The sequence below is a fragment of the Mesotoga infera genome, assembly GCF_900157305.1.
Taxonomy (GTDB): Bacteria; Thermotogota; Thermotogae; order Petrotogales; family Kosmotogaceae; genus Mesotoga; species Mesotoga infera.
The window spans coordinates 1669508-1727178 of record NZ_LS974202.1; the positions used below are offsets into that span (position 1 = coordinate 1669508).

Annotated in this window: 51 protein-coding genes, 3 tRNA genes and 1 riboswitch (2 of these 55 running past the window's edge); of the genes, 32 read left to right on the forward strand and 22 right to left on the reverse strand. The window is 49.0% G+C overall.

Going from position 1 to position 57671, the window contains the following annotated elements; all coding sequences use genetic code 11:
- Window positions 1-2251 carry the 5' portion of an ABC transporter substrate-binding protein gene (locus MESINF_RS07495; protein ID WP_231936667.1) on the reverse strand. Its footprint begins 254 nt before the window's first position, so the window shows 2251 of its 2505 coding nt (coding positions 1-2251); it begins with the start codon at window positions 2249-2251; the stop codon falls past the left edge of the window.
- A gap of 340 nt (window positions 2252-2591) precedes the next feature.
- Here MESINF_RS07495 and MESINF_RS07500 point away from each other — a divergent pair, with 340 nt between their 5' ends.
- A complete protein-coding gene (locus MESINF_RS07500) occupies window positions 2592-4073 on the forward strand; it encodes a serine hydrolase domain-containing protein (RefSeq protein ID WP_169699241.1) in 1482 nt (493 codons plus the stop codon).
- A 414-nt stretch (window positions 4074-4487) separates the two neighbouring features.
- Here the strand turns inward: MESINF_RS07500 and MESINF_RS07505 are convergent, their stop codons facing one another.
- From MESINF_RS07505 to MESINF_RS07515, 3 genes are all read right to left on the reverse strand, one after another.
- Window positions 4488-6626, reverse strand: coding sequence for a Tex family protein (locus tag MESINF_RS07505; protein ID WP_169699242.1), 2139 nt, complete (start codon window positions 6624-6626; stop codon window positions 4488-4490).
- Window positions 6619-7563: a pyruvate kinase gene (locus tag MESINF_RS07510; RefSeq protein ID WP_169699243.1), complete on the reverse strand. Its 945-nt coding sequence runs from the start codon at window positions 7561-7563 to the stop codon at window positions 6619-6621. The genes MESINF_RS07505 and MESINF_RS07510 overlap by 8 nt, the downstream gene beginning before the upstream one ends.
- 363 nt (window positions 7564-7926) lie before the next feature.
- Window positions 7927-8862, reverse strand: a complete 936-nt coding sequence (locus MESINF_RS07515) for an inorganic phosphate transporter (RefSeq protein ID WP_169699244.1) — start codon at window positions 8860-8862, stop codon at window positions 7927-7929.
- 315 nt (window positions 8863-9177) lie between these two features.
- On the opposite strand from MESINF_RS07515, the gene MESINF_RS07520 reads away from it, so the two are divergent.
- The 4 genes from MESINF_RS07520 (at window position 9178) to MESINF_RS07535 (ending at window position 11981) form a co-directional block, all read left to right on the forward strand.
- Complete coding sequence (locus tag MESINF_RS07520; protein ID WP_169699245.1) at window positions 9178-9681, forward strand: hypothetical protein; 504 nt, start codon at window positions 9178-9180, stop codon at window positions 9679-9681.
- A gap of 23 nt (window positions 9682-9704) precedes the next feature.
- Window positions 9705-10205, forward strand: a complete 501-nt coding sequence (locus MESINF_RS07525) for a hypothetical protein (protein ID WP_169699246.1) — start codon at window positions 9705-9707, stop codon at window positions 10203-10205.
- Window positions 10206-10688: 483 nt separating this feature from the next.
- Window positions 10689-11570, forward strand: coding sequence for a transposase (locus MESINF_RS07530; RefSeq protein WP_169699247.1), 882 nt, complete (start codon window positions 10689-10691; stop codon window positions 11568-11570).
- Between the two features lie 87 nt (window positions 11571-11657).
- Entirely contained in the window at window positions 11658-11981 is a 324-nt protein-coding gene (locus tag MESINF_RS07535) for a hypothetical protein (RefSeq protein WP_231936668.1), read from the forward strand.
- Window positions 11982-12129: 148 nt separating this feature from the next.
- Here the strand turns inward: MESINF_RS07535 and MESINF_RS07540 are convergent, their stop codons facing one another.
- Window positions 12130-13299: a TraB/GumN family protein gene (locus tag MESINF_RS07540; protein WP_169699249.1), complete on the reverse strand. Its 1170-nt coding sequence runs from the start codon at window positions 13297-13299 to the stop codon at window positions 12130-12132.
- Between the two features lie 130 nt (window positions 13300-13429).
- Here MESINF_RS07540 and MESINF_RS07545 point away from each other — a divergent pair, with 130 nt between their 5' ends.
- Window positions 13430-14389, forward strand: coding sequence for a GNAT family N-acetyltransferase (locus MESINF_RS07545; protein ID WP_169699250.1), 960 nt, complete (start codon window positions 13430-13432; stop codon window positions 14387-14389).
- Here MESINF_RS07545 and MESINF_RS07550 read toward each other — a convergent pair.
- Entirely contained in the window at window positions 14386-15324 is a 939-nt protein-coding gene (locus MESINF_RS07550; protein WP_169699251.1) for a DMT family transporter, read from the reverse strand. The two genes, MESINF_RS07545 and MESINF_RS07550, sit on opposite strands and share 4 nt — an antisense overlap.
- A gap of 158 nt (window positions 15325-15482) precedes the next feature.
- On the opposite strand from MESINF_RS07550, the gene MESINF_RS07555 reads away from it, so the two are divergent.
- Window positions 15483-16328, forward strand: a complete 846-nt coding sequence (locus MESINF_RS07555) for a pirin family protein (RefSeq protein WP_169699252.1) — start codon at window positions 15483-15485, stop codon at window positions 16326-16328.
- A gap of 26 nt (window positions 16329-16354) precedes the next feature.
- Here MESINF_RS07555 and MESINF_RS07560 read toward each other — a convergent pair whose 3' ends face one another.
- The 5 genes from MESINF_RS07560 to MESINF_RS07580 are packed head-to-tail and all read right to left on the reverse strand — an operon-like array spanning window position 16355 to window position 21551.
- A complete protein-coding gene (locus MESINF_RS07560) occupies window positions 16355-17317 on the reverse strand; it encodes an ABC transporter ATP-binding protein (RefSeq protein ID WP_169699253.1) in 963 nt (320 codons plus the stop codon).
- Window positions 17314-18264: an ABC transporter ATP-binding protein gene (locus tag MESINF_RS07565; RefSeq protein WP_231936669.1), complete on the reverse strand. Its 951-nt coding sequence runs from the start codon at window positions 18262-18264 to the stop codon at window positions 17314-17316. Before MESINF_RS07565 ends, MESINF_RS07560 begins: the two co-directional genes overlap by 4 nt.
- 44 nt (window positions 18265-18308) lie before the next feature.
- The gene (locus MESINF_RS07570) at window positions 18309-19115 is read right to left on the reverse strand and encodes an ABC transporter permease (RefSeq protein ID WP_169699255.1); all 807 of its coding nucleotides are present in this window, start codon (window positions 19113-19115) and stop codon (window positions 18309-18311) included.
- A 10-nt stretch (window positions 19116-19125) separates the two neighbouring features.
- Window positions 19126-20067 carry an ABC transporter permease gene (locus MESINF_RS07575; RefSeq protein WP_169699256.1) on the reverse strand — a complete coding sequence of 314 codons (942 nt, stop codon included), beginning with the start codon at window positions 20065-20067 and terminating at the stop codon, window positions 19126-19128.
- A gap of 14 nt (window positions 20068-20081) precedes the next feature.
- Complete coding sequence (locus tag MESINF_RS07580) at window positions 20082-21551, reverse strand: ABC transporter substrate-binding protein (RefSeq protein ID WP_169699257.1); 1470 nt, start codon at window positions 21549-21551, stop codon at window positions 20082-20084.
- A gap of 450 nt (window positions 21552-22001) precedes the next feature.
- Here MESINF_RS07580 and MESINF_RS07585 point away from each other — a divergent pair, with 450 nt between their 5' ends.
- On the forward strand, window positions 22002-22460 hold the full coding sequence (locus MESINF_RS07585) for an OsmC family protein (protein ID WP_169699258.1): 459 nt from the start codon (window positions 22002-22004) through the stop codon (window positions 22458-22460).
- Window positions 22461-22500: 40 nt separating this feature from the next.
- Here MESINF_RS07585 and MESINF_RS07590 read toward each other — a convergent pair whose 3' ends face one another.
- From MESINF_RS07590 to MESINF_RS07610, 5 genes are all read right to left on the reverse strand, one after another.
- The gene (locus MESINF_RS07590) at window positions 22501-24102 is read right to left on the reverse strand and encodes a S8 family serine peptidase (RefSeq protein ID WP_231936670.1); all 1602 of its coding nucleotides are present in this window, start codon (window positions 24100-24102) and stop codon (window positions 22501-22503) included.
- A 249-nt stretch (window positions 24103-24351) separates the two neighbouring features.
- A tRNA-Met gene (locus tag MESINF_RS07595) sits at window positions 24352-24428 on the reverse strand.
- A 7-nt stretch (window positions 24429-24435) separates the two neighbouring features.
- Window positions 24436-24512, reverse strand: a tRNA-Met gene (locus MESINF_RS07600).
- 49 nt (window positions 24513-24561) lie between these two features.
- Window positions 24562-24650: transfer RNA gene (locus MESINF_RS07605), tRNA-Leu, on the reverse strand.
- A gap of 45 nt (window positions 24651-24695) precedes the next feature.
- Window positions 24696-26027 carry an MBL fold metallo-hydrolase gene (locus tag MESINF_RS07610; protein ID WP_169699260.1) on the reverse strand — a complete coding sequence of 444 codons (1332 nt, stop codon included), beginning with the start codon at window positions 26025-26027 and terminating at the stop codon, window positions 24696-24698.
- A 109-nt stretch (window positions 26028-26136) separates the two neighbouring features.
- Between MESINF_RS07610 and MESINF_RS07615 the strand changes: the two genes are divergently transcribed.
- Both MESINF_RS07615 and MESINF_RS07620 read left to right on the forward strand, forming a co-directional pair.
- Window positions 26137-27507, forward strand: coding sequence for a sodium/glutamate symporter family protein (locus tag MESINF_RS07615; RefSeq protein WP_169699261.1), 1371 nt, complete (start codon window positions 26137-26139; stop codon window positions 27505-27507).
- Between the two features lie 32 nt (window positions 27508-27539).
- Window positions 27540-29384: a CehA/McbA family metallohydrolase gene (locus tag MESINF_RS07620; RefSeq protein ID WP_169699262.1), complete on the forward strand. Its 1845-nt coding sequence runs from the start codon at window positions 27540-27542 to the stop codon at window positions 29382-29384.
- A gap of 104 nt (window positions 29385-29488) precedes the next feature.
- Here MESINF_RS07620 and MESINF_RS07625 read toward each other — a convergent pair whose 3' ends face one another.
- Window positions 29489-30133: an MgtC/SapB family protein gene (locus tag MESINF_RS07625; protein ID WP_169699263.1), complete on the reverse strand. Its 645-nt coding sequence runs from the start codon at window positions 30131-30133 to the stop codon at window positions 29489-29491.
- 130 nt (window positions 30134-30263) lie between these two features.
- Between MESINF_RS07625 and MESINF_RS07630 the strand changes: the two genes are divergently transcribed.
- On the forward strand, window positions 30264-31595 hold the full coding sequence (locus MESINF_RS07630; protein ID WP_169699264.1) for an MATE family efflux transporter: 1332 nt from the start codon (window positions 30264-30266) through the stop codon (window positions 31593-31595).
- 72 nt (window positions 31596-31667) lie between these two features.
- Here MESINF_RS07630 and pepV read toward each other — a convergent pair whose 3' ends face one another.
- Entirely contained in the window at window positions 31668-33053 is a 1386-nt protein-coding gene (gene pepV / locus MESINF_RS07635; protein ID WP_169699265.1) for a dipeptidase PepV, read from the reverse strand.
- Between the two features lie 3 nt (window positions 33054-33056).
- The gene (locus tag MESINF_RS07640) at window positions 33057-34073 is read right to left on the reverse strand and encodes a mannose-1-phosphate guanylyltransferase (protein ID WP_169699266.1); all 1017 of its coding nucleotides are present in this window, start codon (window positions 34071-34073) and stop codon (window positions 33057-33059) included.
- Between the two features lie 246 nt (window positions 34074-34319).
- On the opposite strand from MESINF_RS07640, the gene kal reads away from it, so the two are divergent.
- From kal to MESINF_RS07690, 10 genes are read left to right on the forward strand one after another with little or no spacing between them, the layout of a single operon-like run.
- Window positions 34320-34685, forward strand: coding sequence for a 3-aminobutyryl-CoA ammonia lyase (gene kal / locus MESINF_RS07645; RefSeq protein WP_169700942.1), 366 nt, complete (start codon window positions 34320-34322; stop codon window positions 34683-34685).
- Window positions 34678-35493 (forward strand): 3-keto-5-aminohexanoate cleavage enzyme, encoded by an 816-nt coding sequence (gene kce, locus MESINF_RS07650; RefSeq protein WP_169699267.1) that lies wholly within the window; start codon window positions 34678-34680, stop codon window positions 35491-35493. Before kal ends, kce begins: the two co-directional genes overlap by 8 nt.
- A 14-nt stretch (window positions 35494-35507) precedes the next feature.
- Complete coding sequence (kdd, locus tag MESINF_RS07655; protein ID WP_169699268.1) at window positions 35508-36539, forward strand: L-erythro-3,5-diaminohexanoate dehydrogenase; 1032 nt, start codon at window positions 35508-35510, stop codon at window positions 36537-36539.
- A gap of 10 nt (window positions 36540-36549) precedes the next feature.
- Window positions 36550-37818 carry a lysine 2,3-aminomutase gene (gene kamA, locus MESINF_RS07660; protein WP_169699269.1) on the forward strand — a complete coding sequence of 423 codons (1269 nt, stop codon included), beginning with the start codon at window positions 36550-36552 and terminating at the stop codon, window positions 37816-37818.
- A complete protein-coding gene (locus MESINF_RS07665; protein ID WP_169699270.1) occupies window positions 37815-38225 on the forward strand; it encodes a MaoC family dehydratase in 411 nt (136 codons plus the stop codon). Before kamA ends, MESINF_RS07665 begins: the two co-directional genes overlap by 4 nt.
- Window positions 38226-38229: 4 nt before the next feature.
- Window positions 38230-39222: a lysine 5,6-aminomutase reactivase subunit KamB gene (gene kamB / locus MESINF_RS07670; protein WP_169699271.1), complete on the forward strand. Its 993-nt coding sequence runs from the start codon at window positions 38230-38232 to the stop codon at window positions 39220-39222.
- Entirely contained in the window at window positions 39219-40604 is a 1386-nt protein-coding gene (locus MESINF_RS07675) for a MutS-related protein (RefSeq protein WP_169699272.1), read from the forward strand. The genes kamB and MESINF_RS07675 overlap by 4 nt, the downstream gene beginning before the upstream one ends.
- Window positions 40594-42153, forward strand: coding sequence for a lysine 5,6-aminomutase subunit alpha (kamD, locus tag MESINF_RS07680; protein ID WP_169699273.1), 1560 nt, complete (start codon window positions 40594-40596; stop codon window positions 42151-42153). Before MESINF_RS07675 ends, kamD begins: the two co-directional genes overlap by 11 nt.
- Complete coding sequence (gene kamE, locus MESINF_RS07685; RefSeq protein ID WP_169699274.1) at window positions 42150-42935, forward strand: lysine 5,6-aminomutase subunit beta; 786 nt, start codon at window positions 42150-42152, stop codon at window positions 42933-42935. Before kamD ends, kamE begins: the two co-directional genes overlap by 4 nt.
- 39 nt (window positions 42936-42974) lie before the next feature.
- Window positions 42975-43877, forward strand: a complete 903-nt coding sequence (locus MESINF_RS07690; protein WP_169699275.1) for a diacylglycerol/lipid kinase family protein — start codon at window positions 42975-42977, stop codon at window positions 43875-43877.
- On the opposite strand, the gene MESINF_RS07695 is transcribed toward MESINF_RS07690, so the two are convergent.
- Together MESINF_RS07695 and MESINF_RS07700 are read right to left on the reverse strand one after the other, a co-directional pair.
- Window positions 43869-44744, reverse strand: a complete 876-nt coding sequence (locus MESINF_RS07695) for a hypothetical protein (protein WP_169699276.1) — start codon at window positions 44742-44744, stop codon at window positions 43869-43871. The genes MESINF_RS07690 and MESINF_RS07695 overlap by 9 nt on opposite strands.
- 4 nt (window positions 44745-44748) lie before the next feature.
- Window positions 44749-45192: a PspC domain-containing protein gene (locus tag MESINF_RS07700; RefSeq protein ID WP_169699277.1), complete on the reverse strand. Its 444-nt coding sequence runs from the start codon at window positions 45190-45192 to the stop codon at window positions 44749-44751.
- Window positions 45193-45344: 152 nt separating this feature from the next.
- On the opposite strand from MESINF_RS07700, the gene MESINF_RS07705 reads away from it, so the two are divergent.
- The 10 genes from MESINF_RS07705 to MESINF_RS07750 all read left to right on the forward strand — a co-directional run bounded on the left by MESINF_RS07705 (window position 45345) and on the right by MESINF_RS07750 (window position 56155).
- The gene (locus MESINF_RS07705) at window positions 45345-47273 is read left to right on the forward strand and encodes an ABC transporter permease (RefSeq protein WP_169699278.1); all 1929 of its coding nucleotides are present in this window, start codon (window positions 45345-45347) and stop codon (window positions 47271-47273) included.
- Window positions 47264-47391: riboswitch (molybdenum cofactor riboswitch) on the forward strand. Its footprint overlaps the gene before it by 10 nt.
- A complete protein-coding gene (locus MESINF_RS07710) occupies window positions 47383-48777 on the forward strand; it encodes a sugar ABC transporter substrate-binding protein (protein ID WP_169699279.1) in 1395 nt (464 codons plus the stop codon). It overlaps the preceding riboswitch by 9 nt.
- Window positions 48774-48980: a hypothetical protein gene (locus MESINF_RS07715; protein ID WP_169699280.1), complete on the forward strand. Its 207-nt coding sequence runs from the start codon at window positions 48774-48776 to the stop codon at window positions 48978-48980. Before MESINF_RS07710 ends, MESINF_RS07715 begins: the two co-directional genes overlap by 4 nt.
- Before the next feature lie 426 nt (window positions 48981-49406).
- Window positions 49407-50432: a LacI family DNA-binding transcriptional regulator gene (locus tag MESINF_RS07720; protein ID WP_231936913.1), complete on the forward strand. Its 1026-nt coding sequence runs from the start codon at window positions 49407-49409 to the stop codon at window positions 50430-50432.
- A complete protein-coding gene (rbsD, locus tag MESINF_RS07725; protein ID WP_169699282.1) occupies window positions 50429-50872 on the forward strand; it encodes a D-ribose pyranase in 444 nt (147 codons plus the stop codon). Before MESINF_RS07720 ends, rbsD begins: the two co-directional genes overlap by 4 nt.
- A 105-nt stretch (window positions 50873-50977) precedes the next feature.
- Window positions 50978-51826: a BtpA/SgcQ family protein gene (locus MESINF_RS07730; RefSeq protein ID WP_169699283.1), complete on the forward strand. Its 849-nt coding sequence runs from the start codon at window positions 50978-50980 to the stop codon at window positions 51824-51826.
- Window positions 51819-52763: a ribokinase gene (locus tag MESINF_RS07735; protein ID WP_169699284.1), complete on the forward strand. Its 945-nt coding sequence runs from the start codon at window positions 51819-51821 to the stop codon at window positions 52761-52763. Before MESINF_RS07730 ends, MESINF_RS07735 begins: the two co-directional genes overlap by 8 nt.
- 5 nt (window positions 52764-52768) lie before the next feature.
- Window positions 52769-54262, forward strand: a complete 1494-nt coding sequence (locus MESINF_RS07740) for a sugar ABC transporter ATP-binding protein (protein ID WP_169699285.1) — start codon at window positions 52769-52771, stop codon at window positions 54260-54262.
- Window positions 54263-54268: 6 nt separating this feature from the next.
- Complete coding sequence (locus MESINF_RS07745) at window positions 54269-55237, forward strand: ABC transporter permease (RefSeq protein WP_169699286.1); 969 nt, start codon at window positions 54269-54271, stop codon at window positions 55235-55237.
- Between the two features lie 27 nt (window positions 55238-55264).
- Window positions 55265-56155 carry a substrate-binding domain-containing protein gene (locus tag MESINF_RS07750; RefSeq protein ID WP_169699287.1) on the forward strand — a complete coding sequence of 297 codons (891 nt, stop codon included), beginning with the start codon at window positions 55265-55267 and terminating at the stop codon, window positions 56153-56155.
- A 62-nt stretch (window positions 56156-56217) separates the two neighbouring features.
- Here MESINF_RS07750 and MESINF_RS07755 read toward each other — a convergent pair whose 3' ends face one another.
- Complete coding sequence (locus MESINF_RS07755; RefSeq protein ID WP_169699288.1) at window positions 56218-56394, reverse strand: hypothetical protein; 177 nt, start codon at window positions 56392-56394, stop codon at window positions 56218-56220.
- Between the two features lie 311 nt (window positions 56395-56705).
- Between MESINF_RS07755 and MESINF_RS07760 the strand changes: the two genes are divergently transcribed.
- On the forward strand, window positions 56706-57671 hold the 5' portion of the coding sequence (locus tag MESINF_RS07760; RefSeq protein WP_169700943.1) for a sodium ion-translocating decarboxylase subunit beta. The gene runs 84 nt beyond the window's last position; the window shows 966 of its 1050 coding nt (coding positions 1-966); it begins with the start codon at window positions 56706-56708; its stop codon lies beyond the right edge, outside the window.

Sequence of the window (57671 nt, forward strand, 5' to 3'; positions counted from 1 at the left end):
CGACCACATTGATATCCATTCCGAAAGTAGATATGGCTGGAACGTCGAGATGGTCGATTCTCAACCTAGTTGCCCTGAGGTATTCCTTCCAGTACCCCTTCTCATACGGATAGGTTGGATCTCTGAAGGCTCTCAGTTCGGCGAAGTTAGAGGCTGTGTCGAACTTTGCCAGATAGTACTGGCCGTTGCTTATATAGGCGTGACCGTACTTGTCGATAAAGTTAAGCGCAGCGTTGTATCTGGCGAGCACTTCTTCCTCGGTCACGAAACCCTTGATGTAGTTAGGTATGTACTTTCTATCGATCATTTCCTTCAACTTAGCCGCGATATCCTTAACACAGCTCGGAGAAAGGACATCGACTTCCGTGACCGCCGGATCCCTGGTGATGGCGTAGGTAGTTCCGGACTGGCTTCCCTCTGTTATCATAAGCGCGAGTGCCTCTATGATTTCCCAGGCGCAACCGACTGGCTGACCGGAGGCCGATACGCTGATTCCAGGTGCACCCCAGCCTGCAACTCTCTCTTTACTGGCCGGGAAGTTGTAGTTGAAATACACGGTTATGGTATCGTCGGGATGGATTACCCAACCGATTAATGTATCCTGCTGTTCTTTGAGCTTCGATGAATAACCCTGTTCGTACAGAGGATCGTCATCGCCTTCCTTGTTTGCCCATTCGTTGAGGAAGCCCTGGGCATACAAGAAATCTGCTATTGTTGTTGGCTGTCCGTGATGGAAATTGCCGAACTTGAATTCATAGGTTGCCATTGACATTGATTTGTGGCCTTCACCGACCTCGACCCATTTTTCACTAACAGGGTCGTAGTTGATCGCATTGGCTGGAACATCGAAGTCACCGACCACGTTACCCTCTTCGTCCCTTCTAACCTTAGTATCGACCTCGATTGGAATAGCTCTAAGAGGAGTTTGTATGGCCGAAGCTGGGCTTTCGAACATCGCCGGATCGTATAGGTTCTCTGCGATCGCACTGGAATAGGTACTGCTGAAACCGTCGGTCCCTATCGGATCCCAGGCATCCATGAACAGCGAACCCATAGCCGAGAAGAGCGTAACAAATAGAACTCCGTCTTGCGTTTTAGCCGTTTTTATCGACCAGCCGTTCAAACCGTCACCGAGACCGTAGGCAAATCTATCTACCAATCTGGCCGCATTTGCAGTAAAGAAGTCCTGCTGGTTGACAACGTATATCCTCACTGCCTCTTCAAGTCCCAGTTCGAGACCTCTGAGAGCCAGTTCCCAGTATTCGTCTTCGGTGAGGAAGTTTCCGGTGTAGGCCTTCATGGTAACCTCGTCTATCTCGTCCTGAACGTAGTTCCAGTAACCTTCGGTCTGGTTGCCAGGCATGTAGCCGTACCATGGAGCGTACATCTGGGCCACTATGTGTTCCCAGAATGCTCTCGTCGCGCCTGCACCCCAGCCTTCGGTGTACATCTGCCAGACTAGATCCTTGGGATCGCTTCCACCATAGACTGTTCTTCCAGCCTTGCTTCTGTCCCAGAGAAGTTTCTCGACCTTTAGACCGGCCTTTTCAAGCTGGTTGGAAACGTATTCTCCAAGTCTCAGACGACCGTTGGGATCATCTACTCTGATTATGAACTTTATGGTAACCGGCTCGTTGTTGAAGTACCAGAAACCATCGGCCTTCTTTACAAGTTTGCCCGCGTTTGCAGGAAGCTCTGCGGCAGCCTGCATAGCCTTAGTTATCTCTTCGATTGCCAGAGTCTCGTTTCCTTCGGCCGTGAATCCAAACTTGGTAGCCAACAAATTGTACTTGTAAGTTCCAGGTTGACCTTCAGTGGCCATGGTGAAGGCCGGGAAGCCTGCTCCGCCAAGGATTTCGTCGGTGACGAACTGCCTGTTGATCAGAAAGTTCATGGCGAATCTTACTTCCTTGATAGCAAAGGCGTTGAAAACTTCCTTGCCGGCCACTTCGAGAGTGTATGGTGCTTGGTTGGGTACGGGGTTCATCAGAAGCGACCATGAACCGGACGGTACAGTGTATAGATCTAGTTTGTCTCTAGTCGCCTGGTCGAGACCGAAAATCACCGGACCCGGGACCCCATACATGAAGATGTCTGTCATACCTTCTGCTGTGTCCTTCAGCGCGATCTCCTCTTTCATTCTCACGTTGAAATAGACAATGTCTGAAATCGGACCTTTCTCCACGGCAAAAGCAAAAGATGCCATAACCATGGAGACTAACAGTAAGACTAACGTTAACCTCTTACTCAAGGTACTTCGCCCCCTTTTTTTAGAGATTTTTCTGGTAAATATACCAGAGTTTTCCTTCTTTATTGGTGTGGACAAAAAGATAAGAATGAAAAGAAATAATGGTTATTACTACAGAGCCGCTTACAGAGTAACCATTCCCTTTCAATTGTCAAACTAGCTGCTGCCTGTATATTATTATATACCATTAAAACCAAAAACCTAAATAGAGGTAGAATATGACTGTGTTTTTGCCGGCAACGAACAATCATGACTCAAAGTCCCGAAACGATGAATGATATTGTTTTTCTAATGATATAATCGAATGAAACAATCATTAGTTATTTACTTGGGGGGTAAAATAATGAGAAAAGCGCTGCTAGGATTGTTTGTATTGCTGGTCATTATTGCTTCTGGGATGACTTTTGAACAAAAGGGGATTACTGAGTTTTTTGACATCACGATGAACGATATCCTGGAGAAGTATGATATTCCCGGTGCCGTGCTTAGTTTCGTAAGCGATGGAGAGGTTTTATATGTTCAGGGTTACGGTTATTCCAATCTTGAAAGTAAGACACCGATGAAAGCCGATTCACTGGTACGAATCGGTTCTGTATCAAAGCTATTCACTTGGATCTCGCTGATGCAGTTATATGAACTCGGAGAAATAGATCTCGAGGCGAATGTCAATGATTACATTTCCGGGTTCAAAATTCCAGACACTTTCCCAAAACCGATCACAATTGAGAATCTATTGACGCATACACCTGGATTTGAAGAAACGTCGTACAACCCGATTCAGTTCGAAGAATACACCGTGCAACCACTCGGGGAATCTCTAAAACAAATACCGGAGCGTGCATTTGAACCGGGAAAATTCGCGGCGTACTCGAATTATGGAACGGCTCTGGCGGGATATATCGTTCAAGAAGTCTCGGGTGTTGAATTCTCCGACTACGTGGATATGAATATAATCGAGAAGCTCAGAATGAACAGCACAACCGTAAAGCAAGAACTCGAACCCGATCTCAGGGCGAGAATGAGCACGGGTTACTACTACGTGGATGGAAGGAACGAGTCTCCGACTCCTTTCGAGAAAATCACCATCCCGCCCGCCGGATCAATCACATCGAGCGCCGGCGATATGGCGAAATTCATAATAGCCAATATCCAGAAGGGGGAGTTCGAGGGAGAACGTATCCTGAACGAGGAGACCGCCGAATTAATGCAAAGTGTGCACTTTCGGCATGATCCAAGGCTCAACGGAATGTGTTATGGTTTCTACGAAATGAGTATGAACGGACTTCGATTGATCGGGCACGGCGGTGACACGGGTCTCTTTCACTCTCTCCTGGTGTTCTCTCCTGAAGACAACTGGGGATTATTCGTTTCCTTCAACTCAAATGGAAAAGGTTCTGCAAGAGATGCATTGCTCAATGCTTTCATAGACAGATTCTATCCCGCCGATCGATCAATCGAAAGGAAGGAAGTCTCTTACTTCGATAAGATAAAGCTAACCGGTGATTACATATCTAACAGAAGAATCTTCTCTGATCCTTTTGAAAGACTCAGGTCTTGGATGAATCCGGACATTACCGCTGAAATGTCGCCAAATGGAGATCTTATCATACAGGGCATAGAATACTGCTTCATCGACGATGACCTTGCGACAGCAAAGAATGAAAAAAGCCTCGTTGCTTTTAAAACCGAGGGCGCGAAGAGTTATTTGTTCCCCAATTCAGCACCGATGATCGCATTTGAAAAGATACCCTGGTACATGAGCCAGGAACTGGTTGGAAGCATGATTTTTGTCCTGCTGGCAGGACTATTCATTTTGCTCCCTTAGAGGTTCTGAACTCAGTCCGAACACATACGCAAAGCCTCATACCCGTCCTCGGAAAAACGGATGAGCCGTCCGCTCTTTTGAAGGGCGAATCCTGTCTGCGGATATTTTCCTCACCCTGAAATTTCGTAATTGATTCTTTACATTTAATCCCGATAAAACTACTCACGTATATTGACAAAGCCGAGTTAATTGGGTAGAATTATATCAAGAAGAACAGGAAGACAAGAAGAACCTTTGCAACCCCCAAAGCTCAACCGGTCATTAACAACCAGACAAAGCACCTGAGCACCGCAATATGCACAGTCCAACATTAACCACAGATTCTGGAACAGACGGACAGGCATGTTGAAACCCCCTGGAATATCCCGATTGATAGCCGCCGAAAGGCGGCTTTTTTTGTATCTGCAGTATTTTCTACGCCAGCAGTTCGAGCCCAATCCTCATTCGCTGCAGGTCAACCTCGATAATCTTCACTTTCACTATCTGGCCGACACTGAGTACCTCGAGAGGATCTCTGACCCTGTTACCCATCCTGCTTTTGTGGATGAGACCGTCCTGCTTCACGCCTATATCGACGAAGGCTCCAAAATCGACCACGTTTCTCACCGTTCCCTCTAGCTCCATTCCAGAGGCGAGGTCTTCCATGGTCAGTACGTCGGTTCTCAGCAGAGGTTGAGGAAGCTCTTCCCTGGGGTCAAGCCCGGGCTTTTTGAGCATGCCGATGACCTCTCTGACCGTTATCGGATTGAAGTTCTTTTCTTTTGAAAACTCTTCGACATCTATCCTCGCTAGTCTTTCCGGCAATTCGAGGCGCTTCTCGAAAAGCTTTTCTGAAGAGACACCTATCTTGTCCAGTAGTTCTCTGGCGATCGCGTAACTTTCGGGGTGGACGGCTGTTCCGTCTAGAGGCTCATCACCGTTTATGATCCGGCAAAAACCGGCCGCCTGTTCGAAGGCTTTAGGACCGAGACCGGTAACTTTCATTAGATCCTTCCTGTTTCTGAAGGGGCCGTTTTCGGATCTGTATTTAACTATACTCGCAGCGATCTTCGGGCCAAGACCGGAGATGTATTTCAGAAGATGCTCCGAGGCCGTGTTGAGATTGACACCTACCATATTCACAATCGACTCCACTTCTCTATCCAGGGCTTTCTTTAGTTCCGACTGGTTCACATCGTGCTGGTACATACCGACCCCTATCGCCTCTGGTGGTATCTTCACATATTCGGCAAGCGGGTCCTGCACTCGCCTGGCGATGGATATCGCACCGCGGGTGGTTACGTCCTGATCGGGGAATTCTTCGATGGCTACTTTCGAGGCCGAATAAACGGAGGCACCCGATTCTGTGGTAATCATATATTTTATGGCCAGTCGATGTTCTTTTATGAGTCTGCTCACAAATTGTTCCGTCTCTCTTGAACCCGTCCCGTTTCCGATTGATATGAGCTCCACCCCGAGAAGATTGGTCGCCTGGACGACCTTCATCGCCGAGCCAGCGTAATCGTTCTGTGGCGGAGTCGGGAAGATCACATCGTGGTAGAGCAGTGCCCCATCCCTTCCTATAACTGCCAGCTTACAACCTGTGCGGTAACCGGGGTCAATTCCCATAACGACTTTTTCTCCCAGAGGAGGTTGAAGAAAGAGGTCTCTGAGGTTTCTGGCGAAGACGTGTATGGCCCTGGTTTCGGCTTCTTCGCGTATTTGTGTTCTTACTTCTCTCTCTATCGAAGGAAAGAGGAGCCGTGAGAAGGAATCGATGGCCGCCTCTTCCAGCTCGCTATAATAAGTCAAAGAGTCGGTCCATCCCGCCAATCTTTTCAGAGAAGGCAGTATATCGAAAGGAAGCTCGAGGTGCACTTTGAGAATCTCTTCACGCTCGCCTCTGAATAGTGCCAGAACCCTGTGCGCTGCCAGGCGATTTATCGGCTGAGAGAAGTCATAGTAATCCCTGTACACGGCTCGTTCGTCTTCTGAATCGGTCTTCTCGCTCTTAATAATACCTTTGGTTTTCAGCTCGTTCCTGACTCGCTCCCTTATCATGATATCCTGTGCGAACTCTTCGGCCAGGATATCGCGAGCACCTTCCAGAGCCCCTTCGACCGTTGACACTTCTAGTTCGGCGTTTACGAAACCGATTATGAAGTCGTCATCTCTCTTCCTGGCAGTTTTAAGGAAGTCGGCCAGTGGCTGGAGTTGCTTTTCTCTGGCCTTGTCGGCCCTGGTTTTCTTCCTGGACTTGTAAGGCAGATAGAGATCTTCGACAACCTGGAGAGTGCCGGCCTCAACTATTCTGGTTTTGAGTTCGTCTGTGAGCTTTCCCTTCTCCTCTATCAGACGAAGAACCTCTTCCTTTCTGGCCTGAAGCTTTTTCATATACTCCAGTGTGTCAGCTATGTCTCTTAACTGTATCTCGTTGAGTTCGCCCGTCTTTTCCTTTCTGTATCTGGCTATGAAAGGGATGGTCTTCCCGTCTTCAAGAAGTTCGATAGCATTCTCTACTTTCCAGGCGGGAAGACCGAGCGATCGTGCTATATCCAGAACCATTTCACTCATCGGAAGTAACCTCCAGAACTGTCTTTATTGTCTCGATCGGGAAGGAGCCATAAGCGGTCTCATTGGAGAGAACAACTCCGGCATAACCATTCTCCTTAATATCTACGAGGTGGCAGATCTCGCTCCGCGTGGCGCAGGGGTGATCCACCATGTGTTCGAGCACCTCGCCAGCCATCAGGACCGGTCTGTTGAGCCTTTCGATATTTCTGGTGAAGAACCTGTAGAAGTCAACCAACCCCCTAGTACCGAGCTGGGCTCCGAGATCACCCCTGCAGAACCAGATTTCGTCGCTGGCCTTTGCGATATCCTCTATCCTGTCGAAAGGGAGCTCGCGCTCTATCTTTGAAGCGACCGGTCTTTGAGACAGCTCTTTGAGTTCAGTAACCTCGCAGGACGAAGAGACGAAGGACAACGCGTACCTTATAAAGCCGTACTTTTTGCTGAGCGCTACTATCTCTGCATCCCTTGACGAAAGCTCTATCTGGTTGACTGGATGAGGAGAAATATTCATTCCCTTGGCAGCCCTGATTGTACCGCCTCTCAGAACCAGCGCTCTCGCGTATTCGGACTCTGCTTTCAGCACCTCCAGCTCGATTTTGCCGTCTTCTATCGAGACTCTCATCCCCGCAGAAAGATACGACAGAGCTCGAGGGTCTATAGAAATTGTTTTTAGTTCCAAACCCGAGCTTCCTAAAATCACCTGTTCGCCCGTCTTGATCTCGAATTCCAGCTGATTACGCGAAAGTCTGAACTTCGCTCCCTGAAGGTCTAAATAAAGAGGAAGCGAACAGTTGCGGTTGTAGTACTCAAGAAAGGATTCGAGTTCACCCAGATCGCAATGGGAAGAGTTGAACCTTACTGCACTGGCCTGCATCATTTCGACGGATTTTAGGAGCTTCCTGTCCTTCACGGTAGCCACGATAGAGAACTTGGTCATATCGATCACCTCTAGCAAGATTATAACAGTCAACCGAGAGAAAGAATGTCTGTCATCTTGAATGATCCCTCCAGCGATTCGTTCGGGAGATAATGACTGAACACAAGGCGAGGTTCTTCATCATTATGGCCCTGTGAAGACCGGGTTTGCTTGTGTTGTATTTCATAATGTGGCACAAATTTATCTGGGCGGTTGGATAATTATGGCGACAAAAGAATGATTTCAACGGCGAGATCTCGTAAGACACCACTTCGGGAACCTTCATAATTCACTCAACAGAGGAGAAGGTCCCTAAACAGCATCAAAGCAATTAGTGGTCCTTCCTTTTGAAAAACCCTGATGGTTAGAAAGTTTAATCCGTAATTAGAAGATCTTGATAACAAGATCAAGTAAAAGACATAGGAAAAAGGAGAAGAGTCCGGCAACGAGCGGAGTTTGCACCCACCCCAAAACTATTTTCTTCAGAACCTTCAGATTAATGTCTTTCGTGCCTCCAGCGAATCCCGCTCCAACAACTGCCCCGACTATCGCCTGAGAGGTAGAGGCCGGTATACCGAGCAGTGTGAACATCCACACAATCGACGACATGGAAAGCACGGCTATCACTGCGGCGAAGTGATCGAGAGTGATTATCTGTTTTCCCACCGTGTACATTACGCGCTTGCCGAAAGTGATCACGCCAAGGCCTATGCTTATGCCTCCCATCAGCACGGCGACTTTGACCGGCATTATCCCCGCAAATGGACCGATGACGTTCGCCACATCGTTTGCCCCGAGTGCGAATGAACCGTAAGCTCCTATGGCGATGGCACCTATTTTCAAAGCAAAATTCTGTGTCGGTTTGGTCTTTATCCTTGCAAAGACAATAGATATTATTCGGTACAGAAAGAAACTGCCCACGGCGGCGCCAACAGGAGTGGCCACCCAGCAAACCACTATTTTCAGAAATATAGACCAGTCGGCCGTTCCCTGGAACATTCCGACACCGAATATAGCTCCCATCATGGCCTGTGAAGAGGAAACGGGAATACCCAGAAGAGTCATGATGGTCATCGTCAAGGCTGCTGCAATAGTCCCAGTGACAGCTGTAAAGACGGTTTGCGAACTGAGGCTGGAAATAGTCTCAAGAACTCTAGAGCCGGCGAAGACCGCGCCTATGAGTATAAATATCACGGATGAGGCGACCGCAACTTTGAACTTGACAAGGTCAGAAGCCACGGCCGTACCGTAAACGTTTGCCGCATCGTTCGCCCCCAGTGCCCATCCGAAAAATACCGCCGAAACTACTGCAAGAAACATATCAAGCCTCCAAGTAAGGGAAAAATACGATCTTCGAACAATCCTATAATTAAGATATTAGGTGATCTTTATGCGAATGTTTTCCCAGTTCGTATTGGAGATATGTTTTTGATATGCAGGCTAAACTCACGAATCGAGGATAAAACCAGTCGATATTTAGTTCCAAGAATTTTCTCTGGAAAATAGAAAGAGTTCCCGTGAAGATTGACTTTCCATGAGACCTGCGCGTGATTCTTTGGCAACTTAGTAAATAGTCTTAAATCCAGAACGTTTTTTTCCGTTGTGGACGTACAATGAACGTTGGGGGTGAAAGCTATGAAGAATGCCGTTCTTGTACTTTGTTTTTTGCTTGTCACTTCACTTTCGTTTGGAAGCCTTTCTCTCGGATTAATCAGTGTTGCCGCGCAAACCGAATCTTTTTCGAATACTCCTCTTTCCGGATTTGTTGGAATAGACGTTCTTGGTATTGACTTACGGTATGATTTTGATCCTTTGTCTTTTGGAATAGCAACTCCGTTTCTTGTGTTTACTCTTTCGGAAGACACCGGAGTAAAGCCTTCATTTATAATTCCCGGAATTGCCTGGTACGGTTATGTTGGACTGAAACTCGATCTTGATACTTTTTATGTTAGAGGAGATATCGGCCACACGTTCGCTTTTGGAGAGCAGTCACAGTTGGGTTTTTCACCTCTCAGACTGGGAGTTGGGATGAATTTTAGTCCCGGTTATTACATAGAGCTCAACGTAGATCCTATTCTGCAAAAATTCAAAGAGACTGTCGGTAAGATATTCGATTTTGAGATAGGCTATAGATTCTAAGAGAACAGAAGGGGTGTTTGAAGATGAAGAAATCTCTTGCTACCGCCATTGTGATAACCGTGATTGCAATCTCTTGCATTTCGAGAAATCCAACTGTTGAGGCGTACAGAAATAGTTTCTGCTCAGTTACTTATCTGGATATAGAGAGCTTCAGTGTGAATCTGACAACGGATAAGATCAATATCTCGAGAAATGAAAAACGAATGCTCAATGATGGCGACATTCTTATCTACCTTACAGATGAAGACAGGCTTGGAAAGATGCTAATACTTGAGCTAGACAAGAATAGAAGCGGCATACTCTTGTTTGATTTTGTCACATACGACAGGAACGGTAAAATCCTCATTGAGAAGAAAGAAATCAAGCTTCAGGCTTCTTATATCTTTGATTTCGACAAAGGAATAATTCCTGAAAAAATCGAGGGTGTCGAGCTGTGGTGGCACAATATGGATGATATGGAAATGTATCTCGTTCCCTGGACTCCCACAAAACTCGGGAAATATTCATTGGCGAAAATGAACTGAGATCCAGGGCAATTTTAAGAAGAAAAATATTTGATGGATTAGAAGAATCTTTCTAGAAATTGAGTTGAAAAAGGTGTCTGGATATAAGCTTAATGATGGCATCTGAAAAAACTCGCCATGCAGGTTGATAATAAGTCCTGGCTCTCACAAGTAAAAAATCTACCTGGATCACTACCTCAACTCATGCAATATCATGATCCTTTTTGCAATTAAAAAAAGCAACCTTTGTATAACCGTTTCGATTCACCTGTAAATTACTATTTCTGTACTCAATGCGTTTTTAAATATCTGCCAGATATATCTATCGATTTTCAATGGATTAAATCGGTGGGAAAAATAATCGTGAATACCGATATAGATATTAATTACAGGGGAGTTCCGGAGCATTATTATCCATTAAGCGGACCGTATCCAATAAATAGGCGAGGAAAGAAATAAGGCAAAAGAAAAGGGACTCAACTCCATATAGAATGTTTTTTGTGTATGAAAAACAAAACGAAAGGAGAGAGTCCCGAAGAAATGATAACACCAAAGGACATAAGAAAAGTGAAGGAAGCGGTGAGAGAGATAATACCTGCGCACAGGCAGGTGAAAGGAAGACCGAGAGAGTACTCGGACAGAACGATAGTGTTGTTGTATGTGATTTTTATACTTTTCCGTTGTAGCTCAATCGTTGAGATGTACAAAATGATCGAAGGAAAGAAGAGGGTGTTGAAAGTGATAGGTGAGCTTCCATCAAGGCAGACATTATCATATAGACTGAGAAGGCTGGATATTGAAGCTATAAGCAGGAGAATCATAGAAAGCATAAAAGGCGGAACATACATAATCGACTCGACACCGATAAAGGACATCACAAATCAGGGGATAAAAAAGTGTAAGAATCTGAAGTTCGGCAAAAACAGGGACGGATTCTTTTGGGGAAAGAAGGTACATTTCATAATCACTCAAGAAGGGATACCCGTCAAATTCAAGCTGACCCAGGCCAATGAAGACGATGCTAGAGTTGGAAAGGAGATGCTGGACAATCTCAACGGTCTGATTATAGCCGATAGGGGTTACTTCAAATGGAGCTTCTTGTCCCAATTCACCAAAGAAGGCGATCTAAGGGCCATAGTGAGACCGAAATCGAGAAAGAAGGACTCGAGCTTCAAGGAGAAGCACTCACAGACATATTCAAAGCGATGGAAGATTGAGAGGCTGTTCCAGAAAATGAAAGAGGTGTTCAGAGTGGAGATTCCCAGAAAAGGTGGCAGAGATGATCTCTTGTCCAGAGTAACGGCACTATTTCTAACGGTTGTTACTCTTGCCTTCTCCAAGTTCGTGCTCAACTATCCTATTCTGGATTACCTCAATTGTTGCTGATTTGTTTATTGGATACGGTGATTAAGCGTAACTTTAAAGGAGTTCTACTGGTCTAACGGCACACCAACGAACAACAGGCATTTGAAAGTGGACAACAAAGGGCTCGCCGGGCATACCGGTCTCGATGTTAACCTCAATAACATCACAGTTGCCTTTACCTTCCCGTCAGTACCCAACGGACTTATTCTCTACTACGGCGAATACGGCGGAAATATCAACGTCGAGGTTAACGGAGATCTGAAGAACGTTCAGAACTTTGCCGACATAAACGGTGCCGTTATTGGCGGAGTCAATATCTCAATTACAAACGCCGTAGGCCAGAAAGGCGTTCTGAACCTTCTGGGAGCGATTAACTCATTTTCGATCGGTGGCCAAGAGCTGTGGATCGACCACGTCTGTCCTAGAAAATGAAGGGATCACTTTTCACAAGAACTAGAGGAGCAACCCACTTTATTAGATATTGAGTTGAGCTTTCGCTGCCCGATAGATACAAATGGCCGGCTTTGCCAAGCGATACCGGTAAAATGTGTTCATACTTGAGACGAGTTCACCGAAAACCTCATCCCCAGAAGGATTTAATGAATATTCTTACTACATCGGCTCCACCTATGAAAGTCCCGATAGTGCTTCCAACGTTCGCAAGAACCACTACCAACAGTATACGTGTGACTCTATTTCTCCAGAAACCTTTGAAGGAGTTCACATCCTCGCTAAGGTTTTCAAAGTCCGAGACATGGGGCTTTCTTATCATGGCTTCCACGAGACCGGCGAACCAGCCGGCGGCGAGCAACGGATTCAAAGAACTTATCGGAGCGACTACAAAGGCCGTGAGTATCGAAAGTGGGTGCCCGAATGCGGCCAGTGTTCCCAGAGCCGAGAGAGAGCCGTTCCAAAGTATCCAGCTCAGTATTTGGTCGAGGCCGGCGTCGCGGTTAACGATAACCGTCGCTACTATCAGCGAAATTATTGCTATCGATATAGTCCAGCCGATTATCTTACCGGTCTTTTTTTTAGGTGGGATTTTGCTCAAAGCTGCTAGGTCCTGATCCTCCTTGATAGCCTCTTTAAGGCCCGGAACGTGACCAGCGCCAACCACTGCGACTATCTTCTTTCCCGGGGCATCCTTGATCTTCTGGGCGAGGTACTTGTCCCTTTCGTCTATCAGCGTTTCTTTAAGTTGTGGGAAGGATTTGGACAGCTCGCTCAGGGCTGATGTCAGCATGTCGCCCGATTTCATTTTGTCCAGTTCTTCCTCGGTTATCTTTTCGTCGCTGAAGATCGAGAGAACGAGACTGAAAAAGAGTTTGGCCTTCCCCCAGAAACCCAGGTTTCCCCAGATTCTCGCGAAGGTCACCTGTATATCCCTGTCGGCCAGCACCAGCTGTGCGCCGGTCGCCCTGGCCGACTCTATCGCCTGGAGCATCTCCTGTCCGGCCTGTATCCCGATCTGCTTGGCCATTCTCTTCTGGTAAGAGGAGAGAATAAGATTAGCCAGCAACAAAAAGGATTTCTTATCCTTTATCACTTTGGCGATATCCGTCTTTTTCCAGCGATCCTGATCTTGCATCGACTGGTAACGCGAGTTGCAAAGTTCGATCGCAACGAAATCGGGTTTCTCTTCCTCTATAACCTGCTTCACTTCTTCGGCGCTGTTTTTAGATACGTGAGCGGTTCCAATCAGTATTATTTCTTTATCTTTGAGCTGTATTCTATGTACCGTCTCTGACAAATCAATCACCGGCCCTTTCTATATTCTTTCAAAGACTATTTAATCACAATATTGCATCCGGCTCTCAATTATGAGATTATCAATTGTGTGGTTTTTGATAATCGATAGCATGTTGAGTGAGGTGATCGCATTGTCAGATCCCGTCGTTGCAAGAAAAGAAGATATCCCCGCTATGATAAAGCTTTCGAGCCAGGTCTTCAAAACGGATATGGGCGGTTGCTTTCCGCTGCTTTTCTCGCCGGAAAACGTGGAAAACATGACAGTCGTGAGAGAGGCCGGAAGGCCAGTGACAATGGTAGGCATGCTTCCTAAAGAAATCTCTGTCTTCGGTCACAGGTTGAAGGCCGGTCTCATCGGCGCTGTATGCACGCACCCCGATTACAGGGGCAGAGACTACGGGGCGAAGGCTTTGGCAATGTCCGAAAAAATGGCTATAGAGAAGGGCATATCGCTCTTTATAATCTCGGGTAAGCGTGGTCTATACAACAGGTTTGGAGCCGTTGAGCCGGATGGCTTTTACAAGCTGAAAGTCTTACCGGGAAAGGCTTCACGTGTTAAAGAGGCGAGCGAAGAAGATCTTTCGAAAATCGCCTGGCTCTACATGGGGAGGTCGGTACGTTATTTCAGGGATCTTTCGCAGTTCAGAAGAGTCTTCGCCACAGGCCGGGTGATGGTTAGAGCGGCTAAGACCTTCATCAGCGATAAAGCTTACGTCACGGTGATAAAATTCCGCGGCAGCAATTACATCGTCGAACATGCCGGATGCGAGAGCGACGTTATCGAGGCGGCAAGGGGCTATCTCCAGTTAAGCGGAGAGAAGGAATGCGTTCTTGTGCTAGACGGTCTCTTCCTTAGCCAGGAGAGGGAAAAGACCGACTTCGAAGGAACGATGAAGGTCATATCCATTGAGAACTTTCTCGATCAGCTCGAAGGTTATTACAGGGAAGTAATGACGGACGGAGAGTTCGAAGCCTTCAGAGAGAAGGCCAGTAAAATGACTCCGGCCGAATTCACCAGACTGGTGCTGCTTGAGAGCAATATAAAGGGCTCCCCTATTCCGCTGCCCGTCTATGGTTTCGATTATATCTAGTTTTTTTCGACGGCCGGAGCTTTAGAAAACCTCCAGTTGACCACGATGATACCCAAAGCTACGAAAAGAAGTGAGAGTAAGGTATAGGAGTTTATCGCTTCACCGGGAACGAAAGCGGCCGACAGGAAGACTCCGGCAACGGGTATGACGAAACGGTACATGGTTATCTCACCAGCTTTGTGATAACTGAGCAGGGCGTACCAGAGAGAGAAGGCAACCGCCGAAAGCAACATGGAGTAGATCAAAAGAGCGACTCCTTTCGCTGTGAAGACCAGTGCACCGACCTTCAAGCCAGGCAAACCGAATAGAAGCAACATAAGACCGCCGATCGACAGCTGCCAACCCGACACCAGAAAGGGAGATCTACTGGCGGAAAGCCACTTGGCGTAGATCGTTCCTATTGCTCCTATTGATGTGGCGATCATCATGAAACCGTCGCCTTTGAAAACGAAGCTCAGTGTGAAGCCTTCGTTGAAATTAGCCAGAAATACGCCCAGAAAGCCCAGAAACATTCCGAGAGTTTTTCTCCAGCTGAGACGGTCGTTATGGTATATATAGTGGGCGATGAGTATGACAAGAAAGTTTTCTCCGGCCATGATTATCGAGGACTTCATGCCGGTGGTGTAACTGAGACCGTTGTAAAAGAAGAAATACAACAGGAAGGTCTGCATCGTACCCAGAGCTATGAAGTGGATGTAATCCCCGGCCGTGAACTTCTGTCTTTCCTTTTTGCCGAAGGGGATCGAAAGAAGCAGCACCATCAGGCCCGCACCCAAAAAACGAAGACCGGCGAAGACCAGCTTCGCTGAAACGTCGTCGGGAGCGATGGCCATCTCTTCGTAACCGATCTTGAGAACCGGGAAGGCGCTTCCCCAGAGTATCGAACATATAATAGCCGTCACGGCTGACGCAAAATTACCCCTAAGTATCTCCATGAACTGAGTTTACACCATCACCATTAAGTCGTTGATGCGGAAAGCTGACGATACAGCTCTATGAAGTCATTGTGGTAATTTGGGGGACGACCTCCTAGTTTTTTAGATACCCAGCGATGGTATCATTGTAATAGGATCTATGAGAGGAGAAGATTCCTATGAAGCAACTGCGTACCGTACGCAAGATAGTTACTGGCAAGGACACGGTCGATGGAGCCGGGGTGAAACTGGTAAGGGTGATCGGTTATAAAGATACCGCAGAATTCGACCCCTTTCTCATGCTGGATGCTTTCGACTCCACAAACCCGGACGATTACACGAAAGGCTTTCCCTGGCATCCACACCGTGGTATCGAGACGATTACATACCTCATAAGCGGGAATATAGAGCATAGAGACAGTCTTGGCAACAGTGGCAGCATTCTCAACGGCGATTGTCAGTGGATGACGGCCGGGTCGGGTATAATACACCAGGAGATGCCCAAAGCGAGCGGAAGGCTCTTCGGTGTTCAGCTCTGGCTAAACCTGCCCGCCAGAGACAAGATGGTAGATCCTCAGTACGGCGATATAAAATGCGAGGACATTACTGTCGTAGATGAAGATGGGAGTAAAGTACACATCATCGCGGGTCGATACAAAGACTCGAAGGGAGCATTTGAAGGAAGGTATGTGAAAGCTACCTACCTGGATGTAGAAGTCACGGCAGGAAGAGACTGGTCTTTCGAAAGCCAAAGAGGTTCGACTCTGTTCATCTATATTCTTCAAGGCACGGGACTCTTCGATCCAACAGGCACTGAATCTATAACCAGAAAACATGCCGTTTTATTCAACGAAGGCGATAGATTCTGGGTCAGAGCCGGCGATGAAGGGATCAGGTTTTTGTTGCTTTCTGGCAAACCTCTCAAAGAGCCTATCGCGTGGGGAGGTCCCATAGTTATGAACACCCATCAGGAGCTTGATAAGGCCTTCAGAGAACTCAGCGAAAACACGTTTATAAAGAAGTGAACCGTCAGGAAGGCGACGCGACAGTTTCATGGGTAGAGATGGCAGCAAATCGAATGCCCTCTCGATATCTCGACGGTCTTGGGTCTGGTGTGAGTGCATATCTCCATTCTTTTAAAGCACCTGGGATGGAAGGGGCAGCCCTGTGGAGGATTGGTAGGGTCGGGCGCGTCACCCTGAAGGATTATCCGCTGGCCCGTGGTGCTCGCTCCCGGTATTGCCGAGAATAGCGATTGCGTGTATGGATGGCAGGGATTAGCGTACAGGTCTGTCGCTTCAGCCATTTCAACGATCTCCCCGAGGTACATTACGGCTATCCTATCGCAGAAGAAATGTACTACTCCGAGATCATGAGATATAAATAGATAAGTCAGCGAAAGCCTCTTTTGGAGGTTTTTCATAAGGTTGAGTATTTGTGCCTGTATTGAGACATCCAGCGCCGAAACGGGTTCATCCGCTATGATGAATTCCGGATTGAGAATCAGGGCGCTCAATATGCCGATCCTCTGCTTCTGCCCACCCGACAGTTCGTGCGGGTAACGATCCAGGAAACTCTCGTCGAGATCCACCAGCCCCAGGCTTTCCCGGATTGTCCTTTCGATCTCGGAGCGACTTCGCACGCCCTGTGAACGTAAAGGCTCGCTCAGAATCCACTTCACGGTCTTCTTTGGGTTGAGAGAGCCGGCGGTATCCTGAAAAATTATCTGGATCTTCCTCCTTAGATATTTCAATCTCTCGCCCTTGATGGTCGTTATATCCTCGCCTTCAAAAAACATCTTCCCTCCCGTCGGTTCGAGCAGCTTTATTATCGTATGGCCGGCCGTTGTCTTTCCGCAGCCCGATTCCCCTACCAGTCCGAAAGACTCTCCCCTAGCTATGGAGAAAGAGACACCATTTAGAGCCCTGACCCTTGCCGGACTCTCTAACAATTTCGTCCTTCGCAGCGGGTAATGTTTCACGAGGTCTCTGACTTCGAGAATTATGTCGCTCATCGCAGCTCACCGGCCAGGAAGCATCTCGATTCATGTTGATCTCCGAGAGCTTTGAATTGTGGCAACTCACGTTTACACCTTTCGAAGGCGTATTCACATCTGGGCTCGAAGGGACAACCGGTAAGCGCGTCGGTTATCGACGGTACTTTACCGGGGATGTCGTAAAGCTCCCTCCCTTTGGAATCGATTTTCGGAATTGCCTTCATGAGCCCTATCGTGTATGGATGCTCCGGTCCACAGAAGAGCTTTTCGGTCGGGGCGACCTCCACCAGATGCCCGGCGTACATCACGCAGACTGAAGTGCATATCTCTCTTATTATACCGAAGTTGTGGGAGATGAAGATGATGGAGGATCCCTTCTCTCTGTTTATATCTTTCAGCAGCTGGAGTATCTGTGCCTGGATCGTAACGTCGAGCGCCGTCGTCGGCTCATCTGCAATTATCAGGGACGGCCTGCAGGCTATCGCTATGGCGATGGCTATCCTCTGGCGCATTCCGCCGGACAGTTCGTGCGGGTATTTATGGTATAGTCTCTCCGGGTCTGGTAATCCCACGTCTCTCATGATATCGACAACGCTTCGAAACCTCTCACCGCCGCTCATTTTGGTGTGCATTTTCAGGTTCTCGTCGATCTGTCTACCGACTTTCCATAGGGGATTTAGTGAGGTCAACGGTTCCTGGAAGATCATTGAGATCTCGCTTCCGCGCAGTTTTCTTATCTCTTCCTCATGCATCGCGACGATATTCCTGCCGGAAAAGTCGATCGTACCAGAGAGTTGGGCGTTACTTGGAAGGAGTCTCATGATGGCCAGGGCTGTCACGCTCTTGCCGCATCCCGATTCACCGACCAGGCCAACGATGGAGTTTCTACCGATGTCGAAGGAGATCCCCCTGACCGCCGGGAAGTCACCCTTAGCCGTGGTGAAGGAGATCTTTAGATCCCTCACCTGGAGAATAACCCCCTCTGAGATCGTTCGCTCCACGTTTGCACCTACTGCTGCCTGTCCTGGAGATCGGCGATACCGTCGCCCAGGAAATTGAAGCCAAGAACTATCAGTGTTATGAAGACCCCCGGCGCTATGGTGTACCATGGACTGAGAGCTATGAAGGACTGCGACTCGTTGAGCATCCTGCCCCAGCTAGGATCGGGCGGCTGAATCCCAAGACCCAGATAACTCAGGGCCGCCTCCGAAAGAACGGCGCTGGAAAAGCCCATCGAGGCCGCTACAATTATAGGAGACAGCACGTTCGGAAATATGTGGCTGAACATTATCCTTAAGTTCGAGACACCCTTGACCCGTGCGTTTTTAACGTATTCGAACTCTTTGTGCTGAATGAATCCACTCCTGGTTATCCTTGCGAAAGAGGGAATCGACATGATACCTATCGCTATGATCGTGTTTCTTATACCGACCCCGAAGATTGAGACGAACATCAGGGCGAAGAGAATTCCCGGAAAGGCCATCATCGCGTCCATCAGCCTCATTATGAATTCATCAAGTATCCCGCCAAAATAACCGGCAATGGCGCCTATGATAACCCCGAATATACCTCCCACCGATACCGCGATCAGACCCACTAAGAAGGCCGTTTGTGAACCTTTCATGATCCTGCTGAGAACATCTCTCCCGAAGTTGTCGGTTCCCAGTGGGTGTTTGGCGGAGGGAGGGGCAAACCTTTCGTTACGGTTCATCTCCGTTACCGGATACGGCGTGTAGAAAAGACTCACCAGCATCATTGCGAGCAACGAAGCGATTATGGATATTCCTATGTAAAGACTCACTCTCTTTCTCTTCATCGCTCCTCCGCTACCTGAGCTTGATTCTGGGATCGATCAGTGTATAAACGATATCTATCAGAAAATTCGTCACGACTATCACCAGCGAAATGTACAGTACCATCCCCTGGACCAACGGGAGGTCGCGCACCGATATAGCGTTGATCAGGAGTCTCCCGACCCCGGGCAAAGTGAAGACCTGTTCTATCACTATGCTGCCGCTGAGAATGTTGGCCGTGATCATTCCGAGAACGGTGATAACCGGAATCAGCGCGTTCTTCAAAACGTGTCTGAAAAGCACGGCGTTCATCTTCAGACCTTTGGAGAAGGCGAGTCTGACATAGTCGTTTTTCATCTGCTCCATCACGGTGTTCCTGGTGTATCTTATCACGGCCGCAATCAAAGGAAGGGCGATCGCCACGGCCGGAAGCAGAAGCGATTTGAAAGCCTCCACGGGATCGACGCTCCAGGGTGTGTAACCTCCCGGCGAGACCCACCTGAGAGTGAGGCCGAAAATATACATCAGGATTATGCCTGTCCAGAAGGAAGGCACGGCCATCCCTATCTGCGAGATGATGGAGATCAAAATACCGGGCAGTCTGTCGCCGTATCTGGCGCTCAAGATTCCCAGAGGCACGCCGATAATCACAATCAAAGCCATGGAGATCAACGCCAGCGAGAGTGTCACCGGCAATCTATCTAGTATCAATTCCGAGACGGGCCTCGAGTATCTTATCGATTGACCCAGATCGCCCGTGAAGAGGCCTGTAATCCACCCAAAAAACCTTTTAGAAAGCGGCTCGTCCAGTCCCAGCTCCTCGGAAAGCGCTCTAATCTTGGCTTCATCGGCATCGACCCCCAGCCTTGCCAGTACGGGGTCTCCCGGGATGATCTCGAAAGTGACGAACGTTATCATCGAGACCAGGAAAACCGTCGCAAGCATCGCAAAGAGCTTTCTGAGGTAGATATACACGGGTTTCTCCGGTTCTACTTGTAGTATAGTGTGGACATATCCTGTACGTAAAGAGGATAGACGTTGTACCCGAAAAGGTTCGGTGCTAGTGCCACAATGAAGTTCGGGTCCATTATATATACGGCGACGGCCTCCTCTGTGAGCAGCACCTGCGCCTGCTTGAAGAGCGCGGCCTTTTTGTCTATATCTGTCTGCTTTATGGCTGAGTTGACCAGCTCATCGTACCGGGGGTTGAAGTAGTTGTAGAAGTTCCTCGGATAGTCGCTCAGGTACCTCTTCAAGATATCGTACGCGCTGAGCTTCCCGGTGAGCCCCACTATCGTCATTTCATAATCTCTTCCCGTGTAAACCCTGTCCAGCCATATGCTCCACTCTATTAACTCGATTTCGGCCGTGATTCCTACCTTTTTCAGTTGCTCGACGATCACCTGAGCCGTATCGACATGGAACTGGTAGTTGGAGGGGACAGTTATCTTCGTCTTGAATCCTTCCGGGTAGCCGGCCTGAGCGAGAAGCGATTTGGCCGCGACGACATCGGTTTTGTAGTAATCTTCTAGCCCTTCCTGGTAGTATCTCTCCATTATCGGCGACATGTTGGAACCTAGCGCCGTACCGTAACCGTTGGCGACTATCTCTATGATCTCTTCCTTGTCTATGGCCAGGTTTATAGCCTTTCTCACCTTCAGATCATCAAAGGGCTCTCTTGCGAGGTTCATGGCCATAAGCTGCACCATGTTCTGTTCGGCACTTATTAGGTTGTATCTGTCCATCAGAATATCGGCCTGTATCGCATCCAGCCTGGGAAGCATCTGGACCTCCCCGGCCATGAAGCTCATGAGCGCGGCCTGGTTGTCCGGTATTATCCTGAACTCGACCTCGTCCACAAGTGGAAGATCCGGATTCCAGTACTCGTTGAATTTTGCGATTACCACCCGCTGTCCCGGCTGGTACGCGACAAACTTAAACGGGCCGGTCCCTATGGGGTTTCTTTCGTGATCAGGGTTGTCTGCGGGAATTATCGCGTTTATGAACTTATCGAGGAAGTCTGTGTTCAGAGTGTTCAGAGTGATCTCAACGGTTCTATCACCTATGGCTTCGATTTTGGATACGAACTTCTCGAAATCCGAAGAAAGTCCCCTGACTTCACCGCTCCCCTTCAACCTATTCAAAGAGTATAGAACATCGTTCATGGTAACCTCTTTGCCATTGTGAAACTTGACTCCCTCTCTGAGTTTGAAAGTGTACACGAGGCCATCGGGAGAGATGGAGTAACTCTCGGCAATGGCCGGAATCACGTTCCCCTTAGAATCGGGTTTCAGGAGACCTTCAAAAACGTTGAACATCATCTCGTACGTTCCCGAAGCCGCTGCCCTGTGAGGATCGAGAAAGTCTGGGTCCTGCATGACGGCAACGACTATCCTCTCGGTCGAGAACACGCTTAAGGCGGCCAAAAAGATAATCAAAAGTGAAAGAATTCTTCTCATATACTATCCTCCTTTTGGAGTTAGTTCATCGTGTATCTCCCTTTCATACAGTTGCTGCCTATATATTACCGGATATTCTTTTTTCCAGTTATAAATACCTGTGTTTCACTCAACAACCTTCGTTCTTACAGACATTATCATAAACCGGGCAGATTGACCACAGAAAATCCCGCTGTTGCCATAAATGAACCCGCTCGCCACGGTATTTAGAATCGCTTCGTGATGCCAGCTTGTTATACGGCATGACGGGAAGAAAGAAGGACTGTCATTCCGTAGTGCCTACGTCCTGTCATCCCGTAATGCTAACCCTCATGTCATCCCGTAGTGATCCTATACGGGATCTCATCTCTTCTCGTCCTATAGAAACGATAATTTATATCGGCTTAACATTTGACAAGAGATAAGGCTGTATAATAAATGTGAAAGAAATCACAATAGGAGGTATAAAATATGCCAGATGCCAATTTTAGAGTAAGAGCGATATCGGAAAGCCCCGCGAGGGTTTCAGTGAAAGCCAGGAGCTTTAACATGATAGTGGACGAACCGCCAAACCTGGGTGGGGAGGACAGGGGAGCCAACCCTGTAGAGTACGTACTGGCCGCCCTGGCCGGCTGTCTCAACGTGGTAGGTCATATAGTGGCTGGAGAGATGGGCTTTTCTATAAAGAGACTCGAGATAGATGTCTCCGGTCCGCTGAATGCGGCCAGGCTTATGGGTAAATCCCAGGACGACAGAGCCGGATTCAAAGAGATAAAGGCTACCATGAAAGTCGATAGCGACGCCGACGAAGAAACCCTGGAGAGATGGGTAAAAGTGGTCGAAGATCGCTGTCCTGTATCCGACAACCTTTCGAACGAGACTCCACTCAGCGTAAAAGTCTCGACCATTAACGAAGCGGTGGCCAGATAGGTGAACAGAAAAAAAGAGACTCCCGATCGGGAGTCTCTTTTTACATTACTGGTGAGAAATTAACCGGTCCGGCAAGCTCCTTGTCTCCGCTTGAATCGTAAAAGAGTAGGGCGGCGTTCTCGAAGGCCGGTTCCCATCCGCTATAGCCAGCGTAACCAACCAGATCGCCCTTGTCTATTACTCCGTTCGCATTGACATCTCGCCAGACCCTCAACTTGATGCTCTTGTCTTTCAAGCCGCCGATCTTGAAAGAGCCATCAGGCCTGACATCGCTCTGGGCTAACACCGCGCCCCCAATACTCAATGCCTGCGCCACGAAATGCCTCTTCTCCTCGACGATCGACAGGGCATCTGCGACCTGAATCAATCCATAACCGTAATACTCGTCCCATCCGGGGTCTCCCAGGTCCAGCGTGGTCTGCCTGATTATCTTTTTGATTATCTCTTCGCCGTTCAAATCCCTTCCTATATAGCCCTCTCCCATCAGGAGGGCGACCAGGCCGGTCACGTGCGGACAGGCCATTGAAGTTCCGGAAAGATATGTGTAACCGTTACCGCCCGCCAAAGTGTAGCCCGTACTGATAATCGTACCGGCCTGACCGCCGACTTTAGAATCCCCGCCCGGGGCGGCGAAATCTATGAAGTCTCCGTAGTTCGAATAACTGGCCCTTTCCATGGTCGGTCCGACCGCACTGACCGATATCACTTCATCGTAAGAGGCCGGGTAGTACGGATAGGAAGTGTTGTAGTTACCGGCCGCCGCTATCATCATCACTTCGTTGGCGTAAGCGTACTCCACCGCCAGCCTCACGGCCTCGGTGTCCGGTCCGGCCAGGCTCATGTTGATCACCTTTGCCCCGTGATCCACGGCGTAGATTATTCCCTCGGCGATGATTGTATCTGTTGTATTGCCACCGTCGTCGAAGACTTTTATGGGCATCACGATAGGATACCTTCCCCAGGTCATTCCGGCCACGCCGATGCCGTTGTTCGTAACGGCCGCGATCGTTCCGGTTACATGCGTACCGTGTGATTGACGGCCGGGGTTAGGATTATCGGTCGGATCGTCGTCGTCGTTTATCAAATCGTACCCGTGAAGAAACACTCCCTGAAGGTCTGGATGATCCGGCCTTGTCCCGGAGTCGATAATTGCCACGACCACCGTCGGAGAACCTTTAGCGATGGTCCACGCCTCCTCCATCTGTACCATGGGATAACCCCACTGATCTGTGTAGAGAGGATCGTCCGGCACGTTAGTCTCCGATTGCAAGGTGTATAACATGTTTCTCTGCACGGACCTGACGCCCTCGATTGTGGCAAGGGCCTGCGGATCGGACGTTCTGACGGTCGAGATGACCACCGAACCGTCGCGCGAGGAGAATTCGCCCAGAACCTCCACTCCCGGGAGTATCGTCGAATCGTAGCCACTGTCGAAGATGACTACGTAATCGTCGGTGAAACCTCTCTCGATATCTTTAGCCGTTAGCTCCGGTACATATCCCTTTCTCTGAACCGCAAACCCTTCCTCGCCTGAATATGGCCTTACAACCCCGCTGAGCGAATAATGAATATCCACTTTGGGACAGCCAGTTAGAAAAATGATCACCAGTGAAACAACAGAAATGAAAGCGTATCTTCGCATCATGAACCTCCATAGATATCATAATGAAGATTCTATCATCTCAATTCCTTGAGTTTTCGTTGAAACTGAACAGCAGATAAGTGCTCTTTGAAAAAAACTCGTTCTCCGTTCATGAAAGTTACCCGGTAAAGTTGGCCTGGAATTATTCCTGCTAATCGCTCCTCAACTGGATTTAGATATTAACAAAAAAGCCCCGGTTATTCCGAGGCTTTTCGATTTCGTTCCGTACCCTACAATTGCACAAATACATGGTGGCGGCGGTCAGAATCGAACTGACGACTCTGCGGGTATGAACCGCATGCTCTAGCCAGCTGAGCTACACCGCCTGATAAATGGTAGCGGGGACAGGATTTGAACCTGTGACCTTTGGGTTATGAGCCCAACGAGCTGCCAGACTGCTCCACCCCGCACCGTATGTCAAAATCACTTTTATGTGAATGACCTGCTTTTCTGCTTGCATGGTGCCGGGGATGGGAATCGAACCCACACGGAGCCCTCGCCCCAACGGATTTTAAGTCCGTTGCGTCTGCCAGTTTCGCCACCCCGGCAACCGTAAACTATGATAACATCACCATTAGACCTTGTCAAGCAATCTAGAGCTCCACAGTTTGAAGGTTTGCCGGTATCTCTATCTGGAATTCGTACTGGAGTTCTTCTGCGAGATTTTCGAGTGCGGCCTCATCACCGTGTACGTAGATTAATTTCTCAGGTTCTAGTCTTCTTGGAAATTCCAGAAGTTCCTGATAATCGGCATGACCGGAGAAGTTGAATATATCTATGTTTTCGCACCTCATGTTTATAGTTTCCTCTCCAAGGGTTATCTGTTTCTTGCCATCCTTGTGAGCTTGAAGCACTCTGTATCCATCGGATTCAGGACTCTGGTAGCCCATGAAGAAGATACCGTCGCGCTCGCTCTGGAGCATTTCTCTGGCGAATATGTACGAAAGGGTCTCTTCCGCGAGCATCCCGGCCGAGAAGACGAAGACCGCCGGTTCGCTCGAAAAGAGGAGTCTTTCTATGTTCTTGGGCGCCACAGTGACCATTTTCAGGAAGTTTTGCATGAACCATTTCCTGTCTTTATCGCTGATTCTTTCGTAGTTGTTCATGTAAAGGTTGCTGATTGAGGCCACCATTCCGTTGGTGTAGATCGGAACGGTCGGGATCTTTCCCCTTTCCATGAGCCCCATGAGCATGTAGATCGTTTCCTGGCCTCTGCCCAGCGCGAAGACGGGAAGAAGAACCCGACCTTTGTTTTCGAGTATCCTCTTAATTGATTTGCTCAGTCTCTCAATTTCGCTGAAACGCGCGATTAGCTGGTTTTCCTTCGAACCATAAGTACCTTCCGATATGAGAGTATCGACCTTAAGCGGCGGTTGGGCCGGTGGTATAGTCAGTTGCTGTGAGAGAGAAAAGTCTCCCGAGTACAGTATCCTGTGTCCGTTGTATTCGAGGTAAATAGAAGCGGCTCCCATTACGTGACCGGCCGGGTAGAGTGCGACTTCTATGGTATCGTCAATAGTGTATCTCTGGAAATACTCCATGGCGAAGATACGCCGTTTGAGTTCGTTGACCTCCCCATGGTTGTAGAGAACAGGCTGCTCACCATCTTCCTCGTTTTTCTTTTTCATCACTTCTACGGAGTTCTGAAGAATCCTCAGAGCCAGTCCCTTGTTCTCTTGGGCCATAAGGACGGGAGCTTTGGGCCATATGGTAGAGATGTACGGCAATGAAGAAATATGATCGTAGTGAGAATGAGAGATTATTATCACATCTATATCGTCTATCATGTCGAGTTCGGGCAGTGAGTCGTAGCCTTCTTTTACAGGGTGTCTCCCCGCGTCGATAAGTATCTTCTTCCCGTTAAGGCTGAAGATGTAAGAGTTTGCCCCTATCTCCCTGCCGCCACCTAGCGGTGTAAATGTCATTGCAAATTTCCTCCTTTTTTGGTCAAGTCAATTCTAACAAAGAAGAGGGGAATTAACTTGAAGGCAAGTTTGATAAAATAGCTTTGTTCCGAAAAAAGAAGGTGATTATATGGATCAGGATTGGACCGTTGTATTGGATTTGGCTTACCTTTCTATCTTACTGGGAGTTGCCTCCGTTCTCAAAAGAATTCTCACGCCTCTTAACAAGATTTTAATTCCAAATGCAGTTATCGCGGGCTTTCTGGGAATTCTCTTCGGGCCGGAGGTTCTGAAATTGATACCTTTTTCTTACGACCGTCTTGGAAACCTCGTTTATCACCTGATGGCTGTCGGTTTCATTGCCATCGCACTGAAAAAAACCAGGCGTTCGACGGCAAAGTCGTCCGTCAACACCGGCTTTTTGATAAGCATATCGTATGCCCTTCAGGGTTTCGTTGGATTCATAATCGGTATAGCACTGGTGGGGCTTTTCTTCAAAGATCTCTTCCCACCTTTCGGTCTGCTGCTGGCTCTCGGTTTTGCTCAGGGTCCCGGACAGGCTTATTCTCTCGGCAGTCAGTGGGAGGCTCTCGGTTTCACCGGCGGTGGTGCGGTTGGGTTGAGCGTGGCCACTCTCGGTTTTCTCTGGTCGGCCTTCGGTGGTATCGTGATGCTCAACACGATGGTTTACAGAAAGAAACAGATAGGCATCCAGATCGAAAGACCAACCGTGAGGAAAAGGATCGAGGCGACGATGAGGGACTTCGAGTTCTCCGATATCGACGGCTTTACGATCCAGATTCTGGCGGTTGGCATCGTCTATCTGGCCACGTACCTTTTCTTGAAGTGGTTCACCAGCCTGATAGGAGGGTTGGGTACTTTCGGAGAGACTTTCGCCCAGGTTTTGTGGGGTTTCCATTTTGTCATAGGGGTTCTATTTGCGATGGCCTTCAGGGCGATATACGAAAGATCCCGAAAGTCCGAAAAGTACGAAATCGAGTATATGAACGATTTTCTGCTTCAGAGAATCGGCGGTGGTGTATTCGATTTCATGGTTGCGGCTTCGATTGCTGGAATCTCTTTCTCGGTAATTCAACACTATATCTGGCCGATAATAATTCTCACCACCATCGGGGGGTTCTTCATCGCCGGCTATTCTATATGGTTCGGCAAGAGAATATACGAAAAAGCCCCTCTGGAACACATAGTGACCTTTTTTGGAATGCATACCGGAACCCTATCGACCGGTATGGCTCTTTTGAGAGAGGTCGATCCCACGTTCGAAACGGGTACGGCAGAGGATATGGTCTTCGGGAGTGGACTGGCGCTTTTTCTCGGGATCCCGATGCTAGTACTTTTGAACATTCCGATACTCGGTTACAGAGAAGGCAAACCAATATACTATCTGTACTTCCTGCTGGGTCTGGCTGCGTATATATTGGCGCTGTACTTCTTCTGGTTCAGAAAAGCTAGAATAAGAAAACGGGAAAAAGTTAATTGACGTTTCAAAACATTGAATGAAAGGGTGATTCGATGAGAAGGTTAGTAATTGTAGTTTTATTCGCACTTCTTGCGTACGCGGTCGTCGCGAACGATTTAAAGCCGTTTTACGGCAATCCGCATTCGCATACATCTTATTCCGACGGCACGGGTACGCCCGAAGAGGCCTACGAATTCGGCTCAAAAGTTCCCGGACTCGACTTTCTGGCAGTTACCGATCACGGTTATTACTTCGTTCAGACTCTTACCGACGGAAGGGACAAGCTAGCCGCCACGATTGAAGCGGCGCAGAAAGCTACTACGGGTTCTTTTCTAGCCTTCGCCGGTTTCGAATGGACGGCGACTGGAACGGGCCATATAAACGTTTACGGAACGCAAGACTGGACAGACAGGGTCCAATCGGACCTGTGGCAGCTGTACGACTGGATTATCGAAAGGAAGGCCGTTGGACAGTTCAATCACCCGATCACGATGTTTGGAGATAATTTCAAGCAGTTCCAGTACGTTCCTCAGGCCGATCTTTATGTGAACCTTATAGAGGTTGGAAACGGTAACTGGTGGCAAAACGAGACGATCTCGCAAGAGATGTTCCAGGCTTACCAGCTGGCCTTAATGAAAGGATGGCATCTCGGTGCCACCCTCGGACAGGATAACCATAAGCCCAACTGGGGTGGAGCGAACGATTCAAGAGCCGTTGTTTACGCTACCGGTCTTACCGAAGAGGAGATACTCAAAGCCTTCAGTGAGCGTAGAGTGTACGCAAGCGAGGACAAAAACATTCTTCTCTCCTTCTCGACAGACGGCGGCTTTATGGGCGATATCCTTCACGATCTGGATGAGATCAACCTCAAAGTCTCGATAGAAGATGAAACTGGGGACGATCTGGAATTCGTCGAGATCTACTCGCGAAGGGGTCTTCTCGCTCATTTCGACGTGAACGATTCGCTCTTCGAGATAGAACTCCGGCTGAATATAGAGACCGGTTATGAATACTTCTTTGTGTACGCGAAGGCCAGGGACGGTGAAGAAGTGGTTTCCTCGCCCATCTGGGTTCAGAGAAACAATCCCGTTCACCTTTACAATCCGGCCGTTTTTCCCTCGAACGTCAAGCCGGGAGAGGAGGTGACGCTCTCCTTCCAGATCTCGAACACCTCTTCGCAGGAGGCCTCGACTACTCTAGAACTCCGCAACCTCCATGGCGTGATCATCGAGGAGAGCTATTCTCTGGCGGCCTACGAGTCTAGGGAGGTCACTCTCCCGCACACGGTCGGAAGCGGCGACGGAAGGATAGATTTCTACCTTGATAGCATGCCTTATTCGAGCGTATCTCTCAAATTGAGAGAGGCGACATCGCTCAACGTTCTTTTTGACAGGAGCCACGTGAATTACGCTGTGGACAGGCGGGAAAAGCTGTCGACGATGCTCCAAAAATTCGGCCACAAATACTCGACCGTCGAGAGGCTACTCAAGACAGGAGAACTCGACAATATAAATGTTTTGATAATTCCGCTTCCGGGATCGGGTGGATCCTTCGAAAGACTCAAAATGCTCATGCCCGCTCAGGCTACTATCATCGCCGATTTCGTAAAGAAGGGCGGCACGTTAATAATAACCGGTACGGGTGAGACAATTGACCAGGATATCATAGACACTTACAACAAGCTTCTGGCAGATCTGGGCCTTCCCGTAGCCTTTGGAGGTCTTCAGTCCGGCGAGATCGTGTCGGTAGAAGGAATATCCTTTGATGGAATCTCCACGCTTGAAGGAGAAGCCGGAGAGTATCCAGCGGGCGAGGGAACGGTAATAATATACCCGGGAGATCCTTTGACGGACGATGTGATAGAGATGAACGAAAAGCTTGTATGGAGACTGTTCTAGCAAACACCGGCTTTTTGATAGAGCGTCAAGAGCAGTCCTTGGAAAGAGAGAGAAGAGGAGAGAGGGCGAGACGTGAGAATTTTCGTCTCCTTCAGCAGTTCGATCTAGCGTATCTCCGCTCCCCTGACTCCCTCTATTCTCGTTAGATCGATCATCACCTGTTTGGCCTTAATCACGTCGCCTTTGCTTATTTCGACGAGTATGCTTATGTTATTCTCATCCTCTTCGACATCGATCGATTCAACGGTGATGGCGTTGTCTTTGAACCAGTTAGTGATATTGCCAAGCAGGTCTTTGTCTTCTCTTGCGGTTATTATTATTCTCGGGAGGTTTCTACCTCCGAGTAGAAGCTCGATTTTCTTCAGGAATAAGACGATCATAAGGGCGAAAACCGTCACGACCGAAGAGAGAAGATACTCTCCCGCACCGAAACCCATTCCGACTGCGGCAGTTACCCAGAGTGTGGCTGCAGTGGTCAATCCCTTCACCGAGAAGCCCTTTTTCAATATCGTTCCGGCGCCCAGAAAACCTATTCCCGAAACGATCTGCGCCGCCACTCTCCCAGGGTCGCCATGGTCATCAGTTATAAATACCGTGGTCGATAGCACTGTTATGAAGGCCGCCCCTACACAGATAAGGGCATGAGTCCTCAGTCCGGCCGGTTTGTGAATTCTCTCTCTGGTGACTCCGATCAGCGCTCCGGCTAGCAGCGCGCTGAAGAGCCTCAGTGTCATGTCTAGATAGAACAAGTTCTTCCCTCCCTTTGAAGCTAGATTATACCTCATTTCAACGTGTGTGTGCCATCTTTATACACTCTCAAGTTGTCTTCTGAAAAGATAGACTGTATAATTCTACGGCGTCTAGATTTAGGAGGAACTCATGAAAGAATTCACACGGCGGATACTTTCTATCGCGGTCCCGATAACCCTACAAAACCTTATATCCACAGGTCTCAACCTGGTTGATAACCTTATGATCGGACAGCTTGGCACAACGGCGATAGCGGCCGTTGGACTGGTTAACCAGGTAGTCTTTATTTTGAACCTCTTCACTTTCGGGGCATCCAGCGGCGCCGGGATCTTCGTTTCCCAGTACTGGGGCAAGCGCGACGAAAAAAGTATAGAGAAAACGCTGGGACATATAATATACATCACCATGGGTGCGGCTACGGTCTTCTTTGTGCTCCTCTTCGCTTTTCCCGAGGGGATTTTGAAGATCTTCACCTCAGATGTCGAAGTAATAAGGCTCGGCGCGGAATATGCCCGTCCCGTGGCCTTCTCTACTTTTCTTACATCTTTCTCCTTCATTATGGCGATGGCCCTGAGGACGGTCGAAAAGGCTAGGATACCGCTGTACATAAGTCTGGTGGCCCTTTCTATAAACACCGTGGGCAACTACATACTGATCTTCGGCTTCGGTTCTATCCCAGCCATGGGTGTTTTCGGAGCTTCCATCGCTACACTGGTAGCCAGAATTGCCGAGTTTTTTATCTTTTTGTTTATCGCCCTGAGAAGACTCACACCTATAAGGTTTACCCTGTACGCCTTCAGGTTCGACGGCCCCTTTTTCAGGCGGTTAATGAAGTACGCGACACCTGTGATCTTCAACGAGTTTCTCTGGAGCCTTGGAGTCACGGTCTATTCACTGGTAATGGCCAGGATGGGAACTGAGTTCATCGCCGCCAGGAACATTTCCAGTACGATAGAGAACTTCGGGTTCGTTATCTTTGGAGGACTGGCATCGGCCACGGTAGTGATGGTGGGCACAGAGCTGGGGAGAAACAATTTCACGCAGGCCAAATTCAATGCGCGAAAGTTGATTCAGCTTACCGTGATCACGGCTATCGTAACGGGGCTGATGATAATCTTCCTTTCTCGTTTCATAGTACAACTCTATAACATCGATCAGGCTCTCAAAGATATCGTGTTGACAGTTGTAGTCATAGTGGGACTTGCCCAACCTATAAAGATGTTCAATGCCGTCAATATCGTGGGAATATTGCGGAGCGGCGGAGATACGAAGGCGGCCATGCTAATGGAGATTTTCTCTCTCTGGGGAGTCGGAATCCCTCTAGTCGCAATCACCGGGCTGATTCTGAAGTGGTCTCTTCCGGCAGTCTATATTGTAATGATGATCGAGGAGCTGGTGAAAGCGATACTGGGCATCTGGAGAGCAAAAACCGGGAAGTGGTTACGGAACGTGGTCGATTGAAGCCGCAGGTTATTTAAATAAAGCGGGCACACCGGCCGGTGTGCCCGTCATTCGTTGATTTACTCTCTTACTTCAAGATTGCAGAAACCTGAGAAATAGCTGAGCGTAAATTCTCGCGACCATCAGTATATCATCTATGGAAACTCTCTCGTTAGGTTGGTGAGCCCTCTCGATGCCCCCCGGAAACAGAGCACCGAAGGCCACCGCATTCGGCACCGCCCTTGCATAAGTTCCGCCGCCGATGGCTATAGGTTTTTCGTCATGGCCGGTCATCTCTCTGTACACCTGCCTACACATTTTGACCAGATCGGAGTCAGGCGAAACGTACAGAGGATTCTTGTTGTTGTGCATCTCAACCCTGCACCCTTTGAAGGCTTCTTCGATCTGAGTCCTTACCATTGCTTCGTTGAAGAAGACCGGATAGCGTATGTTAATGACCAGCTTTATCTCGCCACCGACGAGCTTCATAGTTCCAAGGTTGAGTGTCAATTCGCCCGACATTGAGTCCCTTCCGGCTATTCCCAGAGATTCGCCGAAGAATTCGTAGCCGATCTTCGATCTCACCAGATGCAGGAAATTGCACAGCTCTCGATCGGAGAAAGGTAGATCGGCCAGAAGATCAACCATAGCGGCTAGTGCACTGTGACCTTTGTAAGGGGTCGAGCCATGGGCCGAGGCACCCGTGAATAAGGCTTCCACCTTTCCGTCGGATTCCCTGATCTCGATTCTTACCTCGTTCGAAGGCTTGAAGTTCTTTATTTTGTTGAAAATATCGGGTGCGACGCCCTTCAAAACTACCCTTGCGGTCGATGCTACCATGTTTGCCGCCTCTCCGGCCTGGAGCGATTCCATCACCAGCCCCGCTCCGCCGTTGTCAGTGAGGGAGGATATCGTGTAATTGACGATTCCCTTTTCGGCGAAGATAACGGGAAATTCGGCGTCGGGAGTGACCGACATATCAGGTATTTCTTCGTGCTTAACGTAATACTTCATGCACTCCCAGCCCGACTCTTCGTTGGTTCCAAAGATAAGCCTGATTCTCTTTGAAGGATTCGGACAGTACTCTTTGATGGCCTTGAGAGCATAGAGAGCCGCTATCATTGGACCCTTATCGTCCTGAGTACCTCTCCCCCATATCTCTCCGTCCTTGACTAGGCCGCTATATGGAGGCACTTCCCAGCCTTCGCCTTCCGGAACGACATCCAGATGTCCCAGAACTCCGAAAGTCTTTCCCGAACCGAAATCGACTATCCCGACGTAACCTTCGGCATTTCTGGCCTGAAAGCCCAGTTTCTTGGCCAGTTTCACGGTATGTTCGAGTGATTTTTTAATACCCTCGCCGAAAGGTCCTTCCTCCACCGGGTTCTCCCTAACCGATTTGATTTTGATGGATTCGGAAATTGAATTCACCATTTCATCTTTCAATGAAATTACCAGATCGTCTAGCTTCTTATCCATTACTCATCCCCCTTGCTGTTTTATGATCTCTTTTATGGTCTGCGACTCGCCCCTTCTACATACCAGCGTACCTTCGGTCGATATAACAACTATGTAGCCTTCGATGCTCGAGATACCAACTCTGGTCTGCGTGTAGTTAACCAGAAGACAGTTTTTCACATCGTACATCGAGAACTTCCCGATTATGGCGTTTCCATTCCCATCTTTGTGGAGAAGTTCGTACACCGCGTCCCAGGAACCTATATCGTTCCAGTAGAAGTTCGCGGGAACGGTGGCTACATTCGAGGATTTCTCCATCAGGCCGTAATCTATCGATATGCGCGGGACCTTTTCGTAGATCTCTTCGATTCTCGATGGGTTTTTTTTCAACTCCAGCATCGCTTCATACAGCTCGGGCAGGTGTTTCGAAAGCTCACTGTCGAAGACTTTTTTCTTCCAGACGAACATACCGGAATTCCAGTAGAACTTACCCGACTGAAAGTATTGCTGGGCCGTCTCGTAGTCCGGTTTTTCATGGAACTTCCTGACGGCGAAAACCTCTTCGCGCTCATTCAGACAGTCTCCCCTCTCTATATAGCCGTAACCTGTGTTGGGTGATGTGGGGGTAATTCCGATAGTTACCAGTGCTTCGTGTTTACCGGCGTATTCTATGGCCGTCTTCATGGTCCGCAGGAAGGTTTCTTCATCTCTGATTATGTGGTCCGACGGGACTATTACCATTATATCGTCGTCCTCGAACCTGGTACTTCCGAGGGCGATCGCAGGCGCCGTGTTTCTTCCGGCCGGTTCGAATATAACGTTATCCCCCTTGAAGAGAGGGGTGTAGTACTGAATCAATGGAAACTGCTCTCTGGTAGTGATTATAAGCAGTTCGTCCGTTAGTTTTTCCATTCTTTCGATGGTCTCTTCGATCATGGTTTTGGCAGATCCGAAATGGTGGAACTGTTTCGGTCTCTTCTCGCTGCTCACTGGCCAAAGTCGCTCGCCGATACCTCCCGCCATGATGAGGGTCTTAACCATAAATTCTCCCCCTTTTTTCTCGATGTGCTGTTAATAGCATACCAGAAAATGGCCATTTTCCGCGGAGACAACGGAGAGTTATAGTGATATATAACGCATGATGATAAAGAAAGAAAGACATTGAAGACAATATTGAGTCCCATATGCCTCTAACCGGTGTTGGTCAACTTTGCCAGGTCAGGCTCGAAAAGGCAAAATTGTATAAAGGGGGTATGCAAAGTGAACAAAGTGATTCTCAGGATCAGAATGAGCCTTCACGACGCTCACTACGGAGGCAATCTTGTCGATGGGGCTAAACTCCTGCAGCTGTTCGGTGATGTTGCGACCGAGCTGCTAATAAGAAGCGATGGCGATGAAGGACTGTTCAGGGCCTACGACAGTGTCGAATTCTTGTCTCCCGTCTATGCTGGCGATTATATAGAGGTTGCTGGCGAGATAGTTTCCAGAGGCAGAACATCGCGAAAGATGGTTTTTACGGCCACAAAGGTTATACAGGCCAGACCGGACATAAGCGATTCGGCCGCCGAGGTTCTGGACGAGCCAGTAGTCGTTTGCAGGGCCAGCGGTACATGCGTGGTTCCACTGGACAAACAGAGGAAAAAAGATGAGTAAGCTCATAATAACGGCAGCCCTGACGGGGGCCGAGGTGACAAGAGTGCAACAACCGGCCCTGCCGATAACACCCGGGGAGATTGCGCAGGCGGCTTACGACTGTTACAACGCCGGCGCGAGCGTAGTTCACGTTCATGCGCGCGAAATAGACGGAAAACCTACCCAGAGAAAAGAGGTGTACGCCGAGATCCGGGAGAGGATAGCCGAAAAGTGCAACATCATTTTCCAGCCCTCCACCGGCGGCGCGGTATGGCACACAGTTCAGGAGAGGGGAGGCCCTCTGGAGCTCGATCCCGAAATGGCGACACTCTCGACAGGGACCTGCAACTTCGGAAACGATGTTTTCTTCAACTCTCAGGAGATCATAGAGCATTTCGCACTGGAGATGCTCTCACGTAAAATAAAGCCAGAGATAGAGATTTTCGAACGCGGAATGATAGAGAACGCCCTGAGACTTGTGAAGAAAGGGCTTCTTGTACCGCCCGTTCATTTCGATTTCGTCCTCGGCGTTCCCGGTGCTTGCCCCGGTAACATAGAAGATCTGTTATATATGGTAAGATCTATTCCTCAAGACAGCACCTGGACGGTGGCAGGTATCGGACGTTATGAGCTTCCGTTGGCGGTTCATGCCATACCGATGGGAGGCCATGTAAGGGTGGGTTTTGAAGACAATATATACTACCGAAAAGGCGAGCTGGCGATTTCAAACGCCCAGCTGGTAGAACGCATCACCAGAGTCGCGAGGGAGTTAGGAAGAGAGATCGCCTCTCCTGATGAGGCCAGAGCCATACTGGGAATAAGGAAATAAGGCGGGAGGTAAGCATGAAAGGTTGTCCGTTCGGGAGTCATAGAGTAATCGAGCCGAAGGGGAGTCTTCCTCAGGCGGCGCAACGTATTGATAACACACCCCGCATAAGCGATAATGAGATACTTATAGATGTGCAGACACTCAACGTCGATTCGGCTAGCTTCACGCAGATAAAGGGTGTTTGCGGAGACAGCGAAGAAGCCGTCGCCGCTATGATAACCGATATCGTCAGGAGCAGGGGAAAGCTCCAGAACCCGGTCACGGGTTCTGGCGGCATGTTGATCGGAAGAGTTGCGGAGATAGGGAGCCTCCTGAAGGGTAGGGGCCTCGAAACTGGCGACAGAATAGCAACCCTGGTTTCACTGTCTTTAACGCCCCTCATGATAGAGAGGATAGAGAAGATCCACATGGATAAAGACCAGGTAGATATCCGAGGTAAGGCCATACTTTTTGAGAGTGGCATTTACGCCAGGCTGCCCGAAGATATGCCCGATAGACTGGCCCTTGCCATTCTGGATGTTGCCGGTGCGCCTGCCCAGGTAGATAGACTAGTGAAGCCGGGAATGAACGTGGCGATTATCGGTGCCGGTGGAAAATCCGGCCTGCTCTGCTGTTACCAGGCCAAGAAGAAAGTTGGGGCAGGAGGAAGGGTTATTGCGGTAGAATATTCGCCCGAAAATGCCGACAGGCTTTCGAGAATGGGGCTGGCCGATCATACGATAGTTGCCGACGCCACCAGGCCGCTCGAGGTGTACGGAAAAGTGAAGGAGGTCACCGGAGAAGCTCTCTGCGACGTCGTGATAAACAACGTCAATGTTCAGGTGACCGAGATGAGTTCGATTCTAATCACACGCGATGGGGGGATCGTTTACTTCTTCAGTATGGCGACTTCTTTCGCCAGAGCCGCACTCGGGGCCGAAGGTGTCGGCAAAGATATAACCATGATTGTCGGTAACGGTTACACCAGAGGCCATGCTTCCCTTGCGCTTAACATTTTGAGAGAGTCTGCGGTCATCAGAGAGTTATTCGAGAGATTATACGTTTGAGGTGAGACATATGAGAGATTATAGAGATATCCCGCTCTGGAAAGATGTCACATCCGAGCAGTGGAACGACTGGCGCTGGCAAGTGGCAAACAGAGTGAAAAGTGTTGAGGCGCTCCGGCAGGTAATAGAGATAACCGAGGAGGAAGCGCTAGGCATCTCCGAGTGTCTGAGAACGCTTAGAATGTCCATCACTCCTTACTACGCGACTCTCATGGACCAGAGAAACGAGAGATGTCCGATAAGGAGACAGGCCGTTCCGACAGACAGGGAGTTGAATATAGACAGGTGGGATATGGTAGATCCGCTCCACGAAGATGAGGACTCGCCCGTTCCCGGTCTGACTCACCGCTATCCAGATAGGGTACTTTTTCTCATCACCGATCAGTGCTCAATGTACTGCAGGCACTGCACCAGGAGAAGGTTCGCCGGTCAGCTAGACAGGCCCAGAACCAAGAAGGAGATAGACGCGGCAGTGGATTACATTAAAGAAACTCCCGAAGTGAGAGACGTTCTCCTCTCCGGTGGCGATGCATTGCTTGTGGGAGACGACTTCCTGGAGTATATACTGAGCGAGCTCCGCAGAATTTCGCACGTAGAGATAATAAGGTTGGGCACCAGGACCCCGGTGGTCCTACCCCAGAGAATAACGCCCGAACTGGTCACCATGCTGAGAAAGTATCATCCCGTATGGATCAACACACACTTTAACCACCCACTGGAGATAACGCCGGACTCGAAAAAGGCCTGCGAGATGCTCTCAGACGGCGGCATTCCACTGGGCAATCAATCGGTTCTCCTAAGGGGAATAAACGATTCGCCTTACATAATGATGGAGCTGGTCCACAGGCTGGTGGAAATAAGGGTCAGGCCATACTACATATACCAATGTGATCTCTCGCAGGGGATCGGACATTTCAGAACTTCTATCAGGAAAGGTATTGGCATAATGGAAGCCCTGATCGGAAATACATCCGGCTTCTGCGTTCCGACTTTCGTCGTTGATGCTCCCGGTGGCGGCGGTAAGATCAGGGTCATGCCGCAGTACAACATCTCCGAATCCGACAGGGTTGTAGTATTGAGAAATTACGAAGGTGTTATAACCACTTATCATGAACCGGAGGATACCGCCAGCGATGTCGATGACAGTCTTTATAAAGAGAGATACACCTTTACGGGAGTTTCCGATCTTCTTTACGGAAACGGCCTCAGTTTCGAGCCCACGGTTTTGCAGAGACGCGAAAGAATCAAACGCTGGAAGGAAAAGAGAGTGTTGAAATGAGATACGAAGAGTTCAAGGTGGGTCAAAAGTACACTGTCAAGAAGATAATAACGACGGAAATGGTTGATGCCTTTGCCGCCATAACGGGTGATAAAAACCCGGTCCACGTGGACGAGGAATTCGCGAAAACGACACGTTTCGGGAGTCGAATCGCTCACGGCATGCTGTCGGTGGGGATAATTTCCGCCATACTGGGCAACGACTTTCCCGGACCAGGTTCTATATACATGAAGCAGGATGTGAAGTTTTTCAAGCCGATTTATCTCGAGGAGGAGGTAGAGATCGATATAGAGCTGCTGGAGAAGATCGAAGAGAAAAAAAGACTTCTGGTGAGGACCACTGTAAAGAAATCATCCGGAGAGATCGCCGTTGACGGGGAGGCGCTTCTCCTCTTCATGCAAGAGTGAAAAAGTGTCGCATCTGATCGAACTTGCAAGCCTTCATCCGGTTGTCTCGATCGTCGGGATGGAGAAGAACACTGGCAAAACGGTCGTTCTTAACCATCTTATAAATGGGCTGTCCAATGAATCGGACATTACCGCAATAACCTCGGTTGGTCTGGAGGGGGAGAGGTACGACCAGGTATATCTCACAGAAAAACCCGAGGTCACTCTTCGCAGGGGCAACCTTTTTGCAACGTCTGAAAAGGATTTCCGGTCTCGCCAATTTCCGGCTGTCGTTCTGGATGTAAGGGATTTCCGCTCCCCTCTAGGGCGCACCGTTTTTGCAAAGGCGCTGTCTGACGGGGAAGTCATAGTCTCCGGCCCTTCGATAGTAGATTACCTGTCACAGACAGTGAAGTTGCTCAGAGAGTTCGGCGCGCGGAGGGTCTTTGTTGACAGTTCTACATCCAGACTGAGTCCCGGCTCGCCGGCGGTGGCTGACGCCATAATTCTGGCTACGGGTGCGGCCCTTTCGGTCAGTCCTGTAGAGTTGGTGAGGAGAACTATCCATAAGGTGAAGATCATCACTCTACCCAGCGTGGAAAAGAAAACTGGAAATAGAATGGAAGTTCTCGGTAATGGTGTCTGGATAGTGGATGGATCTGACACGAAGCTCCTCGCGGCTTCGAGTTTTTCTTTGGAGCCAGGCCTCGATCTTTCAGGGAGGACCGTTTATGTGAACGGTTCGTTGACTTCCATGACTCTCAGAAAACTGACGGTGCCGGGTGTGAGGTTGGTAGTCAGGGACTTTTCGAGGATCTTCGTTGACGAAGAATCGTTGAGATCTTTTGAGAAGGTCGGTGGCAGCATTAACGTGATTCGCAGGGTGCGACTTCTGGCCGTTACTATCAATCCCGTATCGCCTTCGGGTTACTCCCTCAGATCCGGTCAACTGAAAGAAATGCTGGAGAAGTTGCTGCCGGTACCGGTCTTCAATATTCTGGAGGAGGAAAACAGATGAATCTTTCGGCCGGCTGCGGGTTTGAGTACATAAAGGGACTGGTCGAGACATTTACCCCTATGGGTAGAAAGAGGCTTTACGGTATCTCTTTCCTGACGGAGCGAAGCCGGATAGAGGAAGAGTACGACCGTCAAGAGGACATGAAGGAGATAGCGGCCAATCCCGATAAGGTCGTTTCGATAATTTCTAGATTCAGAGATATCTCGGCTACTCTGGAAAACCTGACGGCCGGAGCGGTGCTTGACGAGGTGGAACTCTTCGAAATAAAGAGCTTCGCGATCTGGAACGAGAAACTCAGAGAACGTCTTGGCAACTGTCCTAGATGGATGAGACTTCCCGACCTTTCGGCCGTGATCGGTCTTCTCGATCCAGAAAAGACAGGGCTGGAGAGTTTCTACATCTCCGATCTCTTCGACGAGTCGCTGCCGGAACTGAGGAGAAAAATCGCGCAGTGTCAGAGAAGTGACGATCCGCGCGACAGGGAGAGAGCGGCCGGCTTGCTGGAGATGAACGCTCAGGTAGAATCTAAGGTTAGAGCCAGACTCTCGAAAGAGCTGCAAGTGTTTTCGGATAATCTATCGCTCTCTCTGAACAGGGTGGGCGATATCGATCTAACACTGGCCAAAGCGATCTTGAATGCGAGGCTGAAACTGGTGAGACCTTCGATAGTGGAGGATGCCTTCGCTTTCGAAGGGCTTTTCAACCCCGAAGTGGCACGCATTCTTTCGGAAAAAAATAAAGTCTTCCAGAGCTATTCGCTCTCTCTGAGAAAATCGACTCTCGTGATCGGAGGTAACATGACGGGGAAGTCTGTCTTTTTAAGAACTCTGGCGCTTGTCCAGACGATGTTTCAGCATGGTTTCTTCGTTCCGGCGGAGAAGGCTTCGCTGACCCCGTACGACAGGATAGTCTATTACAGCGGCGATCACCAGTCTTTTGAAAACGGTCTCTCTTCCTTTGCCGGAGAGGTGGAATTCTTGAAGGAAGCGGTAGGTATCGTCTCCCGTGGAGAAAGGGGTCTCTTTCTCTTCGACGAAATCGGAAAGAACACCAACCCGCTGGAAGGACCTGCCTTTCTGTTGGCGGCGATGGAGTACCTCAGTCGCGGGAGCGGTTGCAGGGCCGTCTTCTCTTCGCACTACGAAGAAGCGCTCGAAAACAGAGATGCCCAGCTGCTCATGGTCAGGGGTTTGGATCACAGGAAACTCTCTAGTCGAAAACGGCGGGAGATTTCTTTCTATATAGATCACACGGTACAGGAGATAGATGAATTTTCCGGCTTTCCGAGGGAGGGGACAGTCATAGCCCGACTGCTCGGGATGGACGATGATTTTTTAAAGCTGGTAGAAAAGCACCTTGATGGAGGAAAAAATGAAAAGTAAACTCGATCTCGATTTTCGAAAGGTTGAACGGGCAAGAAAACTTGCGGTGAACATCGCGGATGGTGTACAGAATTTCGTGGCCGGGAGAACAACCGTGAGCGTAGAGCGGGCTGTTTGCCGACTGATGGGTATCGACGGAGTGGATTCTTATGGGGTACCGTTGCCGAACATCGTCGTTGAGCACCTGGCATCCAGGAACCTTCTTCAGGAAGGCGCTTCGTACTGCATCGCGAACGCCATGATGAAGACAGGACTATCTCCGCAGAGAATTGCCGAAGAAATATCGGCCGGTAGGCTCGACCTGTTGAGCATGAATTACAGTGGGGAAGAAGAGGTATATGGATTTCTGGAACCCTTTGCTCAAAGAGCTATAGAGAAGATACGCGACAGAAGGTTCGAAAGAGAGGCTCTCATCGAAAGGTTAGGCGAAGGGCCGCGGCCTTATCTGTACGTGATCGTGGCAACCGGAAACATCTACGAGGACGTCGTTCAGGCACGAGCTGCGGTCAGCCAGGGAGCAGATATAGTGGCAGTCATAAGATCGACAGGACAGAGTTTGCTGGATTACGTCCCTTACGGTCCAACGACAGAAGGCTTCGGGGGAACTTACGCCACCCAGGAAAACTTCAGGATCATGAGGACTGCCCTCGACGAAATGGGCGAAAAGGTAGGTAAATATATACGTCTATGCAACTACTGTTCGGGTCTGTGCATGCCGGAGATCGCCGCGATGGGGGCGATGGAGCGTCTCGACGTGATGCTCAACGACGCCCTTTACGGGATACTTTTCAGGGATATAAACATGCAACGAACATTGATCGATCAATTCTTCTCCAGAGTCATAAATGGGTTTGCGGGTGTGATAATAAACACCGGAGAAGACAACTATCTGACCACCGCAGACGCCTACCAGGAAGCCCACACGGTTCTGGCGTCCCAATTCATAAACGAGAGACTGGCCTTGATCGCCGGTATTCCCGAAGAGCAAATGGGGCTCGGTCACGCCTTCGAGATGGACCCCGATATTGAGAATGGCTTCCTGTACGAGCTGGCCCAAGCCCAGATGAGCAGGGAGATCTTTCCAAAAGCCCCGCTGAAGTATATGCCTCCCACCAAATTCATGACCGGCAACATCTTCAAAGGTTATGTTCAGGACGCCCTGTTCAATGTCGTTTCAATCTGGACCAACCAGGGGATACAGCTTTTGGGAATGCTGACCGAGGCGATACACACGCCCTTCATGGGAGACAGATATCTGGCCATAGAGAACGCGAAGTACATATTCAACAACATGCGTGCGTTGGGAGATGAAGTGGTTTTCAAGAAGGACGGGATAATCCACGCCAGGGCTAACCAGGTGCTAGATCAGGCAATAGAACTCCTCACTGAAATAGAGGAAGACGGTCTTTTCCGGGCGCTCGAGAGGGGAGTTTTTGCCGGAGTCAGACGCCCTGTCGAAGGAGGTAAGGGACTGTCGGGCGTGGTTTTGAAAGGGGAGCGTTACAGAAATCCATTTCTTGAGAAAATGCTTGGGGGGTCTTACATATGAGTGGTTACTCTTTGGAAAGCAAAAAGCCGGATAGAGCGCTGGACTTGACCAGGATCAGGCCTTATGGTGACACCATGAACGATGGAAAGGTTCAACTGAGCTTCACGCTTCCTGTGCCGAACGGACCGGAGGCCGTCGAGGCGGCCAAGATTCTTATGAGAAAGATGGGTTTCAAAGAGCCACAGATAGTCTTCTCCAGGGAAATATCGGAAAGCTTCACCTTCTTCGTGGCTTACGGCGTGTCGATACACGAGATCGATTACTCCTCTATAAAAGTTCCGAAACTCTCCCTCGAGAAAATGTCGATGGAGGAGATCGACAGATTCATAGATGAGAGGATAAGAAGAAAAGTGGTGGTGGTCGGCGCCAGCACTGGAACCGACGCCCATACGGTTGGGATAGACGCGATAATGAACATGAAGGGGTTTGCTGGTCATTACGGGCTGGAGAGGTACCGCAACTTCACGACCTACAACATGGGAAGCCAGGTACCGAACGAAGAGCTGGTGGCGAGGGCTATTGAGGTCGGTGCCGACGCCATACTAGTCTCCCAAACCGTTACTGCGAAGAACGTTCATTTGAAGAACATGGCCGATCTCGTCGAACTTCTAGAGGCCGAGAATCTTCGCAAAAAGATTATTCTCATAGCGGGTGGGGCCAGGATCACGCACGAACTTGCTAAAGAGCTCGGTTACGACGCCGGGTTCGGACCGGGCTCGTTCGCCGAGGATGTCGCGTCTTTCATAGTGCAAAAGCTTGAGACCATGATTGGAAATCTATGATAGAATTTCTTATCGCTTACTTTCTGGGGGTAGATCCTTATGAAGACTCTGGTTGTCGTTAATCCCAACGCCAGTCACGGCGAATCTGGTAAGGATTTTGAAACGACAGTAAAGGGAATGATAAGGGAGAGACTGGGTAATTTCGACTTGCATGTCACTACCGGTCAGGGAGATGCGATGTCTTTCGTGTCCGATCACGGAGATTACGAGAGAATAATTAGTGTCGGGGGCGACGGTACGCTGAATGAGGTCGTAAATGGAATCATGAACAGCCAGTCGGGTGCCATGCTTGGCATGATAGCTGTAGGTTCGGGCAACGACTTCGCCAGAAGCATCGGTTTGACCCGTAACTACGGCAAGATGGTCGATATCGCCTGTGGAAACAAAACCCGATACGTCGATCTCTTCGAAGTGAGGTATAGAACCTTCTCTGGCGAAAAGGCTGCGAGATTCGCCGTGAACGTCGTGGGAGCCGGTTTCGATGCGGCAGTTACCAATCGGATGAATCGCTCGAGGTTCAAAACCAGCGGTAAAATGGCATATCTTTTATCATTCTTGATCGAATTTTTGACCACCAGGACTTACAAACTCAACTACACCATAGACGGTGGCGAGTTCTCCGACAGGTACTACTTTTTGACCATGGGAAACGGGAATTACTTCGGCGGGGGTATGAGGATAGCGCCGAACGCCGTCGTCGACGACGGGCTCATAGACATAGTTGGAGTCACCAATATGGCCAAGATCAGGTTGCTGTACCACTTCCCCAAGATTTACAAGGGCGAGCATTTGAAGATAGATACTGTCTGCCATCATGTATCGGAGAGAATTTCCGTGAGCAGCGATAGGGATGTTATCATACAGATGGACGGAGAAGTCGTCGGGGAGCTCCCGATGGAAATCTCCGTCCACAAAAAAGCTCTCTGTATTCTTTCAGCGTAATACTTTCAGATTTATGATGGCGCTCTCGAAGGAGAGGTTAGTGTTGTATTCGTTTCCGGCGCTTTCGTAGATGTACTCCTCTCCCGAACCGGTATTGTTGAGATCGGACTTCACATTTTTTATGGCTGCCGTCGCTCTCAAGAAGGCCCGTACATTTTTTGGTATAAAGATATCCCCGTTCGAAATCGCGGTTTTAACTTCGATTCTGGAGTTCGAGACGGCAGGGACTTTGAAATCGGCTTTCAGTACGGCACAATTGACATCCAGTTCCTCGACTTTCAAACCGGCGATGTCGAAACTCCCGTTGACGGCCGCGGTGTTCAGCTTGATTATGTATTTGTAGGCAGGGTTGAGTTTCAAAACCATAGTGCTCGAGGTTAGCCAAGATAGACTCGAATCGGTCTTAAGGGTCCATTTCTTCAAAGTCGAACTACCGCTTTCCTCGATCTTCAGATTTGCTCCCCTGATTGTGTGATCCACATGGGCTACGGTGGAAAGCGGAGCCGCCGTTTCCATCGCTTCGATCCTTATGTTCACCATGGGTAGATCGATCTGTATCTCCACAACCGTGAGTTCTTCGGTTGTTTTCAGTAGCGTCGTTTCCGATACGGTTCTGCTTCCGGAAAGGAAGGCCGAAGGCCAGAAGAAAATGAAGAGTATGAAGCAGACCGTTAGAAATGCGTTCAAGTACCTCAGCCACTTGAGTCCCTTCACCCCTGACAGTATGCTCAACCCTATGAAAACAAGGATTATAGGCCAGTAGTTAATAAGGTTGACGAAGGCATTCAGAAGAGTATCGCCAGTGAAGATACCGAAAATCAGCAGTATCCCAACGAGTACAAATATCAACCCCATCGCGAGTTTCATGCTATCATCCCCTGTTGATGGATTTATAGATGACGAATCCTCCACCGGCCACTAGAACGGCTCCTATGACGAACTTCCAGAAAACACCACTGAAGATGTTCCAGGGTGTGAATGTGCCGAGCAAGAGAGCGATACCAAATATTATTAGCACAATGGCTATTATTATCTTGCTCTTGTCGTCGGATATCTCCATTCTTGGTTTGTCTTCTATTGGTTTGCCTTCCTCGTCCATTATGACAACGTTGTTTTCACTGTTCAAAGGTTCACGCGGGATTATGAACATACCGATGATGTAGATTATCAGCCCGGCTCCGCCGGCGAAAATCAGGGCTACGAATATCAGGCGAACTATTACCGGATCGATCTCCAGATAACTTGCTACGCCGCCGGCAACGCCGTCGATCACTTTGTCTCTTCGAGATTTGTAAAGCCTCTTCCTTGTATCCAAGAGAAACACCTCCTGTCAGGATTTATCATAAAATCCTCATTGAAAATGGACATTAGCATTATAATATGCGTACTGTTAAATTTATACTTGTTCATAGATTTTTGAACTTTTTCAGCGAAACATCCCGGTGATTTGAGTTTTTGGGGGTTGAGATGCAATTAATCTTCATTGTTCCCGCAATAACAATATTGGTATTTATAGGGTTTCTGCCGATCTTCACGGCCTTTTCCGACGCTATGACAATAAATGGAATACCGAGCTTTTTGAACTTCCAGTACATATTTCAGGATCAAGATTTCATGTACAGCCTGAAGATTTCACTAGTTTGGGCCCTTTTAAACACCCTGCTCTCGCTCTCGCTGGGTTTTTTGATAGCCCATCACCTTAACAGGGCTAGAAGATGGCGATTGATATACCTGGCGCTTCTGGTTCCGTGGGGACTTCCGGTCTATATAGGTGTACCGATATGGAGGGCCATCGTGCACGGAGGAGGCGGCACTTCGATACTAAACCTGATTGGCATCGATATAAATCTTCTCACCGACCCTATAGCGTCGTTTCTAGCCGCCCTCTTTGTCAGTGTTTGGTTCAGCCTGCCGCTGACCGTCTTCGTTCTCTGGGATTCGATGGCCACTGTTCAAAACAGTCTTATAGATGTCGCGAAGATCGACGGCGGAAGCCTGTCAACCGTGCTTTTCAGTATTTATCTCCCCATGATGAAGCCGGCCCTGATAACCATGTTTACGATCAACTTCATAAAGTTCTTGAAGGAGTTCACGGTGGTTTTTCTCATGACCGACGGAGGCCCTCCACTTCTGTCAGGCTTCACAAAGAGGAGCATAATTGGTGCCACTACAACACTGGATATATTTATTTACGGCATTTTCACCGGTCGAAGTTCAACGGGCATCGCCTCGGCTTACTCGGTTTTGACGCTTCTGATGGTAGCCTTTGTGATGATTCTCTGGTTTCTGTCCAGCAGGGTCGAGCTGAACGCTCACCTTCTAATCATACTTGTGGTTGCCTCGCAGACAACGCTCGGCGGTTATGTAGGTCTCTTCTTCGGAGGTCTGTACCTCCTGTCTATATGGAAGAAGGGATTGTTCAAATATATAGTAATCGGCGATATCGCAGCCTGCCTTTTGCTCAGTTTGTTCAACGGATTCCTCCGAGGCTTCAACGCGGCCACGATAATCTCTCTGATAGTCTTTCTGATACTCAGAAGGGAGAAGGGTAGTACAACCGTTGTAAAAAGGGGCGAAAGGGTTCTGAAACTTCTCACCAGGATCGTTCTGGCGGGCGTACTGATCGCCTCCGTCCTTCCCCTTTTCGTTCTGTTCTGGATAAGCCTATCAGGACTTTCGACAACTTACATGGACACATTTCTCCCCAGATATTTCACTCTGGATAATTTCGTGAGGGTGGTAGGAGAGGAAGGAATAATCACAACTCTTCTAAACACCCTTTTCGTTTCTCTCGTTACTGGACTGGCCGTGCCTTTACTCACATTTCAGTTTGCCCTCACCTTGAGGAAGCTCAGAAACTCGCTCTCGGACATCGTAGTTGTCATATTGAACATCGTGGGCGTGATAGGTGGTATGCACACACTGGTTCCATTGTACTCCATATTCAGATCACTGGGAATGATAGACAGCTATTTTCCGGTGATACTGGTTTATATCTCCCACGCTATACCATTTTCGGTTTTCACCATAAGAACCTACCTAGAATCCGTGCCAGAGAGTCTGGAGGATCAGGCGAGGATCGACGGAGTTGGAACGGTCTCCTTTGGTTTCAGGATACTCCTGCCCCTATCCAGACCGGTGCTGACGACCTCGTTCATAGTGGCCTTCATCGGCGCTTGGAACGGTTTCCTGGCACCGCTTCTATTCCTACTGAGCGATAGTAAATACACGATGGGAGTCAAGCTCTACACGTATGTCGGCAGTCTCGGTTCTGGTAATCCTCAGTGGAACATATTCGGTGCGGCTTCCATAATAAACTTGCTAGTTATGGGTGTTGTATTCTATACTTTTAAAGGATATCTTGGTAAGACTCCGTTATCGGAAAATTATGAATAATCCTCCGAGCATTTCCTCCTGAAAGGATTTTGCTGCCTCCCTTGGAGAAATGCCGATAGGGTGTGACTGGAAACGGTCATGCCTCCCGTGCTTGGAAAGGAGGTATATTTTGAAACTTCGCGAACTGACGGTCCTGTTGTGGCTTTTGATTACTCTGTCCTGCCTGTCTTTCGAAGTGTTGCTGAACGACGAGTTGATCAGGAGCTGGGACGGCTCGCTCCTACAGTACTGCTATGACCTTCCCGAAGGAAAAGCAATACCGCTTTTTGAGATTCTCCCGCCGGTTGTCGAAAGAGAGAGGTTTCTTGTGGAAACCGAAAGGGGTCAGTTTTCGGACGTACCGACAGACTCGCTTCTCGTGTGGAAGGGCGGCGACTGGTTTCTCCATCTGGAAGGAGAAAGTCTAAAGATACTTTCCGTGATCGTTTATGGCGAACCCATCGATAACGATTACCTGCAGGTTTGGCTTGATTGGGAGGGCATAAAAGCCCTCAAAGAGTCTATCGAGAGATTCTCCTCTATCAACGGTCTGAGAATCGAAACCCGGGAAGTCCCGAAGGCTTCAAGTAAACTCATCTCACTTGTCAGGGCTCGTGGCGAAGTTCCAGATGTGATCATGGTTCAGTCGAGCGATATTCCGGGACTGGTATATGAGGAGGTCATTCAATCTCTCGATTATATTCCCACACATGGTCTATCTGGTCTATCTTCGTTCAACTATGAAGGGAGATTGTGGGCCATCCCCTTCTATTTCGATTGTCAGCTGGTGTTCTACAACCGTGAACTCGTGGGGGAAATCGATCCCGAATGGACGCTCCAAGATCTCGAGAATATTTCAAAAAATCCCGCGAGCGGTGGAGCCGGCTGGAATATTTATTCGGCCTACTGGTTTATCCCTTTCCAGCTAGGATTTGGCAAAAAAGATCTGATCGAGGAAGGGAGAGTTACGGTTCTAGATAGCTCCACGCAAGAGGCGCTCGACTATCTGGTCGAGAAGGTCAATGATGGCACCTTCAGAGCTCTCGAGCGAGACCCGATGATAAGTCTCTTCGCTTCGGGAAAGGTCGGGATAATACTATCTGGTTCCTACATGATAGAGCAGTTCGAGAAAATAGGTATAGATTTCGGGCTGGCTCCCTATCCCGAACCTTTGAGGCCCGTTCTGGACTACAAGGGTCTTGCGATAACCTCAAAGACTCGCAACCCCATCCTGGCCAGAAGACTGATAGAGTTTCTCACATCGAAGTACGTGCAGGCGAGCTTCTGCAAGGCTTCCTACAAGATCCCCTCGAGAAAGGAAGCGCTTGATTGGTTGGAGCTGAACTTTGCTATATCCAGCAGCCTTGAGAGAGGCTACCCGCTGCCGGCCGATACTCTGTACGAACTCTACAAAGACACTATGTGGAAACTGATAAGGCTGGCCATATCCGACAGACTGGGAGTGAGAGAAGTGCTGGAACAGGGGCAGAAAACCATAGACGAAAATTCAAGGGGTGTTCAATGAAAAGTCTGCTCACGATAATATTCGTGTTGCTGACTGCGATCACTTCGATAGCCGGTATTACCGTTGCCTACAACGATTCGACCTTCGTCTTCGATAGCGGCAATTTTCCCTCGCTGAGAGCTGTGATCCTTTTCGAAGGAATACAACCCCGTTCGCGTACAGAAATGACCGTGATTAAACCGAATACGAAGCGATTTCTCTGATCTCCGTCAAAGGATGTGTCGGTGGTATTAGAGAAGAGAACCTGCTGAAAGTAGAGGTCGATGACGTATATTCGAAAGTCTCCCCCTTCGGCGCCATCTATGGTAAAAAGGTTCTGGGCAATCCATGGAGATTTGGGAATGCCTGCAATAGGAAGCCATTGATCGGCGAAGATGGTAAAGTTCATCTAGGATCGGCATGGAATGAACACAAATAGTGGAAAACTCAAAATTGTTGGCTCCAAAGTATATTAGAAGGCGAAATTTTAAGAGATTAAGAGCGATGATTCGATAATCGCTCTTAATCTTTTTTAGACGTCTATAGAATGGACTAATTGGATTTCACAGAGAGTGGCGAGAAGTAGTATTCTCTTGTTAAACGATTAACTAAACGTTTAACCATGAAACGGGTGAGTATTTTTGTCTAACATGAAAGATGTCGCAAAACTTGCCGGCGTCTCTATAGCGACGGTTTCCAACGTACTTTCCGGCAAAAAATATGTGAGTCCCAAATTACGCGAGAAAGTGCTGGAGTCAATAGATAATCTTCAATACAGGCCAAGTAAGATCGCCAGGAGTCTCAAAATAAAGAAATCTTTCCTGGTGGGTCTCATGGTTCCAGACATAACAAATCCGTATTTTGCGGAAATAGCCAGGGGCGTGGAAAACGTAGCCCTAGAACACGATTATCAGATGTTCCTCTGTAACAGCGATGGAGAAAAGGCTAGAGAAGAAGAGACACTCAATTCCTTTCACAGTCATGGGGTAGATGGAGTGATAAATGTCGCTCCAAGAATGGAAGAGACTGTTCTTGCCGAGCTTTCCAACGGTATGCCCATGGTGATACTCGACCGGCACCTGTCTATTGAGAATCCACTCATAGATATCATCTATACCAACAACTTCAAGGGTTCGGCACAACTGGCAAGGCATTTTTTAGAGAACGGCCACCGCAGGTTCGCCTGCATCGCCGGTCCCAAAGAAGTGCCGACGGCCGTCAGGAGATTGCAAGGGTTTTGCAACGAACTTGAGAAGTTCGGTATAGGAAAAGAAGAGATAGCCATTTATTACGCCTCTTTCAAATATGAAGACGGCTACAATACCATGAGATTGATTATAGAGCAAAAGCCCCGTCCCACAGCCGTTTTCGCCGGTAACGACATGATGGCCTGGGGTGCCATAGAAGCGGCGAAAGAAAGAGGGTTGAGGGTCCCTGAAGATATCGCGGTGGCCGGTTTCGATAACGTGCTTTACTCGTCGCTGGTTGTTCCCGCGATGACTACCGTAAACCAGCTGAAATTCGAAGCCGGGCAAACTGCTATGAGACTTTTACTGGAGAAGATACAGAAAAAATCCAGACGGGAGAGCGTATTTACGAGAAAGATAGAACTAGATTCAAATCTAATAGTGAGGGAATCGACCCTTAGCAGAAGAATACCGGAGGTGAACCAATGAAAACGAAAGGAATACTGCACAACGATCTTTCCAGAGAAGTTGCGAGGCTCGGTCATGGAGACATGCTGGTAATAACCGACAGGGGCTTCCCCTTCCCCAGACATGAAAACACCGTTTGCATCGATGTATCGGTGGGCAGGAATTTACCCCGCTTCGTAGATGTCGTGAAGGTGGTTCTGGAGGAGCTGGAGATCGAAAAGGTGATAATCGCGAACGAAACAAAGACTGTGAGCCCCCATATCTACGCCGAGCTCAAAGAAGTGATTTCGAAGGTGAAAAACAAGGGAAACGATATCGTTGAAGAAAATATCCCCCATCCGGAATTCAAGGATCTGGTGCTGAACGGGGCACTTCAAGGCAAGGAAGTTAAAGTCTTCGTCAAAACGGGTGAGTTCACACCTTACGCCAACATTATACTGGTTTCCGGAGTGGATTTCTGACCTTTCCAGTATCAGACAATTGAACGTTTTGATTATCGCGGTTGTAGTTAAACGTTTATCTGACATGTCCGTTGATTTATGTATTAGGCCGGGAGGTGGAATAGTATGAGCGACAGGAAGGGAGTACTGACCGAAATCTTCAAAGTAAATAAACCAATTATTGGAATGGTCCATCTCAGACCCTTGCCAGGTTCTCCCGGCTACGATCCGTCGATCATGGGAATGAAGGAGATAACCAGAATCGCTCTCGAGGAGGCGCGGATACTTGAGGACAACGGCGTTGACGGAGTGCAGGTCGAAAACATATGGGACTTTCCTTACCTGAAGGGAGAAAGGATCGGTCCGGAAACTGCCTCGGCCCTTGGGGTTGTTGCCGCCAGAGTTGGGGAGGCTGTCGGGATTCCCGTCGGGGTGGACTGCCATCTCAATGGGGGTAGGATAGCTCTTGCGGCGGCCATCGCTTCGGGTGCCAGATGGATAAGAGTCTTCGAATGGGTGAACGCTTACATCTCGCATGCCGGGCTCACCGAAGGAATAGGTGGGGAGTTGGCCAGGTACAGGCACTCGCTCAGGGCCGACGACATCAAATTCATGTGCGACGTCAACGTAAAGCACGGAAGCCATTTCATCGTATCCGACAGGACAATCGAAGAACAGGCGCAAGATGCAGAGTCGGAGGGAGCGGAGATTCTTATCGTCACGGGATTTGAAACCGGAAAGGCTCCAACTCCTGAAAAGGTGAAGAGGTTCTCGGAAAGTGTGAAAGTACCGGTGATAATTGGCAGCGGGCTGACGGAGGATAATGCCTCAGAACTCCTATCTTTCGCCGACGGTGCGATAGTAGGAAGTTTTTTTAAAGAGGAAAACAACTGGAAGAATCCCGTGGATGGTAAGAGAGTCGGGAGTTTCATGAAAAAGATTCGTTCTCTGAGAAGGGAGCTTTCGGATGATTGACTTCAAATTCAATGGCGAGATACTCTGCATAGGCAGTATAAACATGGATCTGGTGATGGTGATGGACCATCTTCCCGAACCGGGCGAGACTGTGGTGACGGACAACTTCAACACCTATCCCGGAGGAAAGGGTGGAAACCAGGCAGTTACGGCCGCTGTGCAGGGTGCGAAGGTAACGATGTTTTCAAAACTGGGAGGCGACGGTTTCAGCAAGGAGTTGCTGGAGAAGATGGCTTCCAGGGGCGTCGATACATCCAGGATACTTATGGACAGAGAAAAAACAGCCGGTATCGCAATTATACGTGTGGATAGCAAAGGCCAGAACTCGATATCCTTCACTCCCGGGAGTAATGCCTTTCTGATGCCTGGGGATATACTCGAAAACTCGGACCTCTTCGTGCCCGGCAGGATCCTGCTCCTGACAATGGAGATAAATCTTGAGAGCATATACCATGCCATAAGACTGGCGGGCCAGCATGGTATGTTCGTGATCGTCGATCCGGCACCGGCGCCTTCCAGACCTTTCCCTGCCGATATTCCGCCCCTCGTGGATGTAATCAAGCCGAACGAGTCCGAGGCCAGAACAATAACCGGAGTCGAGATAAAAAACAAGGCCGATGCAAAAGTCGCGATAGAGAGATTGAAGAAGATGGGTTTCAAACTGCCGGTGATAACATTAGGAGATAAAGGCTTGGTAGCCTGCATCGAAGACAGAATCGTGGAGTTTCCACCCTTGAGTGTGGAATGTATCGACACGACGGCGGCAGGCGACGTGTTTTCAGGGACTCTTGCTGCCTCGCTCGCACAGGGCTGTTCGATCGAGAGGTCGCTTGAGCTTGCCAACTGTGCCGGAGCATTGAGCACTACGATTGCGGGAGCCCAGACTTCGATACCGTCCCCTGAGAGAGTAAGGCAATTCATGGATAAGCGGATGTGATAAGGGTGGCTGGAACAGTACTTAAGCTTGAAGAGATAAATAAATCCTTTGGAGGAATCCATGCACTCAAGAACGTTCAGTTCGAACTCTTCGAGGGCGAAGTTCATGCCCTACTGGGCGAGAACGGTGCGGGAAAATCGACGCTCATAAAAATCCTGACCGGCGTCCATAGGATGGATTCTGGAAAGATCCTGATTCACGGAAAGAACATCGTGATAGAAGATCCGGTCGATGCACGCCAGAAAGGAATCGGAGCTATCTACCAGGAACTCAGCCTAATCGACAGTTTAACTGTGGCCGAGAATATCTTTCTGGGGCACGAACCGGTCGGTAATTTCTTCGGCAACCTCAAGAAGAAGGAACTTACCAGAAGGGCTCTGGAGTATCTCAACACCTTCGGCATAGAAATAGCTCCGGAAACGCCGGTATCGGACCTCGGACTGGGACAGAAGAGGATCGTGGAAATAGTGAAGGCACTCTCGATAAACGCCAACATACTTCTTCTGGACGAGCCGACAACAGGTATGAGCAAAGCCGAGATCGATACTCTTTTCTCCATAATGGACGACCTGAAGAGGAAGAAAGTCACCATGATCTATATCTCTCACTATCTGGATGAAGTCTTCAGGGTCTGCGACAGGGCAACCGTTTTGAGGGACGGTGAAAACGCCGGCGTCTTCAAAATCGGGGAGGTAGATCTCAAAACCCTGATCAGGGCCATGCTGGGCAGAACCTTGAAAGAGGAGTTCCCCAGACGAAACGGCTTTCCCGGCCGGGAGACAGTGCTTGAAGCCAGTGAGTTCCAGAGCGAAGGCATGGCCGCACCGGTTTCTTTCAAGCTTCATAGAGGCGAAATACTTGGAATCACCGGGATCATAGGTTCGGGCAAGAGCGAGCTGGCATTAGGTCTGTTCGGAGTCGATCGAAAGGTGGCGGGCGAGATAAAGGTGAAGGAGGAAAAGACGGCGATAGCATCGCCTAGCGACGCTAAAAAGCGTGGTATCTCATTTGTGCCGGAAGACAGAAAGGTTCAGGGTCTATTCTTGAGGCTACCCGTCGAGCACAATATCACTATCGCCAATCTGGCGCTCTCCATGAAGCGGGGAGTCATTTCCTACAAAAGGCGCTACGAGATCGCCAGAGAAACGGCCGAAAAGCTTAAAGTTACACCTTTGGATGTAAAAATGCCTGTGCAGAACCTTTCCGGTGGAAATCAGCAAAAGGTGGTTATTGGGAAGTGGCTTTGTGGAGCGACCGATATCTTCATACTCGATGAGCCGACCCGTGGAATAGATATCGGTGCGAAGACGGAAATATATTCTCTGATAAACTCCCTGGCCGACAACGGCGCAGGAATACTGATAATGTCCTCGGAGTTCAGAGAGATGAGCGGAGTATGCGACAGGGTGCTGATAATGCGTAAAGGAAGCGTGGTTTCAGAACTTGCCGGTGAGGAACTTACAACGGAGAAAATACTTACAGTAGCGCTTGGAGGTTGAATGCGTATGGATAAGAAAATTGAAATCGGGGAGAGAAAGAATGTGAACTGGGCGAAGATCAAGAAACTCCTGAAAGGCGAGCTGGGATTGATACTTATACTCGTAGCCTTGATGGCAGTCTTCTCTTTCCTGTCTCCCTATTTCTTTACCTCGAAGAATCTACTGAATATCACCCGGCAGGTTTCGATAACGCTAATAGTCGCTATAGGCATGACCTTCGTGATCCTCACCGGAGAGATAGATCTCTCGGTAGGTTCGGCAGCGGCGCTTGTCGGAGTTACAACGGCAGTAGTTTTGAAAGCGTCAGGCAATCTGGGTCTGGCTATGACGGCCGGTCTCGTCATGGGGGCGGGAATTGGAATCGTTAACGGAATTCTAACAGTTTACGGCAGGGTCCAATCGTTCATCGTAACGCTCGCGATGCTGGGCGTGGCAAGAGGTACGGCCCTTGTCTGGACCGGCGGGAAACCGATCTCGAAGTTACCCGTAGATTTCGGAATCATGGGCGCTGGATACCTGGGAGTCGTTCCGGTATCATCCATCATTGCCGCCGGAATCTTCATATTGGCGTTTTTCGTTCTGAACAGAACTAAGCACGGTGTCTATATGAAATCGATAGGAGCAAACCGCGAAGCGGCTAGGCTGTCGGCCATCCCTGTCAAGCGTTACAGAGTTCTCGCCTTTGTTATATCTGGCGTGATGAGCGCTTTGGGAGGTATATTGATCACTTCCAGACTCCTCTCGGCTCAGCCCACCGCTGGCGAGGGTCTTGAACTTAACGTAATCGCTGCTGTTATTCTGGGTGGCGCTTCCCTGTCCGGGGGTATAGGAACGGTTCTCGGTACGCTTCTGGGTACTATGGTGATCGGTGTAATTGATAACGGAATGAATCTAGTTGGCGTATCGTCGTTCTTTCAGCAGATCGTAAAAGGTGTAATTATCCTTGTTGCAGTACTGGCAAAACGCAGTGACTGATCACTAGAAAAGAAAAGGAGGGGTAACATGAAGAAGGTAATTCTTTTAGTTCTGATGGTGGGATTGTTGGCACTAACAGGCATGGCGGTAAAGACTATCGGCTTTGCCGTCTCTACCCTGGCAAATCCTTTCTTCGTAACCATGAAGGAGGGCGGGGAAGCGAAGGCCGCCGAACTCGGACTGGGCTTCGTAGTTCTGGATGCGCAGGACTCTCCGGAGAAGCAGTTCTCTCAGGTCCAGGATCTGATAATTAGAAAAGTTGATGTCCTCATAATCAACCCCGTTGATTCCGATGCAATAGTTCCGGCCGTTCTCGAGGCCAATGCGGCAGGCATACCCGTTATTACTGTCACCAGACCGTCCAACGGTGGAGTTGTCGCACAGCACTTGGATATCGACAACAAAGAGGCTGGAATGCTGGCCGCAGTTGCAATGGCTAACGCTCTTAACGGGAAGGGAAGGGTCGCCATTCTCGAGGGAATTCCCGGCGCACCGTCGGCTGCCGATAGGCAGCAGGGATTTTTAAATGAACTCAAGAAATACCCGGATATCCAGGTTGTAGCATCCCTTACAGCGAATTACTCGAGAGAACAGGGTGCGACTGTCGCAGAGGATATCCTTCAGGGTAACCCCGTACTCAACGGCATTTACGGCCACAACGACGAAATGGCTCTCGGTGCGGTGAGAGCTGCAATAGCGGCCGGCAGACTTTCTGAGTTGAAGATCGTGGGAATCGATGCCACCGACGATGCTCTGGCTGCAATCAAAGCCGGAGAAATGGTCGCCACAGTTCAGCAGCAGCCCGCATTACAGATGGCTATGGCCGTCGTGGCGGCACAGAGGATAATCAACGGAGCGACCGTCGAGCCTAAGGTCATAATTCCACTCAAGCTTATCACCATCGAAGAACTAAAATAATTCAGGGTTAACCTAAACGGGCGTCTTTAAGGGCGCCCGTTTTTTGTGTGGTGTATCAGGTTTTATTGTCTTTGCGCCGTCCAGTTATGGGGTCCCGAAACGTAAGTGCCGTTGTCGTAAGCGATGGCCGTTCCGTGCATAGAATTTCTGCTGAACTTGCCGGTGAAATGAACGGTCCTTTCTCCCGAGGTGCTCGTGAAAATGAACGTTATATTGTCCGAAGAAATAGTTCCGGCCACCGACCCTATGCTTCCAAACTTAAGTATGGGAACTGGAGGTGGTATTATGACAGGGGTAAGATCACACACAAAGAGATGGGAATGGCACGCCATTTTTTGCCAAGAGGCATAAGAAACGGGGAGAATCATGAAGTTTTCTAGGTCTATTTTAATCGCGAAGCTGAAATGGCATAGAAAATGAGATAGTATTATACTGAAAATCAGCGAGGTTCAAAAATCAGAAGTAGAACACTAACTTAAGATAGGAAAAAGGGGGAAGTTCTGTGCAGCAGTTATTTTCAAACTTTGCGATACCCATAGGCAATCTGGTCATGTTCGCCATCGGGGGAATCCTGATCTACCTGGCCATAAAAAAAGATTACGAGCCTATGCTTCTCCTTCCGATCGGATTCGGTGCCATCCTCACTAATATTCCCGGTTCTTCAGCCATAGGAGAGCACGGAGTGCTGACGATTCTCTACGAGGCGGGAATCGCGAACGAACTCTTCCCCGCGCTGATATTCATCGGCATCGGCGCCATGATTGACTTCACCCCGCTTCTCCAGAAACCGATCATGTTCTTCTACGGAGCGGCGGCCCAGCTGGGCATTTTCCTGACGATAATAGTGGCCGCGATCCTTGGATTCGATATAAGAGAGGCCATCTCGATAGGCATAATCGGAACGGCCGACGGCCCGACATCAATCTATGTAGCCAGCAGACTGGCACCACACATGCTTGGTCCCATTTCGGTAGCCGCTTATTCGTATATGGCGCTCGTGCCTGTGGTACAGAGGCCGATAATCAGATTAATGACCACGAAAGATGAGAGAAGGATCAGGATGGACAACAGGGCCGAGAAAGTGCCGAAATATGTGAAAATACTTTTCCCCATTTTCGTCACGATTCTAGCCGGTATAGTTGCCCCGGTGAGCGTTGCGCTGATTGGAATGCTTATGTTCGGAAATTTGATCCGCGAGTGCGGAGTCCTAAACAAACTGAGCAACGCGGCTCAAAACGAGCTTTCCAACCTAATAACTCTCTTTCTGGGTATAACGATAGGTTCCACGATGACCTCACAGGCCTTTCTTAACACGAGGACGCTCCTTATTCTCGCAATGGGACTGGTTGCATTCATTCTCGATACAATGGGCGGAATAGCCTTTGCCAAGATATTCAACCTCTTCCGTAAGCAAAAGATCAACCCCATGATTGGGGCGGCCGGAATCTCGGCCTTTCCCATGTCGGCACGCGTTGTTCATAAGCTCGGCCTGGAAGAAGATCCTAACAACTTCCTC

Coding starts and splice junctions, on each gene's coding strand:
- MESINF_RS07500 (WP_169699241.1), top strand. CDS start 2,592: ATGAGAAAAGCGCTGCTAGGATTGTTTGTATTGCTGGTCATTATTGCT.
- MESINF_RS07505 (WP_169699242.1), bottom strand. CDS start 6,626: ATGAGTGAAATGGTTCTGGATATAGCACGATCGCTCGGTCTTCCCGCC.
- MESINF_RS07510 (WP_169699243.1), bottom strand. CDS start 7,563: ATGACCAAGTTCTCTATCGTGGCTACCGTGAAGGACAGGAAGCTCCTA.
- MESINF_RS07515 (WP_169699244.1), bottom strand. CDS start 8,862: ATGTTTCTTGCAGTAGTTTCGGCGGTATTTTTCGGATGGGCACTGGGG.
- MESINF_RS07520 (WP_169699245.1), top strand. CDS start 9,178: ATGAAGAATGCCGTTCTTGTACTTTGTTTTTTGCTTGTCACTTCACTT.
- MESINF_RS07525 (WP_169699246.1), top strand. CDS start 9,705: ATGAAGAAATCTCTTGCTACCGCCATTGTGATAACCGTGATTGCAATC.
- MESINF_RS07530 (WP_169699247.1), top strand. CDS start 10,689: ATGAAAAACAAAACGAAAGGAGAGAGTCCCGAAGAAATGATAACACCA.
- MESINF_RS07550 (WP_169699251.1), bottom strand. CDS start 15,324: ATGGAGATACTTAGGGGTAATTTTGCGTCAGCCGTGACGGCTATTATA.
- MESINF_RS07555 (WP_169699252.1), top strand. CDS start 15,483: ATGAAGCAACTGCGTACCGTACGCAAGATAGTTACTGGCAAGGACACG.
- MESINF_RS07560 (WP_169699253.1), bottom strand. CDS start 17,317: ATGAGCGACATAATTCTCGAAGTCAGAGACCTCGTGAAACATTACCCG.
- MESINF_RS07570 (WP_169699255.1), bottom strand. CDS start 19,115: ATGAAGAGAAAGAGAGTGAGTCTTTACATAGGAATATCCATAATCGCT.
- MESINF_RS07580 (WP_169699257.1), bottom strand. CDS start 21,551: ATGAGAAGAATTCTTTCACTTTTGATTATCTTTTTGGCCGCCTTAAGC.
- MESINF_RS07585 (WP_169699258.1), top strand. CDS start 22,002: ATGCCAGATGCCAATTTTAGAGTAAGAGCGATATCGGAAAGCCCCGCG.
- MESINF_RS07590 (WP_231936670.1), bottom strand. CDS start 24,102: ATGCGAAGATACGCTTTCATTTCTGTTGTTTCACTGGTGATCATTTTT.
- MESINF_RS07610 (WP_169699260.1), bottom strand. CDS start 26,027: ATGACATTTACACCGCTAGGTGGCGGCAGGGAGATAGGGGCAAACTCT.
- MESINF_RS07615 (WP_169699261.1), top strand. CDS start 26,137: ATGGATCAGGATTGGACCGTTGTATTGGATTTGGCTTACCTTTCTATC.
- MESINF_RS07620 (WP_169699262.1), top strand. CDS start 27,540: ATGAGAAGGTTAGTAATTGTAGTTTTATTCGCACTTCTTGCGTACGCG.
- MESINF_RS07630 (WP_169699264.1), top strand. CDS start 30,264: ATGAAAGAATTCACACGGCGGATACTTTCTATCGCGGTCCCGATAACC.
- pepV (WP_169699265.1), bottom strand. CDS start 33,053: ATGGATAAGAAGCTAGACGATCTGGTAATTTCATTGAAAGATGAAATG.
- MESINF_RS07640 (WP_169699266.1), bottom strand. CDS start 34,073: ATGGTTAAGACCCTCATCATGGCGGGAGGTATCGGCGAGCGACTTTGG.
- kal (WP_169700942.1), top strand. CDS start 34,320: ATGAGCCTTCACGACGCTCACTACGGAGGCAATCTTGTCGATGGGGCT.
- kce (WP_169699267.1), top strand. CDS start 34,678: ATGAGTAAGCTCATAATAACGGCAGCCCTGACGGGGGCCGAGGTGACA.
- kdd (WP_169699268.1), top strand. CDS start 35,508: ATGAAAGGTTGTCCGTTCGGGAGTCATAGAGTAATCGAGCCGAAGGGG.
- kamA (WP_169699269.1), top strand. CDS start 36,550: ATGAGAGATTATAGAGATATCCCGCTCTGGAAAGATGTCACATCCGAG.
- MESINF_RS07665 (WP_169699270.1), top strand. CDS start 37,815: ATGAGATACGAAGAGTTCAAGGTGGGTCAAAAGTACACTGTCAAGAAG.
- MESINF_RS07675 (WP_169699272.1), top strand. CDS start 39,219: ATGAATCTTTCGGCCGGCTGCGGGTTTGAGTACATAAAGGGACTGGTC.
- kamD (WP_169699273.1), top strand. CDS start 40,594: ATGAAAAGTAAACTCGATCTCGATTTTCGAAAGGTTGAACGGGCAAGA.
- kamE (WP_169699274.1), top strand. CDS start 42,150: ATGAGTGGTTACTCTTTGGAAAGCAAAAAGCCGGATAGAGCGCTGGAC.
- MESINF_RS07690 (WP_169699275.1), top strand. CDS start 42,975: ATGAAGACTCTGGTTGTCGTTAATCCCAACGCCAGTCACGGCGAATCT.
- MESINF_RS07695 (WP_169699276.1), bottom strand. CDS start 44,744: ATGAAACTCGCGATGGGGTTGATATTTGTACTCGTTGGGATACTGCTG.
- MESINF_RS07705 (WP_169699278.1), top strand. CDS start 45,345: ATGCAATTAATCTTCATTGTTCCCGCAATAACAATATTGGTATTTATA.
- MESINF_RS07715 (WP_169699280.1), top strand. CDS start 48,774: ATGAAAAGTCTGCTCACGATAATATTCGTGTTGCTGACTGCGATCACT.
- MESINF_RS07720 (WP_231936913.1), top strand. CDS start 49,407: ATGAAAGATGTCGCAAAACTTGCCGGCGTCTCTATAGCGACGGTTTCC.
- rbsD (WP_169699282.1), top strand. CDS start 50,429: ATGAAAACGAAAGGAATACTGCACAACGATCTTTCCAGAGAAGTTGCG.
- MESINF_RS07730 (WP_169699283.1), top strand. CDS start 50,978: ATGAGCGACAGGAAGGGAGTACTGACCGAAATCTTCAAAGTAAATAAA.
- MESINF_RS07735 (WP_169699284.1), top strand. CDS start 51,819: ATGATTGACTTCAAATTCAATGGCGAGATACTCTGCATAGGCAGTATA.
- MESINF_RS07745 (WP_169699286.1), top strand. CDS start 54,269: ATGGATAAGAAAATTGAAATCGGGGAGAGAAAGAATGTGAACTGGGCG.
- MESINF_RS07750 (WP_169699287.1), top strand. CDS start 55,265: ATGAAGAAGGTAATTCTTTTAGTTCTGATGGTGGGATTGTTGGCACTA.